This is a genomic window from Weissella sp. MSCH1, from assembly GCF_045799135.1.
In the GTDB taxonomy this organism is placed as follows: Bacteria; Bacillota; Bacilli; order Lactobacillales; family Lactobacillaceae; genus Weissella.
Genome location: NZ_JBJMBA010000044.1, coordinates 1 through 57671, shown reverse-complemented (window position 1 = coordinate 57671; position 57671 = coordinate 1). Strand labels below are relative to the sequence as shown.

The following is a 57671-nucleotide window of genomic DNA, read 5'->3' as shown; positions in this document are numbered from 1 at the left end:
AAACATTGGTCAATGCGGAACGTTTTATCACGCCCGAACTAAAGGATCGTGAGCAAATGATTCTGGAAGCCGAAACGAAGTCGAGTGATTTGGAATACCAGTTATTTACGGAAGTGCGTGAGCAAATTAAAAATAACATTACCCGTATTCAAAAGCTCGCGGCCACATTGGCTGAGTTGGATGTGCTACAATCATTGGCAACCGTGGCAGAGGACTACAAGTTTACGCGGCCTGAGTTGACGGATAAGCAACGGTTAGTGATTAAAGACGGTCGCCACCCGGTTGTTGAAAAAGTGTTGGGTCACCAATCTTATGTGGCCAATGATGTGTTTATGGATGAGGATGAGACCATCATGTTGATTACGGGACCGAATATGTCCGGTAAGTCAACCTACATGCGTCAATTAGCGTTGACGGTTGTGATGGCTCAAATCGGTTCGTACGTGCCAGCTAGCGAAGCTGAGTTGCCTATTTTTGATCAAATCTTTACCCGCATTGGGGCGGCGGATGACTTGATTTCAGGTAATTCAACTTTCATGGTGGAAATGTCTGAGGCAAATACAGCCATTCAGAACGCCACAAAGCGATCATTGATTTTGTTTGATGAACTTGGACGTGGAACAGCAACCTATGATGGGATGGCGTTGGCGCAAGCGATTATTGAACACGTGCACAATAACACGAAGGCGAAAACGTTATTCTCAACTCACTATCACGAGTTAACGGCGCTATCTGATGAATTACCTAATTTGCGAAATGTTCACGTTGGTGCAACGGAAGAAAATGGCGAATTAGTCTTCTCACACAAGGTGTTAACGGGTCCAGCTGATCAAAGTTACGGGATTAACGTTGCCAAATTGGCGGGCTTGCCAGATAGTTTGATTGACCGGGCGGCTGATATTTTGGCCAACTTGGAGGCTCAGGATGTGTCATTGGAAGCGACAGCGCCGACACAACCTGCTAAGCTAGCTGAACCAGTTGCCACATATCAGGCGCCGGTGGCTGAGCCGGAACTCGAGGTTACGACGACTGAACCAGCAGATACGCAGTTAGACTTGTTTGCCGTTGGACCAGAAATTGATACAGCCACGCAAGCCGTTTTGGATGAAATTAAAGCAACAAATATTGCAACAATGACGCCATTAGATGCCATGATGAAGTTAAATGAGTGGCAAAAGCAAATGAAGTAAAAGAGGGTTAAGAGATGGCTGAGATTCATGAGCTTTCTGATATTTTAGCGAACCAGATTGCGGCCGGTGAGGTGATTGAGCGGCCTGCGTCAGTGGTTAAAGAGTTGGTTGAAAATGCGATTGATGCTAATTCCCAGCAAATTGATATTTTGGTGGAAGAAGCAGGGGTAAAATCAATTCGGATTATCGATGATGGCGATGGCATCGACGCTGATCAGGTGACGAAGGCATTTTTGCGTCACGCAACGTCAAAGATTACATCACGTAATGATTTGTTCCGCGTACATTCACTTGGGTTCCGTGGTGAAGCGCTCCCATCAATTGCGTCAGTTGCGGATGTTGTGCTGGAAACAGCCACAGCCGGATCGGAACAAGGTAAGCGCGTTCACTACAAGGGTGGCGAATTGCTCGAAGAAATTGGGACTGGTGCACGTAAGGGAACGGACATTACGGTGTCAGATATTTTCTTCAATACGCCTGCCCGCTTGAAGTATTTGAAGTCACAATCAACCGAGCTGGCTCAGATTGTAGATGTCATTAATCGGTTGGCATTGAGTTATCCAGAGATTGGCTTCCGCTTGTCGCACAATGGTAATGAGGTAATGCGAACGGCGGGTAATGGTAATTTGCAACAAGTTATCGCCGCTATTTACGGTGTCCAACAAGCACGTAAGATGCAGGCCATTCAAGCTGAAGATAATGACTTTGAGGTGTCAGGTTACATTTCATTACCAGAATTAACACGTGCAAGTCGTTCATACATCTCAGTGCTGATTAATGGGCGCTATATTAAAAATTACAATCTCACCAAAGCGTTGATTAAAGGCTACGGTTCTAAGTTAATGGTTGGTCGCTTCCCAATTGCGGTGTTACAAATTACAATGGATCCATTGTTGGTCGATGTGAACGTACACCCACAAAAGCATGAGGTCCGTTTGTCAAAAGAAAGCCAGTTGATGGCGTTGATTGAACAAGCTGTGAAGAATCGGTTTGCTAATGAGAATTTGATTCCGAATGCCTATGAGAATTATTTGGGTGAGGAGCAAAACGCGGCTGAAAATGATGCAGCTTTTATTGCCCAACTAAACGATGCGTCACAGCCATACGTTAGTTCATATGCGCCGGAGTCGACACCAGATCATCCGGTACCAATGACACCAGCTGACTATGAAAAGTTGGCGGATAACTTCTCGGTGTCTGATGTGACCCCTGTGGTAGTTCACAATGCCGAGGAACTGCAAGGCACTGCCGTGAGTGAATTTGCGAATAAGTATCAAGATGGTGCGGATATTAACCCCTTTGACGAAGGCGGTACAGCGATGGTGGCTGAGCAAAAGTCACTGGATTTGGCAGATGACAGTATTCAAGCAGTTGATGAACATGGACAAACATTCCCTAAGTTAGACTATATTGGGCAAATGCACGGGACGTTCTTGTTTGCACAATCTGAAGAAGGCCTGTACCTAATTGACCAACACGCAGCTCAGGAACGTGTTAAGTATGAGTATTACCGTGAAGAGATTGGTAAGGTTGGCTTAGAAATGCAAAAGTTGCTAGTGCCAATCGTGTTGAATTACCCCAAAATTGATATTTTGAAGATTCAATCACATGAAGCTGAGTTAGCCCAAGTTGGCCTGCATTTGGAACCGTTCGGGGATGATGCGGTCATTGTTCGCGAGCATCCTGGCTGGTTCGAAAAGGGCCAAGAAGAAGATACGATTCGTGAAATGGTTGACTGGATTCTGCGGGATGGTAGCTTAACGGTTGCACAATTCCGTGAGCGAACGGCAATTATGATGGCATGCAAACGCTCAATTAAGGCTAACTGGTCAATGAACGATTTTGAAGCTAAGGGATTACTTGATCAATTATCACATTCAGAGAACCCTTACAATTGCCCACACGGTCGTCCCGTCTTGGTGACGTTCTCAACGTTGGACATGCAAAAGATGTTCAAGCGTATCCAAGATTCACACGAACCTTGGATTGAGTATGATAATCACCCCTTTTAATTTGAAAGTGGTCTAATTTAGCTATAAACTAAAGTCATCAATTAAGAAATTAAAAACTTTAACAGAGGTAATTTATCATGAAGGCACGTGTATTTTACGCAACTATCACCGGAAACAACGAAGACGTCGCAGATGTAATCATTGATACATTTGAGGCAGAAGGTGTTGAAGTCACTAAGGAAGATATCCAAATGGTTGACCCTCACGACATCTCAGCTGATGAAACCGATATCGTTGTGGTTGTACCATACACGTTCGATAAGGGAACGGTTCCTGACGAGTCTTTGGACTTCTTTGAAGACTTGGAAGATACTGACCTATCAGGTATCGTTTACGGTGTTTCAGGTTCAGGGGATGACTTCTACGGTAAGGACTTTGCGGTTGCTATCGACAAGTTCGAGGCCCAATTCGAAAAGTCAGGTGCTACCAAGGGGGCAGACGGTGTAAAGGTTAACTTGAGCCCAGACGTTGAAGCAACTGAAGAATTACAAGCATTCACGAAGGCTTTGATTGCCAAGGTAAATGCATAATAACTTCTCAAAAAGACAGAAAACCAATCGGCTTTCTGTCTTTTTTTCATGCTATTATTTGCTAAGCTATGTGAATTGTATGTAAATGGCATCGGACTTTCCGATAACAAAAGCTCTGACAAAACGGAAACAATGTCCTATACTATTAAGAAGTGGATAAGATAGAGAAAGAGAAAGTGTGGTCTACTATATGTTATTACGCGAACGCATAAATGAGATCCGGCAGACCAAACACATTCCCATTGAAAGGTTTGTGCGAAACGGTATCTCAAAAAATAAATATTACCGCTTCGTATCAGGCGAAGGATCCGTTAATATCGGAGATTTACAAAAGATAATTGAAATTTTAACGGTTTCATTATCGGAATTGGTAGCCGAATCTGATGAGCGTGATAGTTTAATTTTTAATGAATTTGGTGACTATTGGCAATTGTCACTGCCTGAATTGCGCGAACGTGCCAGTACGTTTGCACACCGTTACATGCAATCTCAAATGAAGGCGCATTATATTGCGTCGACTGTGTATGAATTGTTGGCGGGGCGTAAAGCTGGCGAAGACATTTCTGATTACGTTGATGAATTATATAAAGAGCTAAAGCGCCAACGCTTTTTTACAATTTTTGATTTGCAAGTCTTTCGCATTTTGATGCCACAGCTAAACGTGGCCCGTTTCTTTAAGTTGTATGAAGTGTTTGCGGTTTCGTTGCGTACTTATGAAAACTACAATCCAGCTGACGGAATTGAATTAATGGTTAAAGTGCACGCAACAGCTTTGTCGTATGCAATCAGTTCAACGGCACGTGCTCAGAAATACTTGAGTTTTGTTATCGAACAAATTGAGGCCTTACAGGGTCGCCCATTTACATCAGAATTTGCAATTATGAAACGTTTTGTGTCGATTGTTCGCTTATATCAGAGTGGTAATGTTGATGCTGCTAAACGCGCATTTGATAGTTTTAATGGGGCTGCTAAACGTTTGGACATTCAACGATTATGGGTGTCCCCCAACTTGTTGGATTTTGAAACGTTTTGGAAACGCCTAATTTCGATTGATCCCAGTAAGCTTCAAGAATCTGATACTGCTCTGAAATCCGCTGAAATTGAAACGGTTGATTTTGGCGTTTTTGGGATGGGTGAAGCATTTGCTTTTATCATGAAGCTTAAGAAATTGTCGGTTCATGAATTTGAGCTGGCGGGGATGAGTCACTCTAAAATTTATCGGGTTCGTAAAAACCTAGCTGAATTTGACGTGGAAGATTTGTTTGCAGGAATGCTGGCCGCGCGTTTGGATGTCCGGGATATTGACGTGTATTTAACAGCCAGTTCAGCCGCGATGGGACGTCCACGTTTCGGTATGCGACATCTGACTTTGCCGGAATTACAAGAGGCAATTACTAAGTATGAAGCTTTAGCTGAAGAGACCGGTTTGGATTTGTATACGGAAATGAGTCTTGAATTCCGTGGGGTAGTCCTAAAAAATACCGTTAAGAATTGGTTGACGTCACCAGAATTGCAACAATTATCTGACGATGTCAAAGCCCATTTGGAACATTTTGATGAGTGGCACGAGTCACAGCATCGTCTGGCTTCATGGGCATTTTTGGATGAAAAAACGGATGTCAGCATTGGGCAACGGATGGAAATTTTGTTATCGTTTACCCGGAATGCTCAAGTGTTTAAGTACCCGTACGACCCAATTTTGATTAATTTTGATCCGGTTTTGATGCAGGCAATCTTACGCAAGGATGCTGCCAAGGCGCAAGAAATTTATCAACGCTTGTTTGCGGAATACCAGGCACGACCAGATTTACAACTATACTTCAATTATCGTTGGCATAAATTGTTGAACGAACAATTGTTAAAAGTTGTGCAAGATGGTTTTGTGGTACCCATGACGATTGAAGGTGTTTTGCGTGATGTTGAAACAGTGACTGGTGAACGGCGATTCATCGTGCCTTATTTGGCGATTTTGGACGCGATTCGCGAAGTTTATCCGGCTTACTAATTGCGGAACGAAACGCTTGAAAAAAGTGTGGGGCACTGTATAATCCAATACGGGAAAGAAATTGAGTTGAGATGAGGTTGAAGACGATGCGTGTAACGCAACATGTTTTATTCCGATTCGTGATGAGTTTGCTTGGTGTCTTGCTAGTTGCTGGTCATACAGCGCATGCTGATGCCATTAATCAGGCGCGCTATCGCGTCAATGTGTTATCTGGCACGGCAAGCCAGCAGAAGGCGGTAGTGGCCGCTAAAACGATGTGGACGACAGCGTTGCATGAACCGAGCCTATTTCAGGCAACTGATGTGCAACCAGATGCGACCACAATCACGATTGAATTTAACGATACAAAAGAAATTGCGGGCCATGCGAAAGGTAATCAAGTAGCAGCTGATGTTTTAGGTGAGACATCCTATGTGGCCGGCACGAAAAAGATTGTTATTTTTACAAAAGGTATCGCAACTAACTTTAAATTAACCTCATATCAGACGATAGCTGATTATACAGCGAGTGTTATCGCTCACGAAATGGGGCACGCAATGGGGTTGCGACACACTTTGACAAATAAAAATGATTTGATGTATCCGGTGAATACAGGACCGAATCAGGCAATCACTCGCCTAGACGCCACGAAACTACCATGGCAAGTAGCAACGGCAGCTCTAGATGACTTGGATAAGAATACATCGATGGCAAATAGTCAGTTTGTGACGACACGAATGTCGATGTTTTCAGCGAGAGTGGCCCATTTGCCCACTTTGTTTTGGGTGATGGTTGTTGCGCTGATTGTGGCATCGCTGGCGATTATTATTAGATTAGTTGCTTGGCGTCGAAAAGTTTTGGCCGAGCTGCAAGGCTAATTTGAGAAAAAATAATGGACAATAAAAAAACGTCCCAGATTTGAGCTGAATTCGCATAGAATTCAGCTCTTTTTTTAGGTTACTTGGAAAATCATAGTTATAGAGCTTAATTTGGGGAAGAAACCGAATATAAAGGCTAGGCCGGAGTACACTTATACATGTTAAGAAATGAATTGGCTGGTGGAGCGGTTGACTTTTCTCTCATACCACACCATACCTAATTGAAAAGACGCGATCTTTTTGCAACACTCGATCAGTCAATTCATTTCTTAATAGCTAGTGTGATGTTAGCGATGACCGGTGAATTCGAACGAGTTTGCCCGTTTTTGCGTTAAACACTAACTTTTTTCTCCAGAATAGCGGAGAGTGTTGCTATACTGGGACTTAAAGAGAAGGCAAGGCCATATGCACACAAGTTGCTTTCGGTTAGAATGAAGATACATTCGGAAACTAAGGGAACGCGAAATGGATAATATGGTATCGAAAACAAAGACGGGCGTCTCCGATCAGAAGACGTACCGGAAAACATTAAGAAAGAGAATTAACCAGCGCGGCCAGAATATTATGATAATGATTGGCTTGTACTTCGTCACGAGTGTGTTCGATATGTTTGTACAACCCAACTCACGGTTGTGGATTACGTTGTCATTGGCGGTGTTAACCACAGCAATTTTGGCATCAATTGCGCGTCTGGTTTATACAATTTTCCTTCGGGGAATTGCGAAAGGTTTGTTAGCGAATATTCCGTTGGTGTTCTTGGCAATTGCTTGGGTCTTTAAAGCAGTTGCATTGAGCTACACCATTCATTAGGAATGTTTGTGGGACGAAAGAGGGCGTCAGACATGACATTAAAGAGAGAAAAAATTGTGTTGACGGCACTCGTTGGTTTGGCAGCCACGGGAACATTGCTCGTTCAACAAGAAAAATTGGTTGAAGCTTCACCATATACATCCGGGCAAGAGTCAACAACTAGTAACAATCAGAAGCAGGTTGTTATCAATTTGGTTGATGATGCGGGCAACCCAGTGACTTGGTTCCAGGCGGACGGTACCAATGGTGGTTCAAGTATTGAATATGCCAGTCAAGACGGTAATCTTGAAGGAATGCAGTTGATTGCATTGCCAACCGGTGTTACTGCAACTGGCGTGACATCTTCTGATCAAGGTCAAATTGCAATGGTGCAGGGTGGCCAACTGTATATTACGTTGTCTGCCATTCAAGGCTCAGTTGCTCACTTCACGTTGACGGGGGCTGCATTTGCATCAAGCAACCCAGCATCATCTAGCGCAACGTCAGATGCAAATTCATCTGCAGCAACTGATCCTGGTTCGGTTGCGCCAAGCGCTTCGTCAGTTGCACCGAGTGCGTCATCTGTTCAGGTATCACACAGTGTATCTGCAGTCGTGACAACGCCAAGTGAGGCACCGTCATCGGTGGTCACTTCACAAGCGCCGGCATCATCTTCAACGGTAACGAAGCCTAGCGATGCGACGTCAGAGGTAGCGAGCGAGACGCCGATGGTACCAAACGTCGCTTCACAATCAAGTATCACGGTTGAACCAAACCAATCAGTAGCATCATCTGCTTCGGAGGTAAGTGAATCAGCGACGGGTACGCCATCTAGTGCAAACAGCTCTGTGGCATCAGCACCAGCAAGCATGGCCGCGGTTGCTGATAGTGAAACGGTTGGTCAGACTGAATCAGCCCCGGTTGCGCCACAATCAAATGGTGCAACCCAGGTCATCCTGCCAGCATTGGCAACCCAGCCTGCGGCAATTGTTAACTTACCTAAGATGGCAGCAACGATTACGCCAACTAAGCAAATTGATTGGCAAACGCCAACGTCTGCAAGTGCGGTCATAGACGCAGCTGCGGCGTTGCAACAACCAGCGCAAACGACCCCAGCAAGTGCGACGAGTCCTGCATCAACAAAGTCAACAGCCCAGCCCAACGCTAAGCATGATCAACCAAACGACACAACGGTCGTTAAAAAGGGATCTTTGTTAAGCTCAACGGCCGATGCGCCAAAGCCATCAATGTGGAACGACAAAGCGCGTACATTTTCAGCACTTTCTGTTGGGATGAGCGCGTTGGCAGTGGCCGCTCAAATGCTTTTGTCAAAGCTAGCCATTTTTAAAAACTTATTACAATAAAGAGGCTTAAGCAAGTGGTGTAAAGCCTCTTATCATCAACATTAAAAGAGCGGTAGCATGTTTCGAAAGCGACACATGCTACCGCTCTTTTTTGCTTATTTTTTATACATAACTGCGCTAACCTGGTATAATAGTAAACATGGAATGGTAGTTGGTATGATACACAGAGTTTACGCTTTTTGCGTAGGTGTTTTGTACTGTGGAAATGAGAAAAGGTCACGCGTCTACTAGTAAGATGGGTGGCCTTTTCTGATATCCTCAGGCCAAACGCGAACCGCTTTAAGAAAACAGAGAGGAAGTTTGGGAAATGAGTTTCAAGTCTTTCAAATCATTAGAACCAACACAAAAACATTTTAAAATGTATAAAGACGGCAAGCGTTGGGTTGTGGCTGGAATTTTTGCTGCGGCAGTTGGACTGGGCGGTTTGATGCCAATGAATGTTTCGGCTGATGTGACAACACCAGTCGATAGCACCAGTGCATCAGCCACGGTGACGACCAATCAAACAACCCCGGTCGTTAATAGTGCTTCGGATTTATCAGCAGCGGCTACCCCAGTCGCTAGCTCAGCATCGACATCAACTACGACAGATTCGTCAGCAATCGCAAGTGATCAATCAATTAGTAGTATTAACAATCAGACAAGTCAACCTGTTGCAACATCTGCTGTTACATCAAGTTCTGACGACATCAAGTCATCTGAGAGTACACAAAGTCTTATGCAACAACCGGATTCGGCTAGTCAATCAGTCGAAAGTGCGGTTGATTTGGGCGTTGTAAACGGAGATGATGAAAGTGCAATGGCACAGGTCACGGCGACAGCGAAAAGTTTATCAGCTACCCAGGTGCCGGTATCTTACGCGGCGGTACTGCCAACGGTCGCATCAAGCAACGTCGCAAGCTCGGTTGCACCAGCTAAGAGTGCCACGAGCAACGTTGCATCTGATACGCAAGTTAGTCAAGATAATGTGGCATCGCATTTCACGATGGTGACTTCAGGAGCCACGACGTCACAAGCAGTTGCGACAACATTGACGCCAGCCATGGCAAGTTCATTAGCAACGATGGCGTCTTTGGCAGCTGATTCAGCTAAGACGGTTGCCGGTTACAACTCAGTAGCCAGTGCAACGTATGCCAGCTTAACGGCGACGGCATCCTACTATGCCAGTATTGCGGCGACAAATAAGTCGCGCACAATTTATACGTTAACGACAAATAAAGGGCAACAAGGTGCGTTAACCTTCAACAAACAGGTTGATATGAAGGCTAACTGGACGCTAAATGTTGAATTAGATTTGGCAAATCTGCAAGATATGAACCATGTCTTTGGTGATTTCTTAGGACTTACACTCTTGCCCGTTGATCCTAAGCAAGTGGCCACCGTCGGCAGTAACGGTGGTGGGTTAGGTATTGATGGCGTAACGGGTGCGTTTGCCTGGGGGCTTGATCTGAACCCTAATAATGGGGATGGCATCACGAACCTTGCTAAGACGATTGTTCAGGCTGGGTTCCGTCTTACGGCACCGGCAACCGGCACTGTCATTAAGGCCGGGACACAATTACAGTCAGGCTTTACCGCACCAGATGGCACAGTTTATGCTGCCAATGATGTTGTGAAGACTGATATTTCTTACGCGGCTGGCGCACTTTTGCCAGCGAATATTAACCTCGACGGAACTGTTATGACGAATACCCAGGCGATTACAGATTTGGTGGCCCAGCTTGGTGGCCACACGCTGGGGTATACCAGTTATGGTAATGCTATTTGGACGCAATATGTGGGTTATCACGTTGGGTCAGGATCTGATTTTATGAATCATTCAGTGACGACCAAAACGGGCATGACGGCTGATAATTTTGCGACGGATGTTCAAACAGCTGGCTCTAATGATTTGGGGACAGCAGTGACGCCTAACATCGTTGTGCCGGTTACAATCAGTTATGTAGCAAACGGCGATGGCACTGGTGTGTTAACAGTTCAGGCAGTTGATGGTTCATACAAGCAATCAATGGTTGTTGGTGCAAAGAATGTGGCTACGATGGCGTTGGCAATTAAAGCCATCACTGGTGATTCTAGTTCACAAATGGGTGTGACTTTGGTCGATCAAGGAACGTCACCAGCGTTTACATTGGTGAATCCGACAGTTATTGACAAGGGTGGCGATGTGACAACGCCAAGTACGTTGCCTGCTTCGGCCCCAAGTTCGACAGCATCTGCAAGCGTTTCGTCAGCAGTATCGGAATCATCGTCAGTTGTCTCATCACTTACGCCGTCGAGCGTTAGTGGTGCTTCAGTTGCACCGGTCGTACCACCAGTTCCATCAAATACGCCAACCTCCAGCGTACGACAGGTGTCAGAGGCAGCAAAGCCAGAACAGTCTGCTGAGGCTGGTTCACATCAAGTGCACCACCAGAATCAGACACATACTCAGTTGGCCAAAAAAATCGTCGTCGATCAAAAGCAGCCGTCGATGATTGCTGACCTAGTTAACAAAGTGACGTTACTTGCTGATACAACGACAACCGTACAACGGATGGTTGTACGGAGCGCGGCGGTCCAAAAGTTAGTGGCGCAGTTGGATAATACCACTAGCAAGTCTCACGATGTCTTGCAAGCGGTCAACAAATTGTTGTCACTTAGTTTGCCTCAAAATAGTCAGGTTCGGGTCATTAAATTGGATGACGAGGCGGTCGTCATTGAATGGGCGACACCAAAGAAACATGGTACTGGCGATGCTGTTGCGCGACAAGTAACTACCACGACACCAGTCAGCATGCAAAGTCTGCTAGCTGATGGTATGAAGTGGACGAAAGCTAATCGAACGGATGCGATTGTTGGTGAAATGCCGACACTGGTGGTTGCCATTGCGCAAGCTATCGGCATGGTGGCCTTGACGATTGTGCCATTATCATTTGCTGGTTTCCAGCTTGGAGATATGCAAGCACCAGAGCAATTGCCAGTGGCTGACTTGAAGTCAGTGGCTATGAATTATGCGCCGACAGCCGACCTGTTAGCGCGTGATGCCGATGTGCCAGCTAACTGGGCTGATTGGGGAACAACTTACGCTAGTTTTTTGGATGAAGAGCCAGTTGATCAATTAGTTGCGCCAGCCGGGACAGTTAATATTAATGAAGCAGCGTATGCTGAGCGTTATGCTGACGCCATAGTTGCTGTTGACGAAGCAAAAATGTTGCTACAGGAAGCTATCGATGACAATGCGACAACGCGTGCGTTGGCCGAACATGGACAAGCCGTCAGCCGTGCATTAGCTGCGGTAGTAGCTTTAAATGAAGCGCAACGCTTTATGGTTGCACAGCAAGCGACGCAGGTTGCCGATGGTCGCATGACGTATCAAGCAGACGATGTTTGGTCACAAACATTGGATCATGAGCCTGCTAATATGATTGCTGCGCCAGCTGGATTTGCCAATATTGATGCGGATGATTATGAAGAAGCATACATTGACCATGTCCTATTACTTGAGGATGCTAAGATGGCCCTGCAAGAAGCCATGGATGATGGTGCAACGATTGGCCAGGTCGAACAGGCTGTCAAGCATGTTGAAAACGCGTTGTCGGATATTGTGGCTTTGAATGTTAGTCAGAAGTTCCAGCAATTGCAACAAGCATCGACAATGATGAACGAGATGGATGGTGAAGCGACGATGGAGTACAATCCAATGACGAGCATTGTGGTGCCAGATGGTTTTACGATGCAAAAACAGGAACAGTACGAGATGGCGTATATCGATCAAGTTTTAGTGGTTGACGAAGCTAAGATGGACTTACGTGAGTTGTTGGATGATGAAGCAGAAACGACACATGCACAAGCGGCAGTTGTTGAGGCAGTTGATGCGGTCGCTCGTTTGAATGCGGCGCAAATTATTCAGCCAATTGCCTAATTAAATGTAGATTAAAAACCCCGTTGCGATTCCAATTGAGGAATTGCAACGGGGTTTCTTTATATCTTAATAGACGGGATAAACTTCCTTTAACATCGTTAATAATTCTTGATATGGTTGAATGAAATCGCGCTCCCCAGTAATCACTTCAACATCTTTTAACAAATTATCGATGGTCAGTGGAATGACATAACCTTCACGAAGAACTTTGATAAATTCGGCGTTTAAGAGCATATGCCAGCGATAATTAAAGTAGATGTGCATGTCTGGCCGATGCTGATATTCGGCAAACTGACGTGCATAAATTGCTTCAGCCCGGTCAGCATCTTTGTTCAAGACAGCCTGAATCAGAGGTGAATCATAGTTGATGAGGATCGGGTCGTATGGGTAACGGAATGTCTCCATGTAATGACCGAAATCTAACGTTTGATCCATCCAACGTTTAATCAAATTCGAGTCTGGCTGGTTCAACATTGGCCAAGCAGCCAGACGTTGTTGCGCTTCATGCCATGTATCGAAGCGGCCTCAATGTTCAGCGACGTCTACTGAGAGTTGCTTCAGTTCATCTGACTGTAGCCAATGTGGCACTGTGTGCTTTAAAACGGTACCACGGAACTCTAAGGCAATTTCTTTGTAAATATCAAAGCCAGTCTCAGCATACAAATTTTCGTAATCAGTGATAGCAAGTTGCATTTCATCAACTGATAAGTGGCGCATACCGAAGCGACTGCGTCCATAGGCAGTTGAATTGGTTGTGAGGTAAACATCCACGTCACGAACGTCTAAGCGGGCAGCCATCATGGCGGCAAATAAATCGTTGACGTCAAATTCGGCTAAGTTTTTCCGCACCCGATAAATCTTAGAATGACTCATACCGGCCGTCTCGAATTCATGAACGGACAACTTTTTCAGCTTCATAATATATTCGAAAGCCGCACCCATCGGGACGTCTGCGAACGAGATACCGACCGATTCATCTAGTCCAACAAGGACGGTGTCAGCGTCTGTTGGTTGCAACTTTTCAGGTGCGTGAGAAGTTAATTTCTTCCAATACACGTTGAACGTGTGCATATTTGGTGATACGTAAAGTCGGTCCATATCTAAACGCTTAGCAGCCCCAAAGAAAGAATCGAAGGCGCGTTGGGCAGCATCAACATTGCCCATGACGTAGAGTCGTGAAATGTTTGCGAGTCGTTTCATAATTGCGAATTCACCTGCAAAGGGACGACCACGCATATTAGATACCTGGGTCAAAACAAAGTCCAGATATTTACGTGCGCGAGCTGCCGTGCTGACTGCGTAAGTCATTGCGGTTGCATGAATTTTAATCATTAATTCGATACCGTCAGCTGGATTGTACGCTTCGTATGTCAGTAGTGATGTTGTAAAGATTGGGTACAGCTTGAAAAAACGGGCTACTGATAGATAATGGACTAAAATTCGGAATACCTGCAAGTCAAAAATAGTAAAGAATTTTTGGCGTTTCAAGCTATTGTACAGATCATCGACATAATCTGAGGTAGGTTCATCTTTTTTATGTGCGGCCCCTAATTCATATACTGTTGAAATCGTATAATAGGCCGTCAGCTTTGTCGCCATATAGCGACGAGCGGCATCTTTTGCGCGCCGTTCATATTCGGTGACGTCTAAGGTAAAGTAGTCACCGAATTCATTAAAAATCAGTTGATCACGTTCGCTAGAGTCTGCCACGACTTCTGATAGTGAGACGGTCAGCAATTCGATTAATTTTTGTAGGTCACCAATGCTGAGGGAACCTTCACCTGATACGAAGCGATAATATTTGTTTTTTGAAATACCAGTTTTCGTAATGCGATCAATCGAGACCCGTTTTGCCTGTCTGATTTCATTAATTTTTTCTCTTAATAACATAGTTACAACACTCTCTTCTTTTAAAACCACTGCGTTAATTATACCGGTATTGTGGAGAAAAGATGTGTTATGAGTGCCCAATTTGTCCCACGTATAGAACGATTTAGTGAATTTTTGACCTGGAACCTCTTAAGCGTGCAGATAATGCAAAAAATTGACCCAATTTTAGGCCAAAGCGGATATGAAAGTAACGGGCATTTATACTGACGTCATAGGGGATATAAAAATGGTAGAAAAAAAGCAAACGGTTTTAACAATCTTAATGGACCTGTACGCGCAGGTTGAAGAATCAAATACAAAGTTACGCTATATTGTATTGTCGACTTTTCGTGATGTGGTTGAGAGTCGACGGGATGTTGGTGATATTGTGACACAAATGGTTAATAAGATAACATCAGACGTACCAGAATTAAATAGCTCATTTTATGAGGAAATTATGCGGATTAGCCATAAATAAAACCAGATTTAACGCCAAAGCAGTCATAAACTATGCATATATGACTTGTATGATAAGGCTATCTTAAAAATGGTGGAGAAATATGATGGCAGATTATTCAGCAATGTCAACTGGGGTTGGTCAGTTGAACTATACGTTTGGTACGTCAACGGCGGCGGAATTTGGTGTGAAGATTGAGAATGCGGGGACGCATACGAACGGCTTCCGCCAAACCCAAATTGCCCGGATTCAAGAACGCGTTGCAGCCAAGCCTAATATTACGTTTGCCCGGTTACGAGCAGATTTAAATATGGACACAGCGGACTTACGTCAATTAGCACGCGAAGCTGGCGTTGAATTGCGATAATTACATACTAAAAGTGCGCGATATTCACTCAATTTTGAGACAAAATGATTTTCGTTGCAATAATTTGTGTAAGATGGGTTTGTGCTTGAGATATGTATTCAGGCACAATTATCTCTATCTTAACAACCACTAAAAAAACCACGCAGATATGCGTGGTTTTTTTAGTGATTTGTGACCAAAACGTTTTGCTTGTTTTGCGTGTTCCGCTGGCGGTACAATTGCCGTAATATCATGATGACATTAACACTGTGGGAGGAACAAGATGAATAACTTAAATCGTACAAAGTCGATGTATGATGCTTTGGCAGACGCGGCCCACCGCGCTTTGCAACGGACGTTTGATCAAGTGCCTGACGGGCAAAGCTTGCTGCAAATGACGGCGGAGGCTAAGCTAGCGGATGTCGAAAATAATGGGTGGAATTGTTCAGTCATTCAACCAGCTGAACTCAAAGCCTTCGCCATGGGCGTGATCAAGGGGCTAGAAGATTTAGCGACAACCTGGCACGTTGAGTCACACCCGACCTTTATTACAGCGAAGAAGGAAGTCACAGAAGCGATTATTAATCTGAACGATGCGCGACCTGATTCAGTCAATAAACTGGGTGCCGATTTAACCAACTTGCGTAATTTGATTCGTCATTTGAAGGTTGAACTTAATGAAAATCACCCGGAGATGTTGCGCCGCATTGCTGCCGATTTCTTAACGGCCTACGAACCGGCGCGACAAGACCCTAGTTTGGCAAACGTGTATGACGCCTTAGAAGCTGGTTTCCAAAATAGTGAGACGACTGGAGCTGAACTGCAACAGTTGCTAACGACTTTTTCTGGTTCGTTAACGGCGTTTCAAGAAAGTAGTAATGACTTTATGAACGAGGTTATTGCTAGCATTCATGCGCAGGTTGCACACTTTGGCTTGGATACGTTACCAGAGCTAGTGACGTTCTTCCAAGAAGTTCATTTGGAGTTGGCTGTTGCGACATATCCAGCTGAGTATATTGCGATTAGTCAATTACTTGAAAAGATGGAGCCGGTGTTGACTGATGAAATTATGAAAAAGACAGATTTGACTAAGGTACGTAGCTACGTGACTGAATTGTACCGAAGTGTGAAGTCTGCTCAATTGCCGGTGTCCCATTGTCGGTCGGTGCAACTGAAACACTTAATATTTGTGAAAACAAACTAACGGCGACTGATGCAAATCGTGATGACTACCGTGACGTGATGGACTTGTTACGTGGCGTTCGCTTTGAAGGTTAAACCATAGAAAACACATTAAAAATCCCAGCTATAAGACAGAACGAAAAACCGCTGTCTTATAGCTGGGATTTTTTGGTTTACATGGATTTTTTTGTCCCAGATTTGACCGGTTTTGTGGCCATTTTAACGTGAATTGGTGTGAATTACTTACTTTTAATCCGTTTTTAGCGCAATTTTTGACCGTTTTAAAAAAGAGTGGTCACTGGCGCGTAAACTATCAACAGATAAAAGTTAAAAAATCGGGAGGACTATCATGAATTGGGTACCACAATTATTAGCTGTGGCTAGCAAATATGATGGTGACATTATGAATGCTGAAGTTGCTTCATTAGGGAAACAACTTTGGGATACGTATTCCGAAAGCGGTCCATATGTGATTGATGGGGAACACCGATATTCCAGTGTCGCTGCAATGGCAAAAGATTTACATGTGAGTGTTCATCGTATTCGCAAGGTGATTGAGGAGACGAATTTAACGAAGGCGTACGGGCCTGATCAAGTTCGTTTTGACTATCATACGTTGCGTTACGATTCAGTGGACAATAAGTAAGTGAAACGAGACTTTTTTCAAAGAAAATTCATATTTGGGTCTTAAAATATATAAAGTTATTTCGGGATTTGTGTTAATTTTGGCACTTTCCAGAAAGAATTGATTATTTATCGGATAGTTGTGTTATATCGAACCTGATTTTCAGACTGCACAAGGTTGATTGTAGTGATTTGTTCCGGAAGTAGATTTCAGAAATAAATCACTATAATCAACAGTTTGGAAATTGGCGTTGATATAGATATTTTTCAGGATACAAGAGAGGGAAAGCTTAGTATGAAAAATAACAAGATTTTGAGCGAAGCAGATTACATCGCAAAAGAGCACTACAAAATGTATAAGGCCGGCAAGAAGTGGATGGTTGCAGGAATTACTGCCGTATCTATCTTGGGTGCCGTTGCGATGGCTGAAGGCACAGCCTCTGCTGACCAAGTTGCAAATACGACGTCAGGAACAGATCCAGCCGTCGTTAAGGTTGACCAAGCAGCTGCAACGTCACAATCAGCAACGACGGTGACGTTGTCAGCCTCTGCATCAGTTTCTTCGGTCGCATCTGAAGTACCAGCTGTGACTGAAGTTAGCGCATCATCTGAAGTGGTTTCTTCAGTAGTTGCCAGCGAAGCAGTTAGTTCATCATCAGATGTCGAGAGCTCTGTAGCCCCAGCAAGCGTTTCCGCTTCAGTTGAGGCTTCTTCAAGTGTCTCTGCATCAGTTACGCCAGTTGCCAGCGTTTCACCGTCTGTTGAGAGTTCTTCAGTAGTTGTTGAAAGTACAGTTGCTTCTGTTGACAGTGTTGCATCATCAGTTGCGCCTGTTGTGAATGGTCACGATTCAGTTGCGATGTCATCAATGATGTCTTCAGCTGAGTCTGCTAAGGCAGCTGGTTCAGTTGTGACGATGCGTGCTGTTTTGGCGCAAGCAACGGTCTCAGCATCAACGGCTGGCACAATTGCTAAGGTAGCAGATGCCAATAACAAGGCTGGCAGCTACGGCTCATACGCTGGCACAAATGGTGCGACTAACGACCCACACCACTTGACGGTTACGAGTCAAATCGCTGGTAGTTACTTCACACCATCAGGAAACATGGCAGCAGCTGGTTCGGTTGTTGCAAAGGATGGCACGGTTGCATTGACAAATGCTAACAACCAAACTGGTGCATATGCCTTCCAAAACATGGTCGACATGACTAAGAATTGGAGCATCAATTTTGATATTGATTTGGCTGCGTTGACTCACGATCAAACGATTATGGGTGACTTTATCGGGCTAGGACTTTTGCCAGTTGCGCCGGATAAGGTTGCAACTGCTGGTAAAAACGGTGGAGGCCTTGGAATTGCCGGCGTTTCAAACGCCTTTAATTGGGGAATTGATTTTTGGCCTAATACCGAGTCTGAATTTAAAGATGCGGTCAGCATTTATGCAACCAAGGGCATTGGTGCTGGATTCCTTTCAAGTGGTTGGGAAGCTGACTACAACGTCGTAGGGGTCCGTAATACTGATGCAAATGGAAGCATGGTTGCTGCTGACACAAAGTCAATGGTGGCGTATGGTACTTTATCAAACACTGCAGATTTGGGATCGATTAAAGCGTCGAATGCTGCGGATTTATTTAGTGGTGGAACGTTTAGTACTCCTTCGAAGGGTGAAAAAACAAACAGCCTAGTAAGTAAGTCATACAACTACAAGAACACGGTGACTGCAACCTTTACGGCCAATGGTGATGGTACCGGAACATTGCACGTTGTAATGGGAAAGTATGATAAGTCATTTACTGTCGGAACTAAGGGCATTACATCAATGTCTGTTGCCGTTTTGTCATCAACTGGTGGCGGTGCCATGAACGTCATGGGAACAGCGATTAAGAACTTTGATTTGCAATTGGCGACAACGAATAACAAGATTTCATATGTCGATGCGGCCGGTAACCAATTGATGGATGGAACCTCAATGGTTATTAATGCCGGTAACACGTTAACTTTGTCAGCTGATGGTACAACTGGTATGAGCGATGACGGTAAGTCGTTTAACGGTGTCGTACCTACGTTACAAGGATATAAGTACGCAGGCTATACAGTGACGCAAACGGATTCTAATGGTACGAAGACAGTTACAAAGATTGTACGTGATGGATCGACATATAAGACTATTGTGACAACCACTGATAAATCAGGTAAGTCTGAGACTAATACAACGGATGGCATTCAAGCAGTAACACTTGGAAATGACGCGACAATTGTAATTAATTACATTGCCCAAGCAACTGGTGCTGTGACTGGCGTGACGTCTGATGGTACGAAGCTAACAGATGTGAAGACTGTACAAACTGACGTGAACGGTACGGTAGCTGACGCGGACAGCACTTTAACGTTTGACTCATTGCCAGCTGTTTCAGGTTATTTGCCAGTTCAAAAGAGTTTTGATTTGGCTGAAGCAACGACACTAACCGGTTTGAACCAGGCCGTTAATGTCATCTACATGGTTGATGCAACAAAGGCCGGAGATAACCATGATGTTAACGTTGCGAAGGACAGCGCTGTTGTCAAGGCTGCGGCTACGTTGCAAACAGCCTTGGCAAGTGCAACAACGCAAGATGCAGTCCAAAAGGCCGTGGCGGCTTATGATCAAGCTGTGCAACAAGCAGTTGCAGATCAAACAACAGCTAAGACTGTTGCTGGTAACCTAGCTTCTTACCCAGATAACTTGACTAGCACGGCACTTACGACTGCTAAGCAAGCCATTGCTGATGCAGTTGCAGGTTTGACTGACGGGTCAAAGTCAACGGATGACTTAAATAAGGCATTGACCGATTATGCGACAGCAGTTCAAAAGGCTGTTACCGATGATGCCGCTAAGTTAGCTACGACAACGGAAGCTAGTGATGCAACAGTGAAGGCCGACAAGGCAACCCTTGATTCAAAGGTGGCCGATTTGACTTCAGCATTGAAGTCAGGCGATCAAACAAAGATTAACCAAGCCACACAAGCGGTAACTGACGCTAAGAACGCTTTGGATAAGGCTGTTCAAGCTGCAGCAAACACTAACGCAAATGGCGTTGCTGATTTGAAGGATGCTAATTTGACTGGCTTGCAAACAGCTTTGCAAGACGCTACGAAGGCGGGCACGATTGCTGATATCGCGGCTAAGGAAGCAAGCTTGGTTGACGGCGTAAAGAACACCGCAAACACTTTGTTGGATCAAGTGACTGCCGATCAAGCTGCGGTTACGTCTGCCAATGATGATGCCACAAAGACGGCAGCATCTGATTTGGACGGAGCCAAGGTTGAATTGCAAAACGTTTTGGCAGCGGTTCCGGCGGCTTCAGTTGCTGCAATCGTCACGGCTGTTAAGGCTTTGGATGATAAGAAGCGTGCCTACGAGTCAGCTGTTAAGAACGCAGTGACGTTGAACGATGACACGAAGGCAGTCGCTGGTCTGGCGGCCTCAGACGCAGCCGTGAATACTGCGGTAACTGCGTTGAAGAAGGCTTTGACGGATGGAACTTTGACTGACCTTGCAACGGCTGAAAGTGGTTTGAAGAGCGCTATTAACGCTGCAGCTACTGCTGCTGGTAATACAGCGGATGCTGAACAGGATGTTGTCGCAAAGATGTCAGTAGCAAAGGATGCTGCAGTTACGGCAGCTGGTACGATTTTGGACCAAAAGCAAGCTGAGTTGGCAACGCTTGTTAAGTCAGGCACAGCAACGTCAGATGAGATTGCAGCTGCAGTTACGGCAGTTAATAACGCCAAGAACGACTACGATGCTAAGGTTATCGCAGCTGTTAAGAAGAACGACGTTACTGACGACGTATCTGCTTTGGCAACTCCTGGTTCAGCAATCGAGACAGCTGTTAACGGTTTGAACGATGCTTTGACGTCTGGTGATATGACGAAGATTGCATCAGCTGAGACAGCACTACAAAATGCCGTTTCAGACGCAGCGAAGCAAGCTAATGTTGATGCAGATAACGCGCAAAAGATTGTCGCTAACATGCCATCAGCAAACGATGCCGATGTAACTGCCAAGTCAGGTGCATTGGATCAAGCGCAAACAGAATTGAAGAACTTGTTGGCAGCTGATCCGGCTGCAACGACTGACGCCATTGCAACAGCAGTCGCAAAGGTTAAGTCAGCGCAAAAGGATTACACGGATGCTGTTGTGGCAGCTGTGAAGAAGAACGATTTGACGCCAGATGTTAACGCATTGGCAAAGTCTGATACAACGGTTGCATCAGCAATTTCAGATTTGAACGATGCCATGACATCAGGTGATATGACGAAGATTGCCGATGCTGAGACGAAGTTGAACACGGCAGTTAAGAATGCCGCAACAACTGCTAACGGCGACGCTGACTCAGAGCAAACGCAAATCGCTGATATGACGGCGGCAAAGGATGCGACGGTAAAGGCTAAGAACAGTGCCTTGGATACTGCTCAAGCAGATTTGAAGACGGTCTTGGCTGACAAGACGGCTACAACTGATGATATTGCTAAGGCTGTTAATGCAGTGAACACAGCGAAGTCAGAGTTGGATAATGCTGTTAAGGATGCTATGTCAACGGCTGTTAACTCAGATGCAGTTAATGCCATTGCTAAGGACAACACAGCTGTTAAGGATGCCCAAACTGCATTTAACAACTTGCCTGATACGGCTTCATTGGCTGATATTAAGGCAAAGAGTGATGCCCTAAAGGACACGTTGAAGACTGTGGGTGGTGACACAAACACGACTGTTGACACGGATCAAGCGGCCGTTGCCAACACGACAGTTGCTAAGAATGCTGATGTGGCTAACGCCGGTTCAAAGTTGGATGCCGCACAAAAGAATTTGACGACAATCATGGCTGACACACAATCAACGCCAGAAGATGTTGCTAAGGCTATTCAAGCGGTTGAAGTTGCGAAGAAGTCACTTGACACGGCCGTGAAGTCAGCCGTTAAGAACGATACTGACACGGCAGCCTCATTGATTGATGCTGATTCAGTTAAGAACGCTAAGAGTGATCTTGATGGGTTGTTGGCTGATGGATCAACAGCTTCAATCGCGGATATCGCAGCAGCTGAGAAGAAGTTGACGGATGCCATGAAGGACGTTGCGAAGGATGCAGCTACTAAGGCAACTGATACGACAACATCAAATGTTTCTGACGATGCCAGTGTTAAGGCAGCAGCAAACGTAATCAACAACTTGCCAGCTAACGCAACGCCGCAAGACATTGCGAAGGCATTGACTGATTTGAACACGGCGGTTTCTAAGGCACAAACAGCATTACAAGATGCCAAGGATGCTGAGAAGGCAGCGTTGGCTAAGACGGTGACATCACCATATGACCAAGAGACAGATGTGAAGAATGCCAAGGACGCAATTACCAAGGCGTTGTCTGCCGACGATACGACTACGACGGCTACGCAATTGCAGAACTTGCAACAAGCATTGGAGCAAGCAGTTGCACAAGCTAAGGCAGATCGTGATGTTGCAAATGCAGCAGCGACGACGGCTGAAAATGTGCCAGATTCTGTTAAGTCTGTAGAGGCTGTTAAGAATGCTTTGGCTGCCTTGGATAAGGCTGTTGCGGACGCTGCTAATAATGAGGGCACAACAGCCGCAATTACTACGGCCATTAATGACTTGAAGTCTGCTGAAAAGACAGCTCAAGGGGCTGTTGCTAAGCAGATTCAGGCAGGTACCGATGCAATTAACGGTATTCCAACCAACATCAAGGATGATACTGCAGTTCAGACGAAGTCAGCTGAATTGAATGAACTGTTGACTAGCGGTGATGCAACTGCAGCACAAATTACAGCAAAGATTGCTGAATTGACGGCTGCAGAAGCAATTGCAACAGATGCTATGAACGCCGAGCGAGAAAATGTTACAAAAACTTTGACGTCAGGGACTGTAACTGATTCAGATGGCAAGGCCACTACAACTGTTCCAGACATGATTACTGCAGCTCAAAACACGGTTGCCGATGCAGGTGCAACGGATGATCAAAAGGCAGTTGCGCAAGCCGTTTTGGATGCCCAAACAGCCTTGAATACTTTGATGGATGGATCAGAAAAGTACACGGATGCAGATGGTAACGGATCAACGCGTACAACAGCTACCAAGACGGCTTTGAAGAGCGCGGAAGCGAACTTGCAATCAGCGATTGATTTGATGCGTGATCAACGTCAAAAGTTAATTACGTCTGGTTCTAACCTATCAACTTCATCAAAGACGTTGAATGTTAAGAACGAATCAACAGTTCAAGCTGCACAAAAAGCGTTGGATGATCTATTAGAGAATGCAACGGCCGACAATTCAGATCCAACTAACGGCGCGTTGAATACTGCGATTGCAAACTTGCAAAATACAATCACAACTGCTCAAGCAGCCCGTGACACGGCGGTTAAGAATGCAAATGCTGTGTCAATTCCAGCTAACTTGGCTGATCAAGCGAAGGATGCGAATACTTCCTTAGGTGAGGCGGTTGCTGAATTAGCAAAGCAACTAGCAAATGGCACAACGGCAGATATTGAAACTGCAACGCGTGGTTTGAATGAGGCACTGGCTACTGCTACGACAGATCTTGCAAGTGCCAAGACTGATGTTGTAGCGACAGTACCAACTAACTTGGCGGATAACACTGCTTTGAATACAGCTGCACAAAACTTGCTTGATGCTGCTAACAGCGATTACGCAACAGCTGATGATTTGAAGAATGCTAAGTCAGCTTATGAAAATGCGAAGACGGCAGCTGAAACTGCTTTGCGCACGTCAACGTCTGACGCCAAGACAGCACAAACGAACATTGCAAAGAACTTGGTTTCTGATACAGATGTCATGGCTGCAAATGACAAGTTGCAAAAGTTGTTGGATGCGCCTGAGACGTCAACTAAGACAGCCATCGATGCAGCCGTTAAGGCGTTGACAAACGCTGAGTCAGCCGCCGAAGCGACGTTGGCAGCTGCGAAGGATTCTGCATCTAAGAACATGCCAGCGACTGCACCTGTCTCATCAGAAGCACAAGTTATTGCTGCTAAGAAGGCACTGACGGATGCTATTGCAGATGGCTCAACGGCGTCAACAGCAGATATTAAGAACTTGCAAGATGCATTGACGGGTGCCATTGCATCTGCTGAAAAGGCACGTGATGCTGCAATGGATACGGCGTCAGATGCTTTGGGATCGGTAACACCTGATTTGTCTGATAACGAGGACATTAATGATGCGAAGGCAGCATTACAATCAGCGATTGAAGCAGCCAATGCTGATACGGGCACGACAGCAGCTGTAGCCTCAGCTTCAGCTAAGTTGGCCTCATTGGTAGCCTCAGCTAAGCAATCGTTGGCTGATGTGCAAGATTCTGCTAAGAACGCTTTGGCTAAGGTGCCTGTGAACGTCCAATACGATACGAAGGTGCAACAAGCTGAAGCGGCTTTGCAAAAGGCTTTGGGTACGGATTCAACGTCAACAGCAACAGATATTGCCAAAGCACAAGCTGAATTGGCTGAAGCAGTCGCTAACGCACAAGATGCTCTTGCAACGTCAACGTCAAACGCTTCGATTGCAATGAAGTCAATTCCAGTTGCGGTTGCAACTGAGACGGCCGTGACAGATGCACAATCTGCTTTGGATGCGTTGTTGGAGAAACCAGAAATGTCAACTAAGACGCAAATTGATGCGGCTAAGTCAGCATTGGATTCAGCCGTTGCGGCTGCTGAAAAGAACCGTCAACAAGCAATTGATTTGGCAACGGCTGCGGCCGGTGCAACTGCACCATATGGTATGGAAGCTGCTGGAGACGGCACGATTGCTGATGCGGCCAAGGCGTTGACTGATTTGACCAAGACCGATGCTACGGCAGAACAAATTGCTGATGCTACAAACGCCTTAACGAAGGCAGTAGCCGATGCCTCAGCTGTTCGTGCTAAGTCAGTTAATGACGCCGCACAAATGGTTGTACCAGTTAACTTGAGTGATCAAGCGGCTGATGAGACGTCAGACGTAGCTATCAAGAAGGCTGCTTTGCAAAAGGCATTGGATAAGGCTGCTAACAACGCTGGTACGTCAGCAGATATCGATGCTGCTAACACAGCGTTGGCGACAGCGATTGCGGATGCTAAGACTAAGTTGCAAGCAAATAAGAATGAAGCAAACAAGCTTAGTGTGCCAACGAACATGACCGACAATGACGTGGTTAACGATGCGTTGACAGCGTTGAAGAAGGTTGCGACTGATCCAAACGCAACGCAGACAGCTTTGGGCAAGGCACAAGATGCATACAAGAAGGCAGTTACTGATGAGCAAGCCAAGTTGCAAACAGCCAAGGATACTGCCAATGGATTAGAAGCGCCAACAAACATGACTGACAATACGGTTGTGGCTGGTAAGTTGGCCGACTTGAAGAAGGTTGCAACTAACCCAGATGCGACAGCTACTGAATTGGCAAACGCGCAACAAGCTTACGATGATGCCGTTAAGGCTGAACAAGGCAAGTTGCAAGATGCAAAGGATGCAGCAGCTGATGTGACGGTGCCAAAGAATGTTTCAGACAACAAGAATGTTTCTGATTTGTTAACGGCTTTGCACAACACGGCCGCTGATAAGAATGCAACGGCAAGCGCATTGTCAGATGCACAAAATGCTTACGATACTGCGGTTGCAAAGGCGCAATCAGATTTGGAGACTGCAAAGTCAACAGCTGATAAAACAATGATTGACACGAACATTTCTGATGACACAGCAACTGCGGACGCGCTTGCTAACTTGAAGAAGGTTGCTGAAGATAAGAATGCGACGGCAAGTGACTTGAAGGATGCGCAAAATGCTTACAACACAGCAATGGGCAAGGCACAAGAAGTTTTGAACACTGCTAAGTCAGCTGCACAAGAGGTTGTTACTAATTTGGAGAATCCTGAAATGAAGGGAACTGCTGAAGACCCTTCAGTTGCAGCGGCTAAGCAAGCACTTGAGGATAAGTTGGCTGATAAGGACGCAACGGCTTCACAAATCGATGCTGCTAAGAAGGCGGTCAATGATGCGGTTGACATCGCTAATAAGGCAATTGACGATGCCAAGAAGGCATTGGCTGCAACCCCAGTTGATACGACGACGGTCAAGAATGAAGCTTCAGTTGCTGAAGCCCAAGCGGCTTTGGATAAGTTGTTGGATCCAGCTAACAAGTTGGTTTCTTTGGCACAATTGAATGCAGCTCAAGAAACGTTGCAAAACGCGGTTGATGCAGCGACGGCAAAGCGTGCCGTTGCTAATAACGGTGCTAACGATGCCATTGCGAATGTGCCAGCCAATGTTGCGGGTGATGCAACTGTTAAGGCAGCGCAAGCGAACTTGCAAGCGCTTGTTGATGCAGCGGCCAAGGACGGCCAAGTTGCTGATAAGAATGCATTGACGGCTGATATCTTGAAGGCGACGACTGCTTTGCAATCAGCTGTTACGGCGGCCAACTCAACTTTGAGTGAGTCAACGGATGCAGCTAAGTCAGCTTTGAACAAGGTACCAACCAACGTGCAAGATGATGCGGATGTGCAAAAGCAAGAAGCGGCTTTGAACGATGTGTTGAGCAGCCCTGATTCTTCTAAGGAAGCGATTGATAAGGCGAAGTCTGATTTGGATCAAGCTGTAAAGGGTGCTCAATCATTGTTGGCTGACACTAAGGATCAAGCTAAGCAAGAAGTTAAGACAGCTAACGATAACAAGGCCTGGCAAGATAATGCAGCGGTTGCGAACGCAACGGATGCTTTGCAAAACTTGATTGATTCAGAGACGGCTACTAAGACTGACATTGATAACGCCATTGCGTCATTGAAGTCAGCTGAGCAAGCGGCTGATAACAAGTTGGCCGATGTGACGGCAACTGCCAAGTCTGCCTTGGGTAAGACGGCGCCAGTTTCTGGTGAAAAGGCCGTTGTCGATGCTGCTAAGGACTTGCAGACGTTGCTTGATTCAGGTACAGCAACGGCAACGCAAATCGCGGATGCTACGAAGAAGTTGACGGATACAGTGTCAGCTGAGACGACGACGCGTGGCAAGGCTGTGAATGATGCCACTAGCGATGTTGTGCCTGCCAATGTACAAGATGTTAAGACGGTCCAAGATTTGCAAGATAAGTTGCAAGACGCCTTGGCTAATGCAGCAGCTGATAAGGGCACAACGCAAGCCATCAAGGACGCGCAAAAGGCGCTTGACGATGCAATTAAGCAAGCCCAATCAGACTTGGCTGATGTGAAGAACACGGCGATGTCTGATATGACGAATGTGCCAGTAAACTTGCTGGATGATAAGAACGTGACAGATGCGAAGGCAGCCTTGAATGACGCGATTAATTCAGCAACTGCTACGGCAACTGACGTTAAGGCTGCACAACAGGCCCTTGATGACGCTGTTACGGCAGCCAAGTCAGCGCAAGAAGGTGCGGCAGCAGCGGCTAACAAGGCTGTAACTGATGTACCAGCGTCTGTTAAGGATTCTGATGCAGTCAAGGATGCGATTGCTAAGGTACAAGGTTTGACCAAGGACTTGACGGCTGATGCTGCGACAAAGTCTGCCATCGACCAAGCCAAGCAAGACTTGGCGGCTGCTGTCGCTGAACAGCAAGGTGTTCGTTCTGATGCAGTTACGGCAGCAAAGTCAGCACTTGATGCAACGGCCCCTGTTTCAGGTGAAGTTGCTGATCAAATTGCGGCTTTGCAAAAGAAGCTTGGTGATAGTAGCGCCACTGCTTCAGATATCAAGACGGCAATGAACGATTTGAACAAGGCTGTTGCTGATGCTAAGCAAGCTCGTCAAACGGCAGTGTCAACGGCAACGGAGACGCAAGTGCCAGCTGGTTTGTTGGACAACAACAAGGTTGCTGACTTGCAAGCTAAGATGCAACAGGCTTTGAAGGATGCGTCAAATGATCAAGGATCAACGGATGCGATTAACAAGGCTCAAACTGCTTTGCAAACAGCAATTGATGATGCAGCCGCAACGTTGCAAAAGAACAAGGACGACGTTGATGCATCAGTTCCAACGCAATTGGCTGATGATAAGTCACTGAACGATGCGGCAGCTAAGTTGGCTGAGGTAGCCAAGGATGCGAACAGCACTCAAAGTGACTTGGATAAGGCGCAAAACGCCTACAACACAGCAAAGTCAAATGCTGAAACGGCATTGAAGAATGCCCAAGATTTGGCTAAGCAAGTTGTTGCAAACGTACCTGATAACATGAGCGATAGCCAAGCTGTCGCTGATGCCAAGAAGGCGTTGCAAGATAAGTTGGCTGATGGTTCAACGGCCACGGCTTCAGAAATCAAGGATGCGCAAACTGCCTTGACGCAAGCTGAAAACAAGGCCCAACAAGCTTTGGATACGGCTAAGCAAGAGGCGGCAGCTGATTTGGATGCGGTGAAGAAATCGGATAAGACGTTGCCTAAGGATGTGCAAAACGCAGCTGATAACTTGCAAAAGGTTTTGGACGATCCAAAGTCAAGTAAGGCTGACGTTGAGAACGCTCAAAAGCAATTGGATGTGGTGAACACACCAGTTACCAAGCCAGCGGGTGTTACGGCTGGTGAAGGTGATGATGTTGCTGATTTGGACATTCCATCAGTTGATGGTAAGACACCAGTTGTCTTTATCCACAACGCTGACGGCACGACAGAGAAGGTTTTGCCAAACGCGGTTAAGGGTGAAGATGGTGCTATCCACTACAAGTTGCCAAGCACGAAGGTGAAGGCCGGTGCAACACTTGAAGTTGTGCAGGTGCCAGTTGCTGAAGTGACATCACCAGTTGTAACGGGTGATACGGCAACCGTTAAGGTGACTGATAAGACGGGTTACACGCCAATTATTTCTTACGTGGATCCAAAGACTGGTGACGTTGTCTCAGTGAAGATGGATGATAAGGATACGCAAGGATTGACGGTGGCTAAGAACGCCGATGGTACGTACACGGTAGCTGGTTTGCCAGCTGGTGTTGACGCAGTGGTTTCATTTGATCCAAATGCGGTTAACGCAGCAGCAGCGGTTACGTTGACAGATGCGGCTAAGCAAACGACGGCTGGTAATGCAGCTGCTCGTAAGTTGCCAACCATTGCTTCCGTTGTTGATAACTTGAAGAATGTTATTTCAACAGGTTATACAGGTGCTTCTGTGGTTGTGCCTGATGCAATCGAAGCTGGTTTGAAGGTCGACGGGTACCAATACGAAGTTGTCGGACCTGACAACAAGGTATATGGTACGTTGGCTGAAGCAGTGGCCGCTAACCCAACGTTTACGACAGATGATAACAACTTTGTAGTTGTTTACTCACCAGAGAATGATCAAAAGGTAATTGTGAAGTCTAACTTGTCATCAAACTTGATTGCCCAAACAAACGGGGCTTCTGATACGAACTGGACTGGCAAGACGAAGCTTGGTTCAGTGACGGATGCAAGTTTGAAGAAGGCTGGTTACTCATACACGGTTACGGGACCTGATGGTAAGACGTACGCAACATGGGCAGAGGCTTTGAAGGCTAATAAGTTCTTTGATAACAATGATGTTGCTGGTGGCAGTGCGACGTTCGACGAGCAGGCTGTGATTGCACAAGCGCTTGAAGTACGTGATGGTATTGCCACGATGGCGTCAGCGCTTGGTGAACAAGCACCGGGTCAAGATGCTGAAATCCAACAATTCGTGGTGAACTACACGAAGAACGCGGATGCAGTTGATCAAGACACGAAGGATGCCCAAAGTGATTTGAACAAGGTTTTGGCTAACAAGGATGCATCAGCTGAAGAAGTTGCCAAGGCGGTTTCTGATTACAATAAGGCTGTTGCGAGTGCACAAGCAGATCGTGACCAAGCGGTGAAGGATGCGAATAATGTCGCAACTTCACCAGTCAACGGTGAAACGGCTGTGAAGGATGCCCAAAGCAAGCTTGCTGATGTTTTGAAGAATGCTGAAGCTGGTAAGGCTTCGACACAAGACATCAAGGATGCGATGACAGCCTTGCAAGATGCCGTTAAGTCAGCTAAGTCAGATCGTGATGCCGCTGTATCAACTGCAAAGTCAGTTAATAAGGGTGCGGTTGCTAATGAGTCATCAGTGAAGGACGCACAATCAGCACTAGATAACATCATTGCAAAGGCTGCCAAGGGTGAAGCAACGACGGCGGATGTGCAAGCAGCTGCAAAGTCATTGCAAGAAGCCGTTACAAAGGCAACCGATGCACGCAACCAAGCTGTATCAACTGCAAAGTCAGTTGATAAGGGTGCAGTTGCTAATGAGTCATCAGTGAAGGACGCACAATCAGCACTAGATAACATCATTGCAAAGGCTGCCAAGGGCGAAGCAACGACGGCGGATGTGCAAGCAGCTGCAAAGTCATTGCAAGAAGCCGTTACAAAGGCAACTGATGCGCGTGACAAGGCCATTAAGGCGGCACAGAAGTCAGGTCAAACTGCCGGTGCAAAGAATTTGTCAGACAACAATGCCGTGCAAAAGGCAAAGGATAAGTTAGCACAATTGATTAAGGACGCTGCTGCCGGTAAGGCAACGACGGCTGATATCGAGGCTGCTACGAAGTCGTTGAACGAAACGGTTGCTAAGGCACAAGCTGCGTTGGCAACGGCTAAGAAGACGGCCAAGTCTGAAGCAAAGGTTCCTGCATACTTGTCAGATAGCAAGTCGTTACAAGCGGCAGCTGATAAGCTAGCTGCGTTGGCTGGTGATCCAAATGCAACGGCTACTGATTTGCAAAACGCTTTGACGGCCTACAACAAGGCAAAGGATGCTGCGCAAGCCGCATACGATGCCCAAGTTAAGGACGCCAAGACGGTTGTAAGCACTGGTAAGATGACGCCAGCAAAGCAACACCTAAACGAGTTGCTTGCTAATGGTGCCACAGCTAGTGAAATTGCGGTTGCGATGATTGCCGTAGCGAACGAGAAGGATACTGCAATTGCGACAGCAGCTGCAGCGCCAATCGTTTCTGCTGGTATCATCACAACGATGCACCCAACGTTGGTAGTTCGTGATAACACGGTGCCAACGGTGACTGCAGAAAATAAGTTGCCAGAAACTGGTGTTGATCAACAAGTTTGGTTGACGGTTGCTGGTACGATGGCTTTGTTGGGCTTGTTCTTGGTCGCTGCTAAGCGTCGCAAGAATGATGACAAAGAAGCTTAATTGATAAGAAGGTGTGGACTACTGGAAGGTGGTTCACACCTTTTTGTTATGAAACGGGAATGTCCCAAAACTGAACGATTTTGAGAGCGTGCTGCCATAATCATAATTTCACAAGGCATAATAGGCCCGATATAGCTTGATTTTGGGGCGTTTTTAAATTTTTAAGTTAGCTGCTGTATGATAAGTATATAAAGTAAGCAATCGGTGATAGGAGGACTGGAAAATGGCAGTATTCATGAGTGCAGTAAGTTTGTTAAGTGCAGTAGTTGCAGCTGCTGGGTACATTGCCCAGTTCCGTAACGAAGCCGAAGAAGAAGTTGCTGAAGTCGAATAGTTAATTAGATATGGATGTCTCAGAAATGAGACATCCTTTTTTGTTGGTCGAAAAATAGAGGCACAGAAATAAAGTAAGTGTTCCCGCGGAATGGTATAATATCACTAGTTTTTTGGAATAACATGAGGAATTTGGGATGAGAGTAATAAAGGCATTATCAGTGGGGACGATGCTTGGGTTAGCGGCTACTATTGTTCAAACAACAGCGGTCGCTGCTGATGACTATAGTAACAACAAGCCTGAGTTTTCAGTCGCACTCTCGGCAATCGATGGTCAACAAGACGACGGGTCAACAACCTGGAATATTAAAACGCAACCGGGTAAAAAATTTGGTGGCGTTGTTTATATTCAAAATACATCTGCAGCCGAAGCAACTTTTCATGTGTCAGTTGAACAGGGCTTTACCAATAACAATTTAGTTGTTGGGTATGATAGTGGCCATAATAACGATTCACTCGCTAAAGCGATGGACCTTCGTAAAATTGTGAAAGTCCCACAAGAAAGCGTTACGGTCGGGGCAGGTCAAACAGTTTATGCGCCAATCAACTTTAAGATGGCGGATCAAAGTTTTGATGGCACGGTTGTGGGTGCGGTGGTCGTGACGAAGGATGTCCCCGGGAAAGCAGTTAAGAAGTCAGGATTTACCAATCAATTTACATATGTGAAAGGTGTGAAGATTGCTGAGACTGATAAGCAGGTTAACGCCAACTTAACTGAGGCAAAAAAGGGGCGGGTTGTTAGTGGTACGAACCAGCAGGTTTTCCAGCTGGGTGTTGCTAATAACGAAGCCAACTACATCGGTGATATGTCTGTTGCGACAACGATCAGTAAGGGCGACCAAACTGTGTTGACTGACAAGCAAAATGACCGACAGGTGACACCTAACAGTACGTTCACTTATAGTGTGCCTGCTGAGAAGGTGCTGACGGCCGGTAAGTATCGCTACCATGTGAAAATGACGGATGAGAAGAGCAAACAGTCATGGACATTCACGGGCGACTTTACGATTTCAGCCGCACAGCAAGGACAAACAACGCTTCAACGTACAACGGCCTTCATTCCAACGTGGATTTGGTGGCTAATTGGTATTTTGGCCGCAGCGTTAGTCTTTGTAATTATATTGTTGCTACGACGCAAGAAGCAGGATGATGAAGATAAGTAATGTTAGAAGGAGAGAGCTAACTTACTTATTGAGATAATGATTAACGTAATAGAGAAATTAAGAGAATTAGGGGAATTTAAATATGATTAAGCAATTGATGTTGGGTGCTGCTGTGTTGGCAGGTATTGTTGGTGTTAGTGGGGTTGCTTCAGCAGAAGAAACATTTACGCCGGGTACGAATGATCAAGTAGCCACTAACCAAGGAACAACTAAGATTTCTTTGACGGGTGATACGACGACTAGTTCATTGTGGGAGAATCCAAACGGCAGTGGTGATGGTCAAAAAGCGACTGAAAATTCTGCTGGTAAGAAGGCGTTTGGTTTAGTTTTGGTCACGGTGCCTAATTTTGACTTTGGTACGAAAGCCTTGAGCGGCCAAGCAACGGAGTCAGCCACTGCAACTGGCTCAGACAAAATTAAGGTGCAAGACGTTCGTTACGATGAGAATGGGTACAAGGTGTTCGCAGCTGCGTCAAAGCTTGTAAATGAAAAGAAGACTGAGTTGCCAGTTACGGCGTTGACGTTGGCCGTTCTAGATGGAACAAAGGACGAAAATGGTGGTCAATTGACTGGTACAGGTGATACGCCAGCAAGTATCTTGAATGCGAATAAGGCAACTAGTGTAGGTGGAACAGACACAACGGCAGATACAACGGGGTTGATTGCTGGTCATGGTAATTTAATTGCACAAGATAAGACTGGTAACGCTGATGGCACGTATGAGTCTGGTGAAGTAACGGCTAAGCTTGATTTTTCTGATCCACGTTTGAAGACTGGTAACTATACGGGGAAAATCACGTACACGTTGCAGGATGATGCGCTAAAGTAATTGAAAATCTATTGACTTGATTATTCAGTGAAAAATCCTGCGTTGGCAGGATTTTTTATTTGGGAGTGGGGAACATGAAAAAAATATTATTAATAATGTTGGGCCTCATGACCATCTTGTTCGCACAGGAAGTGAGGGCAGCAACGCTTGATGATGCGACGGCTGGCGACGCGCCATCGGCCACAGTTGTGATGACAGACGAATATGGCCATCAAGTTACTCCGAATGCAGCTGGTGAGTACACAACCCCCTATTTGACAGTCACTGAGACGATTAACAATCCAACGGATAGTGAGTTGAAGTTTAATTATCGTGTCATGAGTTATGTCCGGAGTGCCATCATGAGCCACGAGGTTGCTTTCATAAATAATGCTGGTGAGGATATTGCACGTCTAATCGGCAATCCAGGAGCAAATTATGGTGAGCCAAATGGGCAAATGGTTTGACCTATAACAAGGCAACTAAAGTTGATCAAATTAATCCGATTGTTTTGCCAGCTCATAAACAGATGAAAATTCGCGTGTTTTATGCAGCAACTTCAACATCAGTGTTAGCCGCGCCAATCAAAAACTATCTGATTGGATCTGGTATCGCGACTATTTCGACGATGTGGAAGCCACAAGTTGAAATGGTCCAAGACTTTACTAAACAGATTCCGGTTACGCTCTATGAAGGTGAGAAGCAAGTGAATGAGGGGACTGTTAAACTAAGTGCGCATTTGTTGCCGGGAACAACGAATCGCATCAAAAATGGCTCCTTCAATGGCGCTGATGTGTATTCATTTGAAGGCGTTTACAAATTAGATTTGACAGGTCTTTATGATACTAATGCAATTCCGGGCCAGTATAAGATTTCCGCTAAAGTACCAGACGACTTGTATGTTTTAGTTAAACAAACAGCTGCTGGAGAAGGGATGGCGTATTACGGATCGATAGCGCAACAACTACCAGTGTCGACGGATAATGTCATCGGCACAAGCATTCTTGAAAGTGTGCCAACCTATACGACGAGCATTGATGAGACTGGAGAAACCGTTAATACGCCGAATGGGTCGCTGACGTTATACAAATATGGGTTTAACGAGAGTAACTATGATAGTGATTTGCAAAGCGCATTAAAAAATGCCGGATCTGGTCTGGCAACCTTTGCACCATTACAAATTCAAGTTGAACGGGCTGTGACGGGACATTTTGTCTACATTGATACTGAGACTGGCGATCAAGTAGGAACACAATATTTTGGTAACAAGAATGAAGGGGACGCAGTGGATAATGACGATTTGACGCCACCTGATAAATTTATTCTGACTGATAAGAAGACACCATATACGTACACGGATGGCGATATCGTTGTTAAAGTCACACGCTATACAGATGAAACCTATGCGAATCTGAATGCATCCGGAGAGGGGCAAACTGCCCAATTAGTGACAAGTCAGAACAAAGGATTAATGGCACGCGGATTGACACTCGTTAATGTGCCGTCCTATACGGGATCGGGTGAAACTGGTGCGCCTAATATTAACTTGATGCCCGATGGCCGTGTGACCTATACAAACATGTTCGACTCGTCATTTAAGCTGGTTATGGCAGCGTCTAAAATGACTGCACAAAAGACAAGAGTGAAAGAATTGCCAATTCAGTCGATGCTGATAAATGGCGTGAATAATCAGTTAGTTAACATCTACGCGAATGCAGGCGATAATGCAGATGGTTTGACAGCTGATTTTGGGCAGGTTGTTTCGAACGCGCATGGGAAAACAGGTAGTATACAACTCGGTAACATCAAAACAGTTATGTTTAGTAATGGGGATGCAACCACTTACACAGGTACAATCACTTACTCAGCAATTCAAGACGATTTGATTGATAGTGCAAATTAAAAAGCCGTGATCGCACGGCTTTTTATAATGAAAGTCCCATATTTGACCGAAAACCGGCCAGTTTTGATGCGAATAGCAGTGATAGCGTCAGAAAAACGAAAAAATGTGCCAATTTCAGACCATTTCGGCATAACGCCACTTACTGGGGTATTATAATTACATCAAGTAAGGTAAATCAATCGTACGAAGGAGATAGAGATCATGATGACATTTTTGATGAGCTTGTTTAGTTTAATCGCAGCAGCCGTTGCCTTTGCTGGTTACAAGACTATCTTTAAGATTGAAGAAAATGATGAGGACGTGGCTGACGTTGTTGAGGCAACCATCGAATCACATAAGGTTGATATGAACCACAAGACAATGGTATCTCATTAATCACAGAAAAACCGCAACCCTAGCTAAAAGGGTTGCGGTTTTTAAATTAAAATTTTTCAAAAAATCACTAATAAAAAACAAGCGAAGTCTGATAAGACAGCTTAAAATAAGATTGTTCATGAGGAAGTGATTTACCCAAATTTACCTTCCTAACAGGCTAACCTGTAGAACGTATAACCACGAGTCGCATAATGATTTTTCTCTGTAATGATTATGTGACGGAAGGAGAGCAAGGATAACCACTTTGCTCTCTTTTTTGCTAAAAAGCATCGACAATTGTCCCTGCGATAGGCCAACGCGATGCTAATTAAATATGGGTGTTAAACACCGGCCTGAAAAGCCAACAAATAAGGGACGCTCCCCATAAAGACGAAAACTAATGTGCCAACCAAGAACACGAGTGAAAACACAAGATTACTGGTCGTTGGTCGCACTGAGTAAACGTAAAATAGATAGCCGGTAATCCCAATCAAAATGGCGGTTGCAACCATCAAAAATACAACAAACGTCATGAAAAATACCCTCAATAAAATTAAAATCTTTTCCCACTTCTCGATGATTCTTATTTTACGTAAGTTATCAGTCAAAACCAACAAAAGTGCCAAACTTGGGACAAAAACATGTATTTTCAGTTTAACCTGACATGTGCTATAATTACGTCAGTATAAAACGTTGACGAAGACACGTCGGATAACAAGATCGTTTTAAGAGAGTTTGCTAGTGGTGGGAGGCAGATAACGGTCGTTACGCGATACTACTTCCGAGTGGATTGGGGAACCAATTCCGTATCCCGCGTTAAGGGGACGATGAGGCGAAGGGCAACTTTCGCGAACTCGGGTGGTACCGCGTGCAAACGTCCCGTTACAGCAAGTATAATTGTTGTGACGGGACGTTTTTTGTTTCCACGCGTTAGGTCGATGGATAGTCATTATAGGAGATAAGACACATGGCAGATGTAAAGATTACATTCCCAGATGGTGCGGTGAAGGAATTCCCTGCTGGCGTTACGCCATTGGAAATTGCGAACGGCATTTCAAAGTCATTGGCTAAGAAGTCAGTGTCAGGAAAGTTGAACGGCCACTACGTTGGTATGAACGATGGCATCAACGAAGATGGTGAATTTTCATTGATTACCAAGGATGATGCGGAAGGGACGCAACTTTTGCGTCACTCTGTTTCACACTTGTTGGCGCAAGCATTGAACCGTTTGTACCCAGATCAAATTCACTATGGTGTAGGTCCAGCCATTGAAAATGGTTTCTACTACGATACTGATAAGGTCGACGGTAGCCAAATTTCAGCAGAACAATTCCCAGAGATTGAAAAGATGATGAAGCAAATTGCTTCAGAAAACTTGCCAATCGTTTCTCGCGAGATTACGCGTGATGAAGCTTTGGAAATGTTCAAGAACGATCCTTACAAGATTGAATTGATTAACGATTTGCCTGCTGATGAGCACATCTCAATTGCTGTGCAAGGTGAGCACGTAGAATTGGATCGTGGTGGTTTGGTACCATCAACGAACTGGATTAAGCACTTTAAGTTGACGTCTGTTGCGGGTGCTTACTGGCGCGGAAAGTCTTCAAATCCAATGTTGCAACGTATTTACGGAACGGCATTTTGGACGGCTGAAGAGTTGGATGCTGAATTGAAGCGTCGTGAAGAGGCTAAGGAACGTGATCACCGTAAGATTGGTGCTGAGCAAGACTTATTCTTCACGTCACAAGAAGTTGGTGCAGGTTTGGCTGTTTGGATGCCAAACGGTGCGGCAATTCGTCGTACGTTGGAACGTTACATCGTTGACCGTGAAGTGCAAGACGGTTACCAACACGTTTACACACCAATCATGTCTAACTTGAACTTGTACAAGCAATCAGGTCACTGGGATCACTACCGCGATGACATGTTCCCACCTATGGATATGGGGGATGGCGAGTTCTTGGAATTGCGTCCAATGAACTGCCCATCTCACATCATGGTGTTCAAGCACAAGCCACGTTCATACCGTGAATTGCCATTCCGTATTGCAGAATTGGGAATGATGCACCGTTACGAGAAGTCAGGTGCGTTGACTGGTTTGTCACGTGTGCGTGAAATGACGTTGAACGACGGTCACACGTTCGTTATGCCAGACCAAATCGAGGATGAGTTCAAGAAAATTTTGGGCTTGATGATCGACGTTTACGCTGACTTTGATATCACGGATTACCGTTTCCGTTTGTCATACCGTGATCCTGAAAACACGGAAAAGTACTACGATGACGATGACATGTGGGACAAGGCCCAAACGATGTTGAAGAAGGCCATGGATGACATGGAGTTGGATTACTTCGAAGCTGAAGGTGAAGCTGCGTTCTACGGACCAAAGTTGGACGTCCAAATCAAGACGGCTTTGGGTGGTGAAGAGACGTTGTCAACGATTCAATTGGACTTCTTGTTGCCTGAGCGATTTGATGTTAACTACGTCGGACCTGATGGCGAATTGCACCGTCCAGTTATGATTCACCGTGGTATCATCTCAACGATGGAACGTTTCACAGCTTACTTGACTGAAATGTACAAGGGTGCGTTCCCAACTTGGTTGGCACCACACCAAGTACGTATCATTCCAGTTAACCGCGATGCACACGGTAAGTTCGCCAAGGACTTGGCAGACCGTTTGATCAAGCAAGGTATTCGTGCTGAATACGAAGACCGTAATGAGAAGTTGGGTTACTTGATTCGCGATGCTCAAACGTCTAAGGTTCCTTACACGTTGGTTATCGGTGATGAAGAAGTTAACAACAACACTGTTACGATTCGTCGCTTTGGGTCAACGGACACAAAGTCAAAGTCTGTTGACGCCTTTGAGGCACAATTGATGGCTGATATTGCACGTCACTCACGTGCAATGGAGACATTGGAAAAGGCCGTTAAGGGATAACCAATCAATTAAAATCTCAGTTATGTTTGTTGCGTAACTGAGATTTTTTTATACCCTTTTTCGCCACGTTTTGCGTCATTTTCCTCTAGAATACACATGAAAGAAATTTGTGAGGGAAACAATGAAGAGTAAAGCGGTTGAATACACACTGTTGGGGGTTGGTATAACGGCATCGTTAGGGCTAATTTTTCACAATCAAATTGGCACATTAATGATTAAGACGTATAAACCAACAGTGACACAAAAAATGGTTGCGAAAGCGAAAACGGCGAAGGCAAATTATGATTGGAAAAGTGTTAAATCACTGACCGCCCAAGAAATGATTAATGCGCGCTTACACGCAGGAAAGTTGCGTTACATCGGGATGGTTTCTGTACCGGAGATTGGGTTGAGCTTGCCGATTAGTAAGGGCGTTAACGATATAGCACTCACTTTTGGCGCGGGAACGCTTTATCCCGATCAGGAGATGGGGAAAAACAATTACTCGTTGGCGAGTCATTTTGTTCAAGGCAGCAGTAATAAGAAGGTCCTCTTTAGTCCGATTTACTACGAGGGCAAGACAGGCCAGCATATGTATTTGACAGACATGTCAAAAATTTATAGCTATCAAGCAACGTCAGTCAAGGTCGTGCAACCGACAGCTGTAGAAGTGACTTATAATCAGCCGAATAAAAACCAACTCACTTTGATTACGTGCGATTACACAGCAGAGCGTGGCCGCGTTGTGATGCAAGGCGATTTGAAACAGGTTTATACCTGGCATGATGCCCCAAAGGAAATTCGCGATTCATTTAGTCACACAAATGAATGGTACAAAAGTTAAACAGTATAAACATGATTGGCGGCCTTTAATGGCTGTCAATTTTTTTATCCCTCATGGCTTGCAAGTGGTATAGACCATGGTTTATAATTGGTCTATACCAAAGGAATTGCTAGACATTTTATTAAGGGGAGAATAACATGAAAATTCTACAAGTGAGTGATCAAAAAATGGGCGGCCAAGCAGGCTACAACGTCTTTTCAGAGGCGTTAGCAAATGGTGCCACGGTGTTTGGGTTGGCAACCGGTTCAACCCCTATTTCAATCTATGATGCGATTACAGCAAGTGATTTAGATTTTAGCAACGCTGTCTCAATTAACTTAGATGAGTACAAGGGATTGCCAGGGACCCACGAACAAAGTTATCGTTATTTTATGAATGAGCACCTGTTTAATAAGAAGCCATTTAAGGAGAGCTATGTGCCTGATGGCATGGCGGATGCGGTTACAGAAACAGCCCGCTATGAGCGCATTATTAACGATAATCCAATTGATTTGCAAATTCTTGGCTTAGGGCAAAATGGCCACATTGGGTTCAACGAGCCAGGTACACCCTTTGATTCATTGACCCACGAAGTGACATTGACCCAATCAACGATTGATGCCAATGCACGTTTCTTTGCGGATGAAAATGATGTCCCACGTTATGCGTACTCAATGGGAATTGGCAGCATCATGAAGGCTAAGCAAATCTTGTTGGTAGCCTATGGCGATAACAAGGCAGACGCAGTTGCTGCCATGATTGAGGGCCCAGTAACGGAAGATATGCCAGCGAGTGTGTTGCAACGCCACCCTAATGTGACGGTGATTGTCGACGCTGCAGCAGCGGCAAAACTCACGAACCGTGAAGAAATTGTGCCGTTTGTGTAGAAAGTCCGACCTTTAGGAGATTAAACCGGTGATTGGTTGCAAAGGTATAACGAGCATGTTATATTTATATGCGTAGGGCAGAGATGTCTTACACAACCAATTCTCTTTCTCTCTCTTAGCCGCTGTAACTTGCCAGTTATAGCGGCATTCTCTTTGTAAAGGGACGTTTGAGTATACATTTTACATATATTCTTTAGATTTCCCTAAGAGTGGGTAACTAATTGGCACAAAAGTCTAGTATTCTCATGCATGCATAGCGTATACTATTCGAGTAATAACTATTAAAGAGGTATTGAAACATGGCTTCAAAGACTGAATTGATTGACTTGGTTGCAGCAAAGACTGGACAAGCTAAGTCAGAAACGACTAAGACGGTTAACGCATTGTTGGACGTTATCAAGGACCAATTGGCACAAGGCGAGAAGGTTGCCTTGGTTGGCTTTGGTACTTTCGAAGTTCGCGAGCGCGCTGCACGTAAGGGTCGCAACCCACAAACTGGTGCAGAAATTGAAATCGCAGCCGCAAAGGCACCTGCCTTCAAGGCTGGTAAGGACTTCAAGGAAGCCGTTAACAAGTAATTTAATCGTTACGTTTAAAACGCCACGTTAGCATTTTGCTAATGTGGCGTTTTTTGCATTGTTGGACTTTCCAAGTTTGTTCATAAAATTTAGGTTTCATTTTAGCTGGCGTGAAGATAGCGCTAAGCTAAGCGTCATATGATAATCCTCGTCAAAAACATTTGGAGGAACACGATATGACAGATCGTAATCAAAATAAAGCCCAACGGCCGTGGTTGCAATGGGTGACCTTAGGCGTTGCTAGTTTAGCAATGGTGTTCAGCCTCATCACTGCCTTTCATCCGTTTGGTATCGGGTCAGACACTAGTCGGCCCACTATGACCCAACAATCCGGTGGTTTCGGTGGCCGTGGCCCAATGGCAAATAATCAAGCGGGTTCGAATGGCAACACATCTTCGGGTGCAACGAATTCAGTAGATGAAGCCGCAAGTAACGGCACGACAACCCAGTGATAGGAGATTAAAATGAATTTTGTGAAACGAGCAGGCATTACGCTGTGGGCCCGCAAAGGCCGTTCTTTATTACTAGTGTTGACGTCGACAGTGATTTTAGTTTTCGTCATGGCTGGTTTGATTATTCAGAATGCTGCATTAACGGCAGCCAATAACGCTGCTAATGCAGTTGGATCAACAGTCAGCTTATCAGCTAATCGTGAAAAGATGTTCGAACAGATGAAAGCGAGCCAGGCAAGCACTAGTTCAACATCAAACAGTGAGACGAAACCAACGGCGATTACAATGCCAACCGCAACTGTGAAGCAAGTTAAAAAGATTGCGGCACTCGCTAATGTTTCGTCGTATAACATCACCAATAATGCGTCAGTAAATGCGAATAGTTTTAAGGCAGTGACAACGACAACGACATCAAATGCCATGGGCGGCGGTCCAATGGGTGGTGAGAATAATAGCGGTGATATTCAAGTGAACGGTGTGTCACTTACGGCAGCAACATCGTCATTTACAGATGGCTCAGCTAAGATTACATCTGGCCGAGGTATCAAAGCGTCTGACCAAGGTACTAACAATGTGGTCATTGAAAGCGAATTGGCATCAGCCAATAAGGTGAAGGTTGGTCAAACGATTACGGTGAAGACGACTGCTGATGATGCGAAAACGGTTAAGCTAACTGTTGTGGGAATTTACAAGGTGAAGACAGCAACTGATGGCTTCCAACGCAATGATCCATCGAATACAATTTACGGTTCATATACTTTAGCGAATACAATCAATGGCACCGAGAATGTCGCATCTAACGTTACCTTCACGATGGCTGAACCAGCTAAAACATCGGCTTTTGTTAAGGCTGCTAAGAAGTATATCGATACTGATAAGCTCACGCTGACATCAGATGCCTCGCAGTACAAGACCGCTGCAGCGAACATGAAGAACGTAGCTGCATTTGCATCAAAGATTGTTTGGCTGGTTTCAATTGCAGGCATCTTGATTCTTGGTTTGATTATTATTCTGATTACACGTGAACGACGTCGTGAAATTGGTGTTCTGGTGGCGTTGGGTGAATCAAAGCCTAAGGTTGTTGCGCAATTGTTCACCGAATTATTAGCCATTCTGATTGTGGCCCTAGGTATTGCCACTGCTGCGGGTAATGGTGTTTCAGGTGTGATTGGTAAGCAGTTAGTACAACAACAAACGACGCAACAAATGCAAAGTGCTAATGGTGGTCTGCCGGGTGGTGGTGCTGGTCAAAACGGTGGCCCAGGTGGTGGTCAAAAGCCATCAGGTAATATGGGTGGCGGCCCAATGGGTACCCGGGGTGGTATGACGAAGACGGCCGAACTCCAGACAGCGATGACGCCAGTTGCGGTGGCTGAACTTGGTGGCGTGGCCTTCCTGATTGCAGTGTTGTCAGTTTCAGGAGCGGCATTCAGTATTTTGCGCATGCGGCCAAAGCAAATTTTGCAGGCGGATTAATGGAGAAGACAGGATGACATTAGAAATCAAACATTTAACCCACTGGTATACGGATCGAGATCATAAATTGTATGAGGATGTTAATCTAACATTTGAGTCTGGTCGTTTTTATGCGATTGTTGGTGAATCCGGCTCGGGTAAGACAACGTTACTATCATTTCTAGCGGGCCTTGATGAACCTCGAGAGGGAGACATTCTTGTAGATGGGGTCTCGATTAAGGAAATCGGGTTAACTAAATTTCGCCAGAAGTACGTGTCGACAATTTTCCAGGCCTACAATCTGTTGAATACGATGACGGCGTTCCAAAATGTGCAAACTGCCTTAGCGATTACAGGTTCGATTCACGCAAAAGATAAGGCGTATATTCTGGATCAGTTAGCTCGTGTCGGCATTGATGAGGAAAAAGCTCATAAAAACGTGCAACGTCTATCTGGCGTTGAACAACAGCGCGTAGCAATTGTCCGGGCATTATTGGTCGATGCACCAATCGTTGCCGCTGATGAGGCGACTGGTAATTTGGATCACGAGAACTCACAAAAAATTGTGGACTTGTTTGCTGAACTGGCACACGAATTTGGTAAGACAGTGATTTTAATCACGCACGATCGCGATGTTGCAAGTCGGGCGGACGAACAATTGCTGTTGCAAAATCACGTTTTTGAACCAATATAAATAATGGAAGTGTGACGAAAGATGCATGGAATCACGTTAGATGACGGATTCAAACTTTCGGAACATGTTTAACGGGCGCTAGATGATAATCTGGCGCCCGTTTTGTGCTACACTGGAAGGATAATTAATGAAGAAGTGAGATGTACCATGCAAATGACAGGAAATGATTTCATCGCGGCTTTGAAAGATGAAACCTATGAAATCAAAAGCTTTACTGCTGCTGATCAAGCAACCATTAATTTGGATGATTTGTTTGGTTATGTTGAACAAGCGATATCAGAAGAGAAATTGTTCAGCGCAGAACTACTGATTAGTGGGGATGAACCAATTAGTTTACGGGTTGAAACCGGCTTAGTTAATCTCCCCATTCGTTATACCAACGCGATTAGTAAGATTGTGATTAATGACCCAGAGACGGAAGTAACGTTATATATGATTGCGGAGCATCCGTTGGTTACCAAGTCGGGTCTACGAATCGAAACGGCAGCAACCGTCGCGGCTTTTGCGGATGACCCAGAATCTGTTGAAAGTAAGATTGCGGCCTTTTTCGACAAAGAATTGCAAAACATCAACGAGGCTGTCGCAGCGGCCGAGGCTGATGAATCTGAAGTAGAGTAATTGAATGTTAGAGAAAGATTGAGTGAGACATGGCACGGAAAAAGCGTATGAGTCGAAACAAGCGGTTAGCGCTGGTGATGACAATTATTATTTTGGTGGTGTTGGTAGCCCCACAATTTATTAGATACTATATGAACGTGACGGAAGCGAAACAGGCGGCTCGGCAGGAAAAAGATTATCTGGCAAAAATTGCCCGCCAACAACGCTTGGAAGGTGATAACGCTGCCGATAAGTTGCCAGTGACAACGCATTGGGACTTAAATGCTGCTGGGAACATGAAGGTTGTGGTATCTAGTCGGGTTATGAAGGAAACGGATGGCCAGGCGTTGAAGTGGGTTAAAACAGCAGCAAAGGTCTGGAATCAAGCACTGGGGGTGCAGTTCATTTCAGTGCGGTCATCAGATGCCAACCAGGATGAAAATGTTGATCGAAATGTCTGGCCGCAAGATAGTGACTACCAGCTGTTGGTTGGGTATAAAAAAATGACTGACACAGCTGGTAAGGAAGATACTTCCGTATTGGCCACAACGACTGAGGGCGGCAATACGATGTGGATTTCAGCCCATGCGGCGAAGGTGTGGTTGGCAGAAACAATACAGCGTGAGGATTATTTGTCAGGGGCGGTGTATGGCCCAGTTACATCGGCGGATATTACAGCGTTGCATGATAAAGAAGCTGCGCATACAATGATCCATGAATTTGGTCATGCGCTAGCACTTAAACACCAAGGGTCCGCCCTTGATTTAATGTCACCGATGGTGGGGATTAAAGATTCAAGTAAGCCGAACGAAACGGAAGTCATGCAGGTTAAGACAATTCGTTATTTGGCCATGCATCCTGAAGCGCTTAATGAAGGCACGTATAATGATGTTTTCCGTAAGTATTACAAACAAATAAACGGCCAAGACATTCCAGATGATCTGGTTGTTTTGAATGATAGTCATGATTAAGGGGATTTAATTATTATGAAGCACAATATTTTAACGGCCCACAAGGTCATTGGTACGATTGTTGGTATCATTGTGTTTTTGTTGTTATTTAAGTACGTGGCCATACCAGCCGGCGTACCCAATACGAAGATAACGTTAGCACCAGCTTGGCTGGCATTGATAACGGCTATTTTCGGTCCGATTGCCGGGGCGGTTGTTGCCTTTATTGGGCACACACTAAATGATGGCCTGGCATCAGGAACAGTTTGGTGGACATGGGCGATTGCTGATGGTATGTTCGGCCTATTTCTAGGTTTGGCAACGCAACGAATTGGGTTGTTTATTGGGACATTGACGGCCCGCAAACTAGTGCTGTTTAATGTTTGGCAGTTAATTGCTAATGTGGTGGCTTGGCTAGTGATTGCGCCCTTGGGTGACCACTGGATTTATGGTCTGGCGTTATCAGAGTCATATCAGCAAGGGGTGGTAGCCGCTTTAGCGAATACGGTAGTCATTGCTGTCCTTGGAACAGCCTTGATTACGGTTTATAATCGTTATTTTGTTAAGCAAAACTAAGCTTTATTCATTTTCTATTACGGCTGTAGGTTGAAAATGAATAATGTCTGTTAAGACAGGGAATCCTTGATATATCAAGGGTTTCCTGTTTTTTTAGTCATCGCGATTCATGGTTTATTTTCAGTTAGTGTGGTAGAATTTATGCATTAGTAATGAATAAAAAGTGAGGTGTACCATGGCAAAGTTAATTGATGGTAAGGCGATTGCCAAGTCGTTACGTGCTTCAGTTGCGGAACAAGCCGCGCGTTTATCAGAGGCTGGTGTTGTGCCTGGATTAGCGGTTATTTTGGTTGGTGATGATCCAGCAAGTGAAATATACGTCCGCAACAAGGAGCGTGCTGCTAGTAAGGTTGGCGTTAATGCACAAACCATCCGTTATGATGCAGAGACGGCGGAAGAAACTTTGTTGGCAAAAATTGCCGAGTTGAATGCTGATACAAGCGTTGATGCCATTCTGGTACAGAGCCCAGTTCCAGGTCACATTGATGAACACAAAATCCAAGAAGCAATTAGCCCAGCTAAGGACGTAGATGGTTTTCACCCAGAGAACATTGGTCGCTTGTATGCCAATCGTGAAGGCTATTACCCAATCGCCAATACACCACGAGGTATTATGACGATGCTTGCTCATGAGGGTGTCACATTGGCGGGGAAGAATGTTGTGATTATTGGTCGCTCCATTTTAGTCGGTCGGCCAATGTTCGCGCTGGCGCAAGCGGCTGATGCAACTGTGTCATTGTTACACCGTTATACACCAGACAACTTACGCCATGAATTATTGCAACAAGCCGACGTGGTTATCGTTGCAACTGGTGTCGCTGGTTTGGTAACGGGGGCCGACTTAAAGGCGGGGGCCACGGTTATTGATGTTGGTATTAATCGAATGGCTGACGGTTCGTTAGTTGGCGACGTTGACTTTGCTTCAGCGGAACCTGTCGCCGGCTTAATTACGCCGGTACCTGGCGGTGTTGGGCCAATGACCATTGCCACATTATTGCAAACGACAGTTGAGTTGGCTGCATTACATCATGGTGTAACATTGGAGGCAGGATGGCAGACTATTTAACGGTTTCAGCGCTAACCAGTTATCTAAAGCGTAAATTTACGGCTGATCCGTATCTGAAAGAAGTCTATGTGACGGGTGAAATTTCTAATTATCGTCAACGACCCGGTCATCAATATTTTTCTTTGAAAGATGACGGGGCGGTGCTTAATGCAACGATGTTTAAGTTTGCTTTTCAAAAGTTGCAATTTAAGTTAGAGCCAGGGATGAAAGTTAATGCTGTTGGCCACATGGATTTGTACGCGCCCAATGGGTCGTACAGTCTTATTATTGATAAGTTAGAACCGGATGGCGTCGGGGCCCTTTATCAGGCATATGAACAGTTAAAAGCAAAGCTATCAGCTGAAGGTTTATTTGACCAACTTCGCCGGCCGATTCCACGCTTCCCTAAGAAAATTGCTGTGATTACTTCGCCAAGTGGAGCGGTTATCCGCGATATTATGACGACGGTTCGCCGCCGTTATCCAATTGCGGAAATTGTTTTGTATCCTGCAGTTGTGCAGGGTGACGGAGCGGTACCTTCATTAACAAAGCAGATGACGGCCGTTGCGGAAGCAGCCAATTATGATGTCCTGATCATGGGACGTGGTGGCGGCTCAATTGAAGACTTGTGGGCCTTTAATGAGGAAGCGGTGGCACGAAAAATGCTGACCATGCCAATGCCAATTATCAGTTCGGTTGGCCACGAGACAGATACCACGATTGCAGATTTTGTGGCCGATCAGCGGGCCGCTACACCAACGGCAGCAGCAGAATTAGCGACACCGGTACCATTGGCTGACTTATGGTTGGGCATTCAACAAATGCAACAACGTTTGGTTAACCAAATGCAGCGTCAAGTTGTGGCCAACCAAGAGCGGTTAAGCCGTTTACAAAGTAGTTACGTGTTGACACAACCAGCTCGTTTATATGAAGGATATTTACAACGATTAGATATCGCGCAACAACGGTTACAACAAGCTGTTACAACGACGGTCACGCAGCGTCAGCATCAATTTGACTTATTGGCACCACGCTTAGTAAATGCCATGACCCGGCAGGTTGAGCGTTCCCAGGAGCGAGTTGGTCGCGCTGTGGCTGGCTTGCAATTAGTGAGCCCGTTGGCTATCTTGGCCCGTGGTTATAGTGTTGTTGAGCATGACACGCACATTTTAACGACTGTGGATGATGTTGCTATTGGTGATTCGGTTCATATTCGTTTGGCGACTGGTGAACTAGAAGCTACGGTTACAGCAAAGGAAAGTAAAAAATAATGGCAGAAAAAACATTTGAAGAAAATTTGGCAACACTGGAACAAATTGTTGCGCAACTTGAAAAGGGTGACGTACCGCTAGAAGAAGCCCTTAAGCAATTCGAAGTGGGCGTTAAGTTGAGTCAAGAACTACAACAGACCCTGCAAACCGCTGAACAGAGTTTGGCGAAAATTGTGAATGCGGACGGGACGACATCAGATTTTGAACCAGAGGGTTAACATGAAATTATCAGAATTTTCAGCAACCGTTGTCCCACAAATTGAGGATAAACTAGCTACTGAGTTAGCACACAGTACATCTAACCAAACGATGCGTGACGCCATGACGTATGCTGTCATGGCAGGCGGTAAGCGACTACGCCCTTTGCTAACATTAGCTGTAGCGCAGTCTTATGGATTGGGCATCAATGGTTTGCTTCGGGCAGCAAGTGCTTTGGAGTTAATTCATACTTACAGTCTTATTCATGATGACTTGCCGGCGATGGATAATGACGACATGCGACGTGGCAAGCCAACAACACATAAGGCCTTTGGTGAAGATGTGGCGATTTTGGCAGGGGATGCGTTACAACCATTGGCTTATCAATGGTTGGCGAGTGACCCATTATTGACAACGCCGCAAAAAGCCGAATTGACACTACAACTCGCCTTGGCTTCTGGTGCTGATGGGATGGTTGCTGGGCAAGTCATGGATATGGCCGCAACTAACGCAGCGACCATTTCACTAGATCAAGCCAAAGCGATTCACTACCGAAAAACTGGCGCATTGATTGCATACGCGGCAATTGCTGGGGGGATCATGGCCCACGCGTCTGATGAAGTCAAAGAGACCTTGTGGAACTTCGGTATGGCCTATGGTTTGGCTTTCCAAATCAAGGATGATTTGGATGATCTAGGTCAAGATGATGTTGCTGATAAGCAAGCGTACCCAACTATTTTGGGCGTTGACGGTGCGAGGGATGCCTTGCGGGAGCAGGTTCGAATTGCGACAAATGCCATTGTAAAGTTTGGTGAACTAACGGGAAACGAAACAACTTTGCTGTTGTCGTTTTTGGATTATTTTGAAGAGGTTGTGGAGAAGTAGATGGCAATTGAAAAAGAGCGCGTTGATGTTTTAGCAGTACAACAAGGACTGTTTACGTCACGTGAACAAGCGAAGCGAGCAATTATGGCTGGCGAAATCTTGGGCGAAAATGAGCAACGCATGGATAAAGCGGGGGAGAAAATCCCGGTAACAACGGAGCTTCATTTGAAGGGGGCGCCGATGCCATATGTGTCACGTGGTGGTTTTAAATTAGAAAAAGCCCTCGAAGTTTTTGATATTTCAGTGCAGGACAAGGTTGTTTTGGACATCGGTTCATCAACGGGTGGCTTTACAGATGTCTCACTACAAAATGGGGCGAAGTTGGTCTACGCTTTAGACGTGGGCACAAATCAACTGGTTTGGAAGTTACGTTCAGATGAACGTGTGGTGGTGATGGAAAACACGAACTTCCGCTATTCAGAACCAACTGACTTTACCCACGGTCAGCCGGCAGTCGCAACGATTGACGTATCATTTATTTCATTAAACTTGATTTTGCCACCGCTTGCCAAAATTTTGACGCCAGGCGGTTCGGTTGCGACGTTGATTAAGCCGCAGTTTGAGGCTGGTCGGGAAGCAATTGGTAAGCATGGTATCGTTAAGGACGCCATAACCCACTTGGCTGTTCTTGATAAAGTGGCTGGTTATGCGCAAGCGGCCGGCTTTAGTATTGTGGCGCTTGATTACTCACCAATTAAGGGTGGGTCAGGTAACATTGAGTTCTTAGCGCACTTGGTATTAGACGGTGGCGAGAGTACGATGACTGAAGCCGAACGTGAAGCGGTTGTGACACGCGCACATGCGCAATTGAATGCGCGTCGTGAGGAAAATGCGGATGAGACGAAGTAAGCAAGAACGTCAGCAAGCAATTAAGACGTTGATTAGTAATGAACAGATTCAACGGCAAGAAGATTTGGTTCAAAAATTAAATGAGGCTGGTTGGGAAGTGACACAAGCCACCATCTCGCGTGATATTACTGAAATGCAGTTGGTAAAAGTACCATTGCCAACTGGTGGTTTTGCGTATGCCATGATGTCCGGTTCAGATTACTTAGGGCAGTTGGGGCGTATTTTGAAAGAAAGTACGACGGAGATTAAGACGCAAGCCAACATGGTGATGATTCGTGTTGCGCCAGGAACTGGACCAGCGTTAAAAACGGCACTCGAAGAGGCTGATTTAACTGATGTATTTGGTTTGATTGGTGATGACGCTGGCGTGTTAGTCATCCTAAACGAAGGTGTGCGGGCGCAACAATTTGCGACTGACTTGATGGCGAAAGCTTAGTAGAAAGGTAGGAGGACGCAATGTTACAGGAATTATCAATTCAAAATTTTGCGATTATCCCGAAACTGAATATTAGTTTTCAACCGGGGATGACGGTGTTAACCGGTGAAACCGGGGCCGGTAAGTCAATTATCATTGATGCGGTTGGTTTGTTAACCGGTGGTCGTGGCTCGCAAGACTTTATTCGCGAAGGTGCTGACAAAGCTGTTTTGCAAGGGTTGATTGACGTAGAACCTGATCAGCCAGTTGTTGCAGTTTTGAACGAGCTTGGCATCCCGGTGGAGGATAATCAACTGTTAATTCATCGTGAGTTGCAGCGCAGTGGGCGAAATGTGATCCGGGTTAATGGCAGTTTAGTTAATGCGGCGACGCTTAAGGAAATTGGGCAGCACCTGGTTGACATCCATGGACAAAATGAGCATCAAGAGTTGATGCAAGTTGAACGTCACTTGGGCTTATTAGATGAATTTGCAAAAAAGGCCATCGCACCAGTTGCGCAAAAGTATCAAAAAGCATATGAAAATTACCGTAGTTTAGAAACGGCTTTTCACAAGCGCCAGGCTGATGAACAAGCTTGGGCCCAACGGTTAGACATGCTGAGTTTCCAAAGCAAAGAACTAGCCGATGCCGCTTTGGTTGATGGCGAAGAAGAGGCGTTGGAAGCTGAATATCAAGAGTTGACGAACTTTCAGGATGTTTTAGAAGCCTTATCTAAAGCGTATGAAGCACTTGATGGTGATTGGGACAATAACGGTTTAGAGACGATTTCGACGGCAATGGGGTCGTTGGAAGATATTGAAGAACTGGCTCCGAAGTACGGCAAGTTAACAGAAGCGGTTCGCGGGGCGTACTATGAATTGCAAGAAGCGGCTTCTGAAATTATGTCTGTCCGAGATGGATTGGAATTTGATGCTGAGCGGTTACGCGAGGTTGATGATCGTTTGAACTTGATTCGTAATTTGGAACGTAAATATGGTGCGACAATCGCAGACGTCTTGGCACACCAAGAACATGTTGATAGTGAGTTAGCTGAAATGGGTGGCGGGCAACAGTCTGCCGCTGAGTTAGCAGAACAAGTTGAGGAAGCGGAACGTGTGGCACGGCAATATGCGGATAAGCTACATGAACTACGTGAAAAGGCTGCCAAACAGCTTGCCAAGAAGATTCACGAGCAATTAGCAGATCTGTATATGGAGAAAGCTGTCTTTTCTGTCCACTTAACAGCTAGCACCACGTTGCATGCGGCAGGTTACGATGTCGCGGAATTTTATATTCAAACGAACCCCGGTGAAGGTGCGAAGCCGCTGGTGAAGATTGCTTCCGGGGGTGAGTTGTCACGTATGATGTTGGCGATGAAAACCATTTTTTCACGGGAACAAGGGATTACCTCAATTATTTTTGATGAGGTTGACACAGGTGTTTCTGGTCGTGTCGCGCAGGCGATTGCGGAAAAAATTGCGGTTATTGGTCGTTATTCACAAGTGTTGACGATTACGCACTTACCTCAGGTCGCGGCGGTTGCAAACCATCATTACTTCATTCAAAAGCGAGTAATTGGTGACCGCACTGAGACGAGTATTCAACAGTTAACGGACGAAGAACATGTGGATGAGGTGGCACGCATGTTGTCGGGTGATGAACTGACGGATGCAGCTAAAGAAAATGCCCGCGATTTGATTCAGCGTGCTGTTGCAAAACGAACTGAATAGTCCTAAAAACGAGCAAACATGCTCGTTTTTTTGGTGAAACAAGCTTAAAATGAATCGTATGATTGAAAGTGAGGACGGGGCATGGAAATAATTGTTGGCAAGTTGTCTAACCGACAAATGGCGCCGTTTGGCCAGTTATTAAATATGTTTTCAGATGCTGCCGAAGCACGATTGCACTATCAGCAAGCACAGAGTATATCGGCAGGGTTATTATTTGTTGATAACGAAACGGTGGTGGGCGCAGTGCTCTATCGCAACGAAGGTGGGCATATTGTGTTAGTCAGCACGTTAGCTTGGAAGACGGTTGATCGACTGACCTTATTCGAGCAACTCCTGACGTACTTTAGCAAGCATCGGGTGAAAACCTTGCAAATGAAAGTAGCGCCAAACCAAGCAAACAGTCCGTTACTAGATGGCTTTGAGCGGGTTGATGAACTAACCTATCGGCGCACGTTCTCATATCCGGTGGCATTGGTCCTTGGCGGTGGTGGGGCACATGGGGCATTTGAAGCTGGTGTTTTTGATGTTCTGAAGAGTCGTGGTATTATCCCAAATGAGGTACTGGGTGTCTCAGTTGGATCGATTAATGCCATGTCATTTATGCACCTTGATAGTACAATATCACACGCTACTTGGGACACGTTGACAACGGATGTCGTGTACGAAGTGCCGGAAGTTGGTGTCTCACGGGTCGATTTTAGTAAAACAGTTGCGACACATCTTGTTGGTCGACACTATTTTGAAAAAGAATCGTTGCGTCAGCTGATTTATCCAGTGGTTGCGCATGAACTTGCGACGCCAAGAATAGCTGAAATGACTTTAGTCGCTACAGAATTGCCGTTGCTTCGGCCGGCTAGCTTTTCAGTGACAGACGAAACTACGGTCGATGAACTGACGGATTGGATACTGGCTTCTAGTGCTTTTTACCCGGTCGTTTCGCCAGTCATGATTAACGGGAAACAATATATTGATGGTGGTTATAGTAATAACTTGCCAATTAATATTGCCGCCGATCATGGTGCTAAGGAAATCTATGCAGTTTCAATTATGGATGGCGTACCGGAAGATTGGACACGACCAGATGATGCTGTTGTGCATTATATTCGCACGCCTTGGCAATTTGGTCCCTTGCTGGACTTTTTCCCTGATTTAAGTGGCGAGTACGTGACGCTCGGTGAAATCCGAACGAAGCAAGTGTTGGGTGAATTAGGTGGCTACTATTACGCATTGCCAGCTGACGTTGATGTTAGTTGGTTGGGTGGTGTGCAACTGGTGAAGTGGTTAGCAACAGATCCTGTGACCGCACCAATTGCAAATGCGTTAACGGAGCTACCGGTTTGGTTAGCCTGGCAACAATGGTTGGCTAGGGATATTGATCCTGATGCGACTGGGGATGAAGCTGGTCAAGGCTTAGCAACGATAGAACGATTAGCCCGTTTGCTGGCAGTTGATAAACTGCAGGAGTATGATTTGACGACCTTTGTAGCAGCGATTGTGGCAGCTGGTCGCACAAACCGACAAGCATTACCGACACCGACGCATCACTTGACGCGGACGTACATCTTAGCAAATCTAGATGTTGTGTTAACTGGCGTGTTGTACTTGTTGTCTAAGTCAGAAAAAACGAGTAGAATAAGTAAATGATTAGCTAGAGAAATAGATAGGAGTAAGATTACCATGAAGCGTGGCGTATTAATCGTACTATCGGGTCCGTCAGGCGTCGGTAAGGGAACTGTTCGAAAGGCGTTGTTTGAAGAATCAGACATCGACTTTCAATATTCAATTTCCATGACCACGCGACAACCCCGAACGGGAGAAGTGAATGGGGAAGATTATTTCTTCGTCACACGAGAAGAGTTTGAAGCAGAAATTGCTGACGGTGGTATGTTGGAATACGCTGAGTACGTGGGAAATTACTACGGTACGCCAAAGAGCTTCATCGAGAAAACATTGGCGGCTGGACGTGATGTCCTATTGGAAATCGATGTGCAAGGTGCGTTGCAAGTGAAGGAAAAGATGCCGGAAGGGGCTTATATTTTCTTGACGCCACCTGACTTGGGTGCCCTAAAAGAGCGTCTGATCGGGCGGGGCACTGAAGCGATGGAGGTTATTGATCGTCGCGTTTCAGCTGCAACAGCCGAAATTCGCATGATGGCTAACTATGATTACGCTGTCGTAAACGATGAGGTGCCTTTGGCAGTTGATCGTATTAAGGATATTATTAAGGTGGAGCGTTTGCGCGTAAACCGAGTGTTGCCAGAATACATTACAATGATTGAGGAGCTAGAAGCATGATTTTATACCCATCAGTTGATAAGTTGTTGGAACGTGTTGACTCACGTTACAAGTTGATCGCTTTGGGGGCTAAGCGCGCCCACGAATTAGAGCAAGGTGGTTTGCCTACTTTGTCTCACTTCGATTCAGTAAAGCCAATTGGTCAAGCGTTTGAAGAAATTGAAGCTGGTAACGTTGTTATCGATGAAGAAGCTTCTAAGTTGGAAAACTAATGATGTTAATAAAAAGGCCGGTTCATAACGAACCGGCCTTTTTATTTATTGCTCCATTTGTTTTTGCTTTTTACTAATTAATGATTGGCGGACCGCACTGATAATGGCAGGGAGTGCAGTAACGACCAAGATACCAATAATGACCAATGAGAAGTGTTCGCTGACGAAAGGAATACCACCGAAGTAGTAGCCGGCTTCAACGGCCACGACGACCCAGATAGTCGCCGCAATCATTTCCAATGCAATGAAATTGCGGTATTTGAAGCCAGAAATCGCAGCTGTAAATGGCACTAAGGTACGAATGATTGGTAGGAAACGACCTAAGATAACGGCCATCTTACCATGTTTAACGAAAAAGTCGTTGGCTTCTGCCAAGTGTTCATCTTTGATAAAACGACCAAGCAGCGGGTGTTTAACTAATTTCAGACCAACTGTTCGGCCAAGGAAAAAGTTCAACGAATCACCTGAAACAGCAGCAATCCAGAACATAATCATTAAGACCCAGTGGTTTAAAATGCTACCATGTAGCGCTGAAATAGATCCAGCTGCAAACAGTAGCGAATCACCTGGTAGGAATGGGAAAATAACTGAGCCAGTTTCGATAAAGATAACCGCAAACAAGGCGACGTATGACCAAACACCCCAGGCATTCACCAAGTTGTTCAAATGAACATCGAGGTGAAGGAACAAATCAATGATGTGAACCATGTCGATTTCTACTCCCGTATATTTATATATCCTGTCGAATGACAACTAGTACTAAGTTTAGCACGTTTTACGACGCTTGAAAGACGCCTTAATGATTATGCTATAATAGCTAAGGAATATATTGAAGAATGTGTGAGGAAAATAAATATGGCATTGCCACAATTTGATTTGGCAGCAGTAGAAGGTCCTGTTGCTGTGCTTGAGACGTCAAAGGGAACGATTAAGATTCAATTGTTCCCAGCACAAGCACCAAAGACAGTAGAAAACTTTGTTGGCTTGATTGAAAAAGGATACTACGATGGGATTATCTTCCACCGTGTGATTAGCGACTTTATGATTCAAGGTGGTGACCCAACTGGTACTGGTATGGGTGGTGAGTCACTTTGGGGTGATGCGTTTGAAGATGAGTTCTCTGACGAAGTCTTTAATTTGCGCGGTGCATTGTCGATGGCCAATGCTGGTCCAAATACAAACGGCTCACAATTCTTCATTGTGCAAGCTTCACGTGTCCCAGCTAACATGTTGCGTCAATTAAATGGCTTAGTCCCTGACGAAGTTGTGACAGCATATGGTGCACAAGGTGGTACACCATGGCTTGATAAGCGTCATACTGTCTTTGGTCATGTTGTTGAAGGTATGGACGTTGTTGATGATATGGCTAAGGTTCGTGTTGATTATGCGGACAAGCCAGTAGAAGATATTAAGATCATTAAAGCAACAATTGCTTAAGTGATTACCCGGCGTGCCGGGATACATATAAGAAGACAGACTAATGGTTAAGGAGTGGCACCAATGACATATCGTATTGGGGATGTAGTAGAAGGAACGGTTACTGGTATTCAACCATATGGGGCCTTTGTACAGTTAGACGAACATACGCAAGGACTGATTCATATTTCTGAGTGTCGTTCGGCATTTATTCGACACGTGGGAGATGAATTACATGTTGGTCAGGTGATAAAAGTGATGGTACTAGATATTGATCAGTACAATCAGAAGATTTCATTATCACGACGCAGTGTTTTAGATGGTGGCCAAGTTGTGAAATCCGATCGTGACAATCAACGTGTGGATAACTGGCATCACCATTACTGGACAAATCAGCATTTAACAATAGGCTTTGATAGCATTGCGACAACGCGGGATGCTATGATTAATGAGGCACTGGATCGTTTGAAAACGAAACAACGATAAACAGGGGGAAGAGACATGTCAATGATTGCTGGAACAATTGTATTTACACGAAATGATCAGTCTTATTTTTTGGTGACTGATGAGGTACCAACACCACGCTTTTACACAGTGAAGATGCACAAACATGCTGGCGATACGGCATTGGGTTCAATTTTAACTGGTATGAAGGGGGAACTAGGTATTAATTTAGATAACTTGCGGCTGGGCGAGTTAGCGGCATGGCATGGTAAGGGATTAGAGACTGCGGAAGATTTGATTTCGTTGTATACCTTCGAACCAATTGATACAACAGATTTCAATATGGATCGTTTGGCACTATTGGGATTGCAATTTATGAATGCAAAAGATGCGGCAGGTTTACTAACAAATGTTGATATGACAGGCGTAGCCCGACTAGATTAGTTTATTTTAAATTAGGGGGTTGCAAAACATCCTTAGATTGGGTATTATATTTAAGTTGAGTTTTGCAAGGAATACAATTCAATTGCAAAACCAATCAAATCGAATTGAAATTGGTTGTTGACAAACTAGTTTTGATTCGGTAAGATATAAAAGTTGCTTGCGGCGGAATATATATTTCTGGTTTGACGAGTTACAACTTATTGAAATAAGTTGTTGACATTGAATTGCTGACCTGGTAATATAAATAACGTTGCTGATGAGCAACAACGAGATAGTTCTTTGAAAACTGAATATCGTTTCGATGAAACAAATGTGTAGGGTCATCAAGCAAGTTCTTGATGCAAAAAACATTTGCGAAGTCAATTCGCTAGTAAATTCGTTTAACTTCTGTTAAACAACAAAAATTGAGTTATACTCAAACTTCAAATTGAGAGTTTGATCCTGGCTCAGGATGAACGCTGGCGGCGTGCCTAATACATGCAAGTCGAACGCTTTGTGGTTCAACTGATTTGAAGAGCTTGCTCAGATATGACGATGGACATTGCAAAGAGTGGCGAACGGGTGAGTAACACGTGGGAAACCTACCTCTTAGCAGGGGATAACATTTGGAAACAGATGCTAATACCGTATAACAATAGCAACCGCATGGTTGCTACTTAAAAGATG

The 57671-nt window shown here is 45.3% G+C and carries 45 protein-coding genes and 1 rRNA gene (1 of these 46 running past the window's edge); 42 read left to right on the top strand and 4 right to left on the bottom strand.

Going from position 1 to position 57671, the window contains the following annotated elements:
- The 8 genes from mutS to ACJ28U_RS09095 all read left to right on the top strand — a co-directional run.
- Positions 1-1190 carry the end of a DNA mismatch repair protein MutS gene (mutS, locus tag ACJ28U_RS09130; RefSeq protein WP_407619045.1) on the top strand. It extends 1453 nt beyond the left edge of the window, so only the last 1190 of its 2643 coding nucleotides appear in the window; its start codon lies beyond the left edge, outside the window; its stop codon occupies positions 1188-1190.
- Positions 1191-1204: 14 nt separating this feature from the next.
- Complete coding sequence (gene mutL, locus ACJ28U_RS09125) at positions 1205-3202, top strand: DNA mismatch repair endonuclease MutL (RefSeq protein ID WP_407619044.1); 1998 nt, start codon at positions 1205-1207, stop codon at positions 3200-3202.
- A 77-nt stretch (positions 3203-3279) separates the two neighbouring features.
- Complete coding sequence (locus tag ACJ28U_RS09120) at positions 3280-3732, top strand: flavodoxin domain-containing protein (RefSeq protein WP_010373549.1); 453 nt, start codon at positions 3280-3282, stop codon at positions 3730-3732.
- Positions 3733-3985: 253 nt separating this feature from the next.
- Positions 3986-5737: an XRE family transcriptional regulator gene (locus ACJ28U_RS09115; RefSeq protein ID WP_407619043.1), complete on the top strand. Its 1752-nt coding sequence runs from the start codon at positions 3986-3988 to the stop codon at positions 5735-5737.
- A gap of 71 nt (positions 5738-5808) precedes the next feature.
- Complete coding sequence (locus ACJ28U_RS09110) at positions 5809-6594, top strand: matrixin family metalloprotease (protein WP_407619042.1); 786 nt, start codon at positions 5809-5811, stop codon at positions 6592-6594.
- A gap of 564 nt (positions 6595-7158) precedes the next feature.
- Positions 7159-7404 (top strand): hypothetical protein, encoded by a 246-nt coding sequence (locus tag ACJ28U_RS09105; RefSeq protein ID WP_407619041.1) that lies wholly within the window; start codon positions 7159-7161, stop codon positions 7402-7404.
- Between the two features lie 32 nt (positions 7405-7436).
- Positions 7437-8747: a hypothetical protein gene (locus tag ACJ28U_RS09100; protein ID WP_407619040.1), complete on the top strand. Its 1311-nt coding sequence runs from the start codon at positions 7437-7439 to the stop codon at positions 8745-8747.
- A gap of 307 nt (positions 8748-9054) precedes the next feature.
- The gene (locus ACJ28U_RS09095; protein ID WP_407619039.1) at positions 9055-12648 is read left to right on the top strand and encodes a lectin-like domain-containing protein; all 3594 of its coding nucleotides are present in this window, start codon (positions 9055-9057) and stop codon (positions 12646-12648) included.
- Between the two features lie 66 nt (positions 12649-12714).
- Here the strand turns inward: ACJ28U_RS09095 and ACJ28U_RS09090 are convergent, their stop codons facing one another.
- Together ACJ28U_RS09090 and ACJ28U_RS09085 are read right to left on the bottom strand one after the other, a co-directional pair.
- Complete coding sequence (locus tag ACJ28U_RS09090) at positions 12715-13083, bottom strand: hypothetical protein (RefSeq protein WP_407619038.1); 369 nt, start codon at positions 13081-13083, stop codon at positions 12715-12717.
- Positions 13084-13173: 90 nt separating this feature from the next.
- Positions 13174-14538 (bottom strand): helix-turn-helix domain-containing protein, encoded by a 1365-nt coding sequence (locus ACJ28U_RS09085; RefSeq protein WP_407619037.1) that lies wholly within the window; start codon positions 14536-14538, stop codon positions 13174-13176.
- Positions 14539-14764: 226 nt separating this feature from the next.
- Here ACJ28U_RS09085 and ACJ28U_RS09080 point away from each other — a divergent pair, with 226 nt between their 5' ends.
- From ACJ28U_RS09080 to ACJ28U_RS09035, 10 genes are all read left to right on the top strand, one after another.
- Positions 14765-14995 carry a hypothetical protein gene (locus ACJ28U_RS09080; RefSeq protein WP_407619036.1) on the top strand — a complete coding sequence of 77 codons (231 nt, stop codon included), beginning with the start codon at positions 14765-14767 and terminating at the stop codon, positions 14993-14995.
- Positions 14996-15077: 82 nt separating this feature from the next.
- Positions 15078-15341 carry a hypothetical protein gene (locus ACJ28U_RS09075; protein WP_224159296.1) on the top strand — a complete coding sequence of 88 codons (264 nt, stop codon included), beginning with the start codon at positions 15078-15080 and terminating at the stop codon, positions 15339-15341.
- Between the two features lie 262 nt (positions 15342-15603).
- Positions 15604-16524 (top strand): hypothetical protein, encoded by a 921-nt coding sequence (locus tag ACJ28U_RS09070; protein ID WP_407619035.1) that lies wholly within the window; start codon positions 15604-15606, stop codon positions 16522-16524.
- 327 nt (positions 16525-16851) lie between these two features.
- The gene (locus tag ACJ28U_RS09065) at positions 16852-17148 is read left to right on the top strand and encodes a hypothetical protein (protein ID WP_099088363.1); all 297 of its coding nucleotides are present in this window, start codon (positions 16852-16854) and stop codon (positions 17146-17148) included.
- A gap of 273 nt (positions 17149-17421) precedes the next feature.
- Positions 17422-31305 (top strand): lectin-like domain-containing protein, encoded by a 13884-nt coding sequence (locus tag ACJ28U_RS09060; RefSeq protein WP_407619034.1) that lies wholly within the window; start codon positions 17422-17424, stop codon positions 31303-31305.
- A 470-nt stretch (positions 31306-31775) separates the two neighbouring features.
- Entirely contained in the window at positions 31776-32801 is a 1026-nt protein-coding gene (locus ACJ28U_RS09055; protein ID WP_407619033.1) for a WxL protein host-binding domain-containing protein, read from the top strand.
- A gap of 82 nt (positions 32802-32883) precedes the next feature.
- Positions 32884-33630, top strand: coding sequence for a hypothetical protein (locus ACJ28U_RS09050; protein WP_407619032.1), 747 nt, complete (start codon positions 32884-32886; stop codon positions 33628-33630).
- 74 nt (positions 33631-33704) lie between these two features.
- Positions 33705-34076, top strand: a complete 372-nt coding sequence (locus ACJ28U_RS09045; protein WP_407619031.1) for a hypothetical protein — start codon at positions 33705-33707, stop codon at positions 34074-34076.
- Complete coding sequence (locus ACJ28U_RS09040) at positions 34073-35512, top strand: hypothetical protein (protein WP_407619030.1); 1440 nt, start codon at positions 34073-34075, stop codon at positions 35510-35512. The genes ACJ28U_RS09045 and ACJ28U_RS09040 overlap by 4 nt, the downstream gene beginning before the upstream one ends.
- Before the next feature lie 201 nt (positions 35513-35713).
- Positions 35714-35887, top strand: coding sequence for a hypothetical protein (locus tag ACJ28U_RS09035; protein ID WP_172437062.1), 174 nt, complete (start codon positions 35714-35716; stop codon positions 35885-35887).
- Between the two features lie 320 nt (positions 35888-36207).
- On the opposite strand, the gene ACJ28U_RS09030 is transcribed toward ACJ28U_RS09035, so the two are convergent.
- Positions 36208-36399 carry a hypothetical protein gene (locus ACJ28U_RS09030; RefSeq protein WP_010373067.1) on the bottom strand — a complete coding sequence of 64 codons (192 nt, stop codon included), beginning with the start codon at positions 36397-36399 and terminating at the stop codon, positions 36208-36210.
- A gap of 434 nt (positions 36400-36833) precedes the next feature.
- On the opposite strand from ACJ28U_RS09030, the gene thrS reads away from it, so the two are divergent.
- The 20 genes from thrS to rpoZ all read left to right on the top strand — a co-directional run bounded on the left by thrS (position 36834) and on the right by rpoZ (position 54701).
- Positions 36834-38810, top strand: coding sequence for a threonine--tRNA ligase (gene thrS / locus ACJ28U_RS09025; protein ID WP_407619029.1), 1977 nt, complete (start codon positions 36834-36836; stop codon positions 38808-38810).
- A gap of 121 nt (positions 38811-38931) precedes the next feature.
- Positions 38932-39633, top strand: coding sequence for a class A sortase (locus ACJ28U_RS09020; RefSeq protein WP_407619028.1), 702 nt, complete (start codon positions 38932-38934; stop codon positions 39631-39633).
- A gap of 137 nt (positions 39634-39770) precedes the next feature.
- Positions 39771-40499, top strand: a complete 729-nt coding sequence (locus tag ACJ28U_RS09015) for a glucosamine-6-phosphate deaminase (protein ID WP_407619027.1) — start codon at positions 39771-39773, stop codon at positions 40497-40499.
- Between the two features lie 299 nt (positions 40500-40798).
- Positions 40799-41077, top strand: coding sequence for an HU family DNA-binding protein (locus ACJ28U_RS09010; RefSeq protein ID WP_010373075.1), 279 nt, complete (start codon positions 40799-40801; stop codon positions 41075-41077).
- A gap of 176 nt (positions 41078-41253) precedes the next feature.
- Positions 41254-41529: a hypothetical protein gene (locus ACJ28U_RS09005; RefSeq protein ID WP_099088355.1), complete on the top strand. Its 276-nt coding sequence runs from the start codon at positions 41254-41256 to the stop codon at positions 41527-41529.
- Positions 41530-41541: 12 nt separating this feature from the next.
- On the top strand, positions 41542-43005 hold the full coding sequence (locus ACJ28U_RS09000; RefSeq protein WP_407619026.1) for an ABC transporter permease: 1464 nt from the start codon (positions 41542-41544) through the stop codon (positions 43003-43005).
- A gap of 13 nt (positions 43006-43018) precedes the next feature.
- Positions 43019-43678 (top strand): ABC transporter ATP-binding protein, encoded by a 660-nt coding sequence (locus ACJ28U_RS08995; protein ID WP_407619025.1) that lies wholly within the window; start codon positions 43019-43021, stop codon positions 43676-43678.
- 147 nt (positions 43679-43825) lie between these two features.
- Entirely contained in the window at positions 43826-44296 is a 471-nt protein-coding gene (locus ACJ28U_RS08990) for a hypothetical protein (RefSeq protein ID WP_407619024.1), read from the top strand.
- 29 nt (positions 44297-44325) lie between these two features.
- Complete coding sequence (locus ACJ28U_RS08985; RefSeq protein ID WP_407619023.1) at positions 44326-45246, top strand: hypothetical protein; 921 nt, start codon at positions 44326-44328, stop codon at positions 45244-45246.
- 15 nt (positions 45247-45261) lie between these two features.
- Positions 45262-45801 (top strand): ECF-type riboflavin transporter substrate-binding protein, encoded by a 540-nt coding sequence (locus ACJ28U_RS08980; RefSeq protein ID WP_099088350.1) that lies wholly within the window; start codon positions 45262-45264, stop codon positions 45799-45801.
- A 175-nt stretch (positions 45802-45976) separates the two neighbouring features.
- Positions 45977-46867 (top strand): bifunctional 5,10-methylenetetrahydrofolate dehydrogenase/5,10-methenyltetrahydrofolate cyclohydrolase, encoded by an 891-nt coding sequence (locus ACJ28U_RS08975; RefSeq protein WP_407619022.1) that lies wholly within the window; start codon positions 45977-45979, stop codon positions 46865-46867.
- Positions 46852-48117, top strand: a complete 1266-nt coding sequence (gene xseA / locus ACJ28U_RS08970) for an exodeoxyribonuclease VII large subunit (protein ID WP_407619021.1) — start codon at positions 46852-46854, stop codon at positions 48115-48117. Before ACJ28U_RS08975 ends, xseA begins: the two co-directional genes overlap by 16 nt.
- Entirely contained in the window at positions 48117-48335 is a 219-nt protein-coding gene (locus ACJ28U_RS08965) for an exodeoxyribonuclease VII small subunit (RefSeq protein WP_043707614.1), read from the top strand. Before xseA ends, ACJ28U_RS08965 begins: the two co-directional genes overlap by 1 nt.
- Position 48336: 1 nt before the next feature.
- A complete protein-coding gene (locus ACJ28U_RS08960) occupies positions 48337-49200 on the top strand; it encodes a polyprenyl synthetase family protein (protein WP_407619020.1) in 864 nt (287 codons plus the stop codon).
- Positions 49201-50049, top strand: coding sequence for a TlyA family RNA methyltransferase (locus ACJ28U_RS08955; protein WP_099088346.1), 849 nt, complete (start codon positions 49201-49203; stop codon positions 50047-50049).
- Entirely contained in the window at positions 50036-50485 is a 450-nt protein-coding gene (locus ACJ28U_RS08950; protein ID WP_099088345.1) for an arginine repressor, read from the top strand. The genes ACJ28U_RS08955 and ACJ28U_RS08950 overlap by 14 nt, the downstream gene beginning before the upstream one ends.
- A gap of 20 nt (positions 50486-50505) precedes the next feature.
- Complete coding sequence (gene recN, locus ACJ28U_RS08945; protein ID WP_407619019.1) at positions 50506-52194, top strand: DNA repair protein RecN; 1689 nt, start codon at positions 50506-50508, stop codon at positions 52192-52194.
- Between the two features lie 81 nt (positions 52195-52275).
- Positions 52276-53838 (top strand): patatin-like phospholipase family protein, encoded by a 1563-nt coding sequence (locus ACJ28U_RS08940; RefSeq protein ID WP_407619018.1) that lies wholly within the window; start codon positions 52276-52278, stop codon positions 53836-53838.
- 33 nt (positions 53839-53871) lie between these two features.
- Entirely contained in the window at positions 53872-54489 is a 618-nt protein-coding gene (gene gmk / locus ACJ28U_RS08935) for a guanylate kinase (RefSeq protein WP_010373106.1), read from the top strand.
- Positions 54486-54701 carry a DNA-directed RNA polymerase subunit omega gene (gene rpoZ / locus ACJ28U_RS08930; protein ID WP_043707605.1) on the top strand — a complete coding sequence of 72 codons (216 nt, stop codon included), beginning with the start codon at positions 54486-54488 and terminating at the stop codon, positions 54699-54701. Before gmk ends, rpoZ begins: the two co-directional genes overlap by 4 nt.
- Positions 54702-54746: 45 nt before the next feature.
- On the opposite strand, the gene ACJ28U_RS08925 is transcribed toward rpoZ, so the two are convergent.
- A complete protein-coding gene (locus tag ACJ28U_RS08925) occupies positions 54747-55409 on the bottom strand; it encodes a VTT domain-containing protein (RefSeq protein WP_099088343.1) in 663 nt (220 codons plus the stop codon).
- 147 nt (positions 55410-55556) lie between these two features.
- Between ACJ28U_RS08925 and ACJ28U_RS08920 the strand changes: the two genes are divergently transcribed.
- From ACJ28U_RS08920 to ACJ28U_RS08905, 4 genes are all read left to right on the top strand, one after another.
- Complete coding sequence (locus tag ACJ28U_RS08920) at positions 55557-56138, top strand: peptidylprolyl isomerase (protein ID WP_407619017.1); 582 nt, start codon at positions 55557-55559, stop codon at positions 56136-56138.
- Between the two features lie 63 nt (positions 56139-56201).
- Positions 56202-56603, top strand: a complete 402-nt coding sequence (locus ACJ28U_RS08915) for a CvfD/Ygs/GSP13 family RNA-binding post-transcriptional regulator (RefSeq protein WP_010369879.1) — start codon at positions 56202-56204, stop codon at positions 56601-56603.
- 15 nt (positions 56604-56618) lie between these two features.
- Entirely contained in the window at positions 56619-57005 is a 387-nt protein-coding gene (locus ACJ28U_RS08910; RefSeq protein WP_010369882.1) for a hypothetical protein, read from the top strand.
- Positions 57006-57428: 423 nt separating this feature from the next.
- Positions 57429-57671: ribosomal RNA gene (locus ACJ28U_RS08905) — 16S ribosomal RNA — on the top strand; the annotation flags it as partial.

What these genes read in the sequence shown, in the direction of transcription:
- mutL (WP_407619044.1), top strand. Translation starts at nt 1,205, where the DNA reads ATGGCTGAGATTCATGAGCTTTCTGATATTTTAGCGAACCAGATTGCG.
- ACJ28U_RS09120 (WP_010373549.1), top strand. Translation starts at nt 3,280, where the DNA reads ATGAAGGCACGTGTATTTTACGCAACTATCACCGGAAACAACGAAGAC.
- ACJ28U_RS09110 (WP_407619042.1), top strand. Translation starts at nt 5,809, where the DNA reads ATGAGGTTGAAGACGATGCGTGTAACGCAACATGTTTTATTCCGATTC.
- ACJ28U_RS09105 (WP_407619041.1), top strand. Translation starts at nt 7,159, where the DNA reads ATGATAATGATTGGCTTGTACTTCGTCACGAGTGTGTTCGATATGTTT.
- ACJ28U_RS09100 (WP_407619040.1), top strand. Translation starts at nt 7,437, where the DNA reads ATGACATTAAAGAGAGAAAAAATTGTGTTGACGGCACTCGTTGGTTTG.
- ACJ28U_RS09095 (WP_407619039.1), top strand. Translation starts at nt 9,055, where the DNA reads ATGAGTTTCAAGTCTTTCAAATCATTAGAACCAACACAAAAACATTTT.
- ACJ28U_RS09090 (WP_407619038.1), bottom strand. Translation starts at nt 13,083, where the DNA reads ATGGATCAAACGTTAGATTTCGGTCATTACATGGAGACATTCCGTTAC.
- ACJ28U_RS09085 (WP_407619037.1), bottom strand. Translation starts at nt 14,538, where the DNA reads ATGTTATTAAGAGAAAAAATTAATGAAATCAGACAGGCAAAACGGGTC.
- ACJ28U_RS09080 (WP_407619036.1), top strand. Translation starts at nt 14,765, where the DNA reads ATGGTAGAAAAAAAGCAAACGGTTTTAACAATCTTAATGGACCTGTAC.
- ACJ28U_RS09075 (WP_224159296.1), top strand. Translation starts at nt 15,078, where the DNA reads ATGATGGCAGATTATTCAGCAATGTCAACTGGGGTTGGTCAGTTGAAC.
- ACJ28U_RS09070 (WP_407619035.1), top strand. Translation starts at nt 15,604, where the DNA reads ATGAATAACTTAAATCGTACAAAGTCGATGTATGATGCTTTGGCAGAC.
- ACJ28U_RS09065 (WP_099088363.1), top strand. Translation starts at nt 16,852, where the DNA reads ATGAATTGGGTACCACAATTATTAGCTGTGGCTAGCAAATATGATGGT.
- ACJ28U_RS09060 (WP_407619034.1), top strand. Translation starts at nt 17,422, where the DNA reads ATGAAAAATAACAAGATTTTGAGCGAAGCAGATTACATCGCAAAAGAG.
- ACJ28U_RS09055 (WP_407619033.1), top strand. Translation starts at nt 31,776, where the DNA reads ATGAGAGTAATAAAGGCATTATCAGTGGGGACGATGCTTGGGTTAGCG.
- ACJ28U_RS09050 (WP_407619032.1), top strand. Translation starts at nt 32,884, where the DNA reads ATGATTAAGCAATTGATGTTGGGTGCTGCTGTGTTGGCAGGTATTGTT.
- ACJ28U_RS09045 (WP_407619031.1), top strand. Translation starts at nt 33,705, where the DNA reads ATGAAAAAAATATTATTAATAATGTTGGGCCTCATGACCATCTTGTTC.
- ACJ28U_RS09035 (WP_172437062.1), top strand. Translation starts at nt 35,714, where the DNA reads ATGATGACATTTTTGATGAGCTTGTTTAGTTTAATCGCAGCAGCCGTT.
- ACJ28U_RS09030 (WP_010373067.1), bottom strand. Translation starts at nt 36,399, where the DNA reads ATGACGTTTGTTGTATTTTTGATGGTTGCAACCGCCATTTTGATTGGG.
- thrS (WP_407619029.1), top strand. Translation starts at nt 36,834, where the DNA reads ATGGCAGATGTAAAGATTACATTCCCAGATGGTGCGGTGAAGGAATTC.
- ACJ28U_RS09020 (WP_407619028.1), top strand. Translation starts at nt 38,932, where the DNA reads ATGAAGAGTAAAGCGGTTGAATACACACTGTTGGGGGTTGGTATAACG.
- ACJ28U_RS09015 (WP_407619027.1), top strand. Translation starts at nt 39,771, where the DNA reads ATGAAAATTCTACAAGTGAGTGATCAAAAAATGGGCGGCCAAGCAGGC.
- ACJ28U_RS09010 (WP_010373075.1), top strand. Translation starts at nt 40,799, where the DNA reads ATGGCTTCAAAGACTGAATTGATTGACTTGGTTGCAGCAAAGACTGGA.
- ACJ28U_RS09005 (WP_099088355.1), top strand. Translation starts at nt 41,254, where the DNA reads ATGACAGATCGTAATCAAAATAAAGCCCAACGGCCGTGGTTGCAATGG.
- ACJ28U_RS09000 (WP_407619026.1), top strand. Translation starts at nt 41,542, where the DNA reads ATGAATTTTGTGAAACGAGCAGGCATTACGCTGTGGGCCCGCAAAGGC.
- ACJ28U_RS08995 (WP_407619025.1), top strand. Translation starts at nt 43,019, where the DNA reads ATGACATTAGAAATCAAACATTTAACCCACTGGTATACGGATCGAGAT.
- ACJ28U_RS08990 (WP_407619024.1), top strand. Translation starts at nt 43,826, where the DNA reads ATGCAAATGACAGGAAATGATTTCATCGCGGCTTTGAAAGATGAAACC.
- ACJ28U_RS08985 (WP_407619023.1), top strand. Translation starts at nt 44,326, where the DNA reads ATGGCACGGAAAAAGCGTATGAGTCGAAACAAGCGGTTAGCGCTGGTG.
- ACJ28U_RS08980 (WP_099088350.1), top strand. Translation starts at nt 45,262, where the DNA reads ATGAAGCACAATATTTTAACGGCCCACAAGGTCATTGGTACGATTGTT.
- ACJ28U_RS08975 (WP_407619022.1), top strand. Translation starts at nt 45,977, where the DNA reads ATGGCAAAGTTAATTGATGGTAAGGCGATTGCCAAGTCGTTACGTGCT.
- xseA (WP_407619021.1), top strand. Translation starts at nt 46,852, where the DNA reads ATGGCAGACTATTTAACGGTTTCAGCGCTAACCAGTTATCTAAAGCGT.
- ACJ28U_RS08965 (WP_043707614.1), top strand. Translation starts at nt 48,117, where the DNA reads ATGGCAGAAAAAACATTTGAAGAAAATTTGGCAACACTGGAACAAATT.
- ACJ28U_RS08960 (WP_407619020.1), top strand. Translation starts at nt 48,337, where the DNA reads ATGAAATTATCAGAATTTTCAGCAACCGTTGTCCCACAAATTGAGGAT.
- ACJ28U_RS08955 (WP_099088346.1), top strand. Translation starts at nt 49,201, where the DNA reads ATGGCAATTGAAAAAGAGCGCGTTGATGTTTTAGCAGTACAACAAGGA.
- ACJ28U_RS08950 (WP_099088345.1), top strand. Translation starts at nt 50,036, where the DNA reads ATGAGACGAAGTAAGCAAGAACGTCAGCAAGCAATTAAGACGTTGATT.
- recN (WP_407619019.1), top strand. Translation starts at nt 50,506, where the DNA reads ATGTTACAGGAATTATCAATTCAAAATTTTGCGATTATCCCGAAACTG.
- ACJ28U_RS08940 (WP_407619018.1), top strand. Translation starts at nt 52,276, where the DNA reads ATGGAAATAATTGTTGGCAAGTTGTCTAACCGACAAATGGCGCCGTTT.
- gmk (WP_010373106.1), top strand. Translation starts at nt 53,872, where the DNA reads ATGAAGCGTGGCGTATTAATCGTACTATCGGGTCCGTCAGGCGTCGGT.
- rpoZ (WP_043707605.1), top strand. Translation starts at nt 54,486, where the DNA reads ATGATTTTATACCCATCAGTTGATAAGTTGTTGGAACGTGTTGACTCA.
- ACJ28U_RS08925 (WP_099088343.1), bottom strand. Translation starts at nt 55,409, where the DNA reads ATGGTTCACATCATTGATTTGTTCCTTCACCTCGATGTTCATTTGAAC.
- ACJ28U_RS08920 (WP_407619017.1), top strand. Translation starts at nt 55,557, where the DNA reads ATGGCATTGCCACAATTTGATTTGGCAGCAGTAGAAGGTCCTGTTGCT.
- ACJ28U_RS08915 (WP_010369879.1), top strand. Translation starts at nt 56,202, where the DNA reads ATGACATATCGTATTGGGGATGTAGTAGAAGGAACGGTTACTGGTATT.
- ACJ28U_RS08910 (WP_010369882.1), top strand. Translation starts at nt 56,619, where the DNA reads ATGTCAATGATTGCTGGAACAATTGTATTTACACGAAATGATCAGTCT.